The sequence below is a fragment of the Shinella sp. 1A1 genome, from assembly GCF_055379515.1.
Genome location: NZ_AP039671.1, coordinates 384931 through 439576, shown reverse-complemented (window position 1 = coordinate 439576; position 54646 = coordinate 384931). Strand labels below are relative to the sequence as shown.

Genomic DNA, 54646 nt, shown 5'->3' with positions numbered 1-54646 from the left:
ACTTGTCCAGCTCGCTCATGCGCGACTGGCGGACGACGATGGCGCTTGCAATGTTGCGCACCAGGTCGAACGGCCAGTCGGATGCGACCACGGCCTCGAGCCCCGCTTCGGGCGACACGTCGTGACGGACGAGGAAATAATGCGAGGCGCTCACATAATCGGTCAGCGCCTTCAGGCCGGCGGGAAGGCCGGCGCGGCCCGCGCAGCGCGCGAGATGTTGAACCAGCAGTTCACGCGCACTCTTACGCTCACCTGACTCGGCAGAGAATCCATAGGATTCCCAGGCCGCGACATCCGGCCGGATCGATTCCATGATAGCCCCCTGTTCCAATTCCAAGCGGAGATCCTGCCTCCCTTCCGCCAAAGATCTGGAACCGTCCAAACCCCTCTCCGGTCAGGCCGCATCGGCAAGAATCACCAAACGAATCAGTGACTAAAGTGTACATCTCCCCTCGCTAAAAACCACGGCATCTTCTCGGGATTTACTTTCGCCGGCTTCTGTGAGTCGGCCCGATGCAAGTGATTTGCCTTACAGCACGCGAATGTCGGCCGCGCCGGGCAGCGTCGGTTAAATTCTTGTTAACCATGAGATATTTGAAGAAGCGCCCGTCAATCAGCCATATGAGCGACCGCTCATGCGCGTCAAATTGCAGGTCGGGTGTGACGGCGCGCAACGGCCAGGAGCGTGAAATTTTTTCCAAGCCCGCGCCGCCATGAACGTCATTTTCTTTCGGCACCGATCAATTGCGAAGGAATTGCTGCAACCGGATTGAACGAGCGTTGCCGAAAAGCGACACCCCTACCGAAAAGTCGGACTTTTCCGGACACCAAAACGAAAGACGCGGCCGTTTCCGGCCGCGTCCTGAATGTCTTGCTTCGTGGGGAGCCGTCAGGCGGCTTCCTTCTCCACCGCCCATTTGCGCAGGATCTTGGCGGCGCGCTCCTCGCTGATCTCGACCATGCGGCTGAGGCGGCGCTCCGGACCTTCCTTGACGCGGCGGTTGAAGGAACCGTCGCCATCGTCGCCGGCATTGAGCAGGTCGTCCGTGCTGTCGAAGCCGAAGTCCGCCCCGAAGCCGTCCATGAGCGTCGCCCCGGGGCCGCCGATGCCGCCGGCCGGCGAGAAGTCGGGGAGCTCGAGGCCCGCCGCATCGCTTTCCAGCGCGCCGGCCGCGGCGCCGCCGCCGGTGACGGAGCGAACCGCCGGACGAAGACCGAACCAGACGACGAGGACGGCGACGGCGACGAAGGCGAGCGCATTGATGATGCCGCCGATATTGCGCGTCAGCGTCTCCACGAAGCCGGGGCCCGGCACCGCGTCGTTCAGGAGCTGGTGGTCGAGGAATTCCATGGCGGTGATCGTCACGACGTCGCCGCGGTCCGGGTTGAGACCGGCGGCGGAGGAGACGATCTTCTGCATGTCGGCGATATAGGCATCGATCTTCGCCTGGTCGGCCGGTTCGCCGACCATGGCGGCAACACGGGCGCGGTTCACCACGACGGCGACGGAGAGCTTCTCGACCGCGAAGCCGTTGCGGACAGTGGCGACCGTCTTGCTGTTGATCTCGTAGTTGGTCTGCTCTTCCTTCTTGTCCGCCTCGTCGTTCGACTGCGGGCCGTTGCCGTCGCCCTTGGGGCCGCCCTGCGGAATGTTCTGCTCGACGGTCGTCGCCTTGTTCGAGGCGTGCTGGCTGGACTTCTGGCTCTCCCGGGTCACGCGGACGGAGCGTTCCACGCGCGATTCCGGATCGTAGACCGTTTCCTGGATCTGCTGCGTATCGGTGTTGAGGGCGGCGGTGACGCTGGCGCGGAAATTGTCCATGCCGAGGAAGGGTGCGAGCGCCTTTTCGATATTGCGCTCGATCTCGCCCTGCACGGTCTGCACCGTGTTCAGCGAGCGGTTGAGCTGGCCGTTCTCCGGATCGTCGCCGGAGGCGAGGAGCTGGCCGGCGGAATCGAGGATCGTCACGCCGTCGACCTCAAGCCCCGGAACCGAGGCGGCGACGAGGTGGCGGATGGCGGCGGCCGATTCACGACCGGCCTGCGCGCTGGCGCGGATCATGACGGAGGCCGTCGGCACCTGGTCGGCCCTGCGGAAATTACCGCGCTCCGGCATCACGACATGGACGCGGGCGGCGGCGATGCCGTTGATCTGCTGGATGGTGCGGGCGATCTCGCCTTCGAGGGCCCGGATGCGCGTCACCTCCTGCATGAAGGAGGTGAGGCCGAGCGAGCCGACCTTGTCGAAGAGCTCATAGCCGGCATTGGCGCTGCTCGGCAGGCCGCGCTCGGCGAGATAGAGCCGCGCCTTGCCGGTCTGGCCGACGGGAACGGCGATGCTCGATCCGTCCGTTCCGTTGTTGAAGTCGATATTGCCCTCGGCGAGCGCCAGGCCGATCTGGTTCAGGTCGGCCTTTTCCAGCCCGACATAGAGCGTCTCGTAGGCGGGCTTGTTCACGAGGATCCCGGCGGCGAGCACGAGACCGATCGATACGACGGCGGCTCCCGCCAGCATCGCGAGTTTCGCTTGCCCCAGCGATGCCAGGTTCTTGTAGACTTTCGTCAACTGTTCCAACAGATTCATTCTGTTCCCGCACGGACTAGTCGCCTGGACACCGGACTACCATGCCGGCGCGATCAGACGCATTTTCAATCTCGTGAGATAGAGCCGGCACATTTCCGCACGCGCCGACCTGCCCCATGGAATACGCGGACCTGACTGATCCGGGCCGGAAACTAGACCGTGAAACTTGCGCGAGCATTTCGTGCCACGCGGAGCCGGCGGGCGGGCGAATGCAAAACGGCGCCCCGAGGGCGCCGCCGGACAGATCGTGTTTTTATCGAGTTCTCTCAGAAGGCCTCGAAATCGCCGGCCGCCTTGCCGATCGGCTGGGAATGGCCGTGGCGCATGCCGTTGCTCAGCGCCTTCTGCATGTCGGCAAGCTTCACCAGGTTCAGCGCCGTGGTGACGTCGACGACCCAGTTTTCGGGAATGCTTGCGGTGATCGTGTCGATGAACTCGGCAAGGCCGCGCGTCTTCTGGACGGCAAGGTCGATGCCCTGCATCACCATCATGCGCTCGTTGGCGTGTTCGGCTGTGTCCCCGTGCACGGCCGCGAGCTGCGGCTCGATGCGCTCGATCAGGTAGGCGACGTCGTGCAGTTCGGACACGATTCGCATCAGGACATCCGGAAGGGCTTCCTCCATGGCGGTCGCGGCACTCAGATAGTCGGCTTGCATGGATTACCCTTTTTCCCGTACGGCCGGCGAAGGCCGGCAACGCAATACAGTTCGTACTTTTTTCCTCGCGGCGAAGATGCCGCTCAGAAGAATTCGATCGAGCTCTCGACGGGCTTTGCAGGGCGGACCGGCCGCTGCTCCAGCGCCACCGTCTTCTGCGTCTCGACGCCCGTCAGGGCATATTGCCGGGCCCGGCCGCTCGACGGCCAGTATTCCAGCTTGCGCCCGTGCTCGCCGCCGGTGCTCTCGCCGACGATGCGGATGCCTTCGTCCATCAGGAACTGGCGCGCGAAGAGCGCGTTCTGCTCGCCGACATTGGAAAAGCGCGCGATCGTCCTCGCCCCGCCGAAGATCTTCGCCTCCAGCCGGTCGCGGCGCGCGCCCTGCTTCAGGAGGCCGTTGATCAGGAGCTCCATCAGATGAACGCCATAGCGCGTGGCATCGCCCCCCGAGGCGAGCGCCTCGGCAGAACCGGGCAGCAGGAAGTGGTTCATGCCACCGACGCCAAGGACCGGGTCGCGCATGCAGGCGGCCACGCACGAGCCGAGAATGGTGGTGAGCACCACATCCGGATCGTTGACGACCTTGTATTCGCCCTGAATGACATGGACGCGGCGCGCCCCGGCGTCTGATGTCATTTCAATGCCCCGAACACGGCTTCGATGGCTGCCTTCATCTTCTCGATGGTGAAGGGCTTGGCCAGGACGTTGTTCGCGCCGAGCGCCGCCGCCTTCTGCACCAGCGCGCGGTCGCCCTGCGCCGTCAGAATGATGAAGGCCGCCTTCTTGGTGTTCGGGTTGGACCGAACCGCCTGAAGGAACTCGATGCCATCCATCTTCGGCATGTTGAAGTCGGAGATGACGAGGTGGTGCGGCTGCTGGGTCATGATGGCCATGCCCTGCGCGCCGTCGCCGGCCGCGGTGATCTGCTTGAAGCCGAGCTGCTGCAGGGCGTCACCCAGCAGCAGGCGGCTTGTCACCTGGTCGTCAACGATGAGTACTTTGATTTTTTCAGCGATAGACATTATTCGCTCCCTTCTCTACGGGCCGCAGTGATCTTCAAGATTTCCTCCCCTATGGAGGAGAGCGGAAACTGGTGCTCGACGGCGCCCAGCTCGAAAGCCACTCTCGGCATTCCATATACGATGCAGGTTTTTTCGTTCTGGCCGATGGTTCGCGCCCCTGCATGACGCATCTTCAGCAAGCCCGCCGCCCCGTCCCGGCCCATGCCGGTCAGGATGACGCCGACGGCATTGCGCCCGGCAAGTTCCGCAACCGAATCGAACAGCACGTCGACCGAGGGCCGATGACCGTTGACCGGATCCCGATCCAGCAGCCGGCAGCAGGGCGCATGCGGATTGGCGACCTGGAGATGACGGTCGCCGCCCGGCGCCAGGTAGATCTTGCCGATCTCCAGCCGCGCACCGTCCCTCGCTTCCTCCACGACCGGCGCGCAGAGGCGGTTCAGCCGCTCAGCGAAGCTTTTCGTGAAGGTCGGCGGCATGTGCTGCGTGATGACCGTCGGCGGGCAGTTGACCGGGAACTTCTGCAGGACCGCGATCAGCGCTTCCACGCCGCCCGTCGAGGCGCCGATGGCGACGATCCGCCGGCCCGGCTTGTAGCTTGCCGCCGCGTTCATGTTGGCGACGGTCGGCGCGAGCGGCGGCACGTCGGTGCGGATGAAACGACGCTGCGAGCGGGCGGCCGCCTTCACCTTCTCGGCAAGGTCGCCGAAGGGACGGGCGTCGCCCGGCTGCGGCTTGCCGACGCAATCGAAGGCGCCGATCTCCAGCGCCATCAGCGAGGCTTCTGCGCCGCGATGGGTGAGCGTCGAGACCATGATGACCGGCATGGGCCTCAGCCGCATGATCTTGTCGAGGAATTCGAGCCCGTTCATGTTCGGCATCTCGATATCCAGCGTCACGACGTCCGGATTGAGCTGCTTGATCGCGTTACGGGCTTCCATGGCATCGCCCGCCTGCCCGACGACGTTGACGTCCGGGTCGGCATTGAGCACGGCCGTGATCAGGCCGCGCATGGTCGGCGAATCGTCGACGACGAGGACGCGCGCGGGTGCCATCATGCGCCCCTCCTGTGCTTGCCGGTGTAGCGGTAGGTGGTGATGCCGATATTGTCGAACTGGTGCTTGGCCTCGCCCGAGACGCGCTCGGAATGACCGATATAGAGGTGGCCGTTCTCGCCGAGCATGCCGGCGAAGCGCGACCAGATCTTCATCTGCGTCGGTTCGTCGAAATAGATGACGACGTTGCGGCAGAAGATGACGTCGAACGGGCCCTTGAACGGCCACTGGGCCATCAGGTTCAATTCGTTGAAGGTGATGAGCCGCTTCACCCGGTCGTCGATCTGCCATTTCTGCCGGCCGCCGCTCTCGCTCTCGCGGAAGAACTGCTTGCGCATGGCGGGGCTGACGGTTTCGAGCGCGGTCGCGTCATAGGCGCCGGCGCGGGCGATGGCGAGAATCTTCGGGTCGATATCCGTCGCGAGGATGCGGAAATCGTAATCCGCGATGTTCGGCATCAGCGACAGCACGGTGAGCGCGATGGAATAGGGTTCCTGCCCGTCGGAACAGGCCGCCGACCAGATGCGCACGCGCCCGCCGTTGCGGGCGCGGGCCAGAAGCTCCGGCAGGACGTCGGTGCGCATATGGTCGAAATGATGGTTCTCGCGGAAGAAGCGCGTGAAGTTCGTCGTCAGGTGCGACAGCATCTCGCGGCGCGCGGCGGCGCCCGCCGGCGAGGAGACGAGCGCGCAATAATCCCTGAAACCCTTGAGGCCGAGCTGGCGGATGTGCTTGGACAGGCGCGAATAGACGAGCGAAGCCTTGGTCTCGTTGAGATAGATACCCGCATCCGCATAGATCATGGCCGCGATCTCGGAGAGGTCACGGCGCGTCAGCGGGTATTCGCCGCTCGCCAGGCACTCGTCCGGAGATTGTCTGACATCGATGGCCGGGGAATAGGTCATGCGGCTTCGCTTTCCGTATGCGGGAACAGGGAGTCCAGTTCGATGAGGCAGATCATGCGGCCCTCGATTGCGAGAATGCCGCGCGCATAGGCCTTCTCGACCTCGTTCGCGATATCCGGCGTCGGCTGGATATTCTCGGGGGTCACGGTCAGGATGTCGGAGACCGCATCGACCAGCAGGCCCACCACCTTCGGCCCGACCTGGGCGACGATGATGACGTGGCGCACCGTCGGCTCGGCCGGCTTCATGCCGAGGCGAAGCGACATGTCGACGATCGGCAGCACGACGCCGCGCAGGTTGATCACGCCCAGCACGTAGGAGGGCGCATGCGGCATCGGCGTCGCCTGGGTCCATCCGCGGATTTCCCTGACCGACATGATGTTCACGCAGAACTCCTGGTCGCCGATCCGAAAGGCGATCAGTTCGCGTCCGTGGGTGAGAGTCTTGACCGCATTCGTCATGGCTTAACCGGTGGCAGCAAGCGAGATGTCTTGTTTCAGGGACTGGCCGCGCGAGGCGGCGACGACCGCATCGACGTCCAGGATGAGGGCGACGCGCCCGTCACCGAGAATGGTGGCGGCGGCGATGCCCGGGACGTGGGTGTAGTTCGCCTCGAGGCTCTTGATGACGACCTGGCGCTGGCCCTGGATCGCATCGACCATCAGGGCGCGCTGGCCGCCGCCTTCCGATTCGACGAGGAGCGCGACGCCGTCCATCGGGTTGGCCTGCGTGTTGCGGAAGTTGAGGATCCGGCCGACATCCACCAGCGGGCAGAACGAGTTGCGGATCGAGATGAGCCGCTGCGAGGCGCCGAAGGAATGGATGGCGGAGGCTTCCGGCTGGAGCGTCTCGACGATGGCCGTCAGCGGCACGACGAGCGTCTGGCCGGCGACCGTGACAACCATGCCGTCGAGGACGGCGAGCGTCAACGGCAGGCTCATGGTGAAGACGGAGCCCTGCCCCGGCTTGGACGAGATCGAGATGCGGCCGCCCAGCGCCTGGATCGAGCGCTTGACGACGTCCATGCCGACGCCGCGGCCGGACAGGTCCGATACCTTGTCGGCGGTGGAGAAGCCGGCGTGGAAGATCAGGTTGTCGATCTCCTCGTCCGACAGGTTCGCATCGGCGGCGATCAGGTCGTTGTCGATGGCCTTCTGGCGCACCTTCTCGCGGTTGATGCCGGCGCCGTCGTCGGCAAGCTCGATGACGATGCGGCCCGAGCGGTGCTTTGCCGTGAGGCGGACGGTGCCTTCCGGGTTTTTGCCGAGGGCTTCGCGCTTCTCCGGCATTTCGAGGCCGTGGTCGACCGCGTTGCGGATCATGTGCGTCAGCGGCTCTGCGAGCTTGTCGATGACGGTCTTGTCGACTTCGGTGTTCTCACCTTCCGTGATGAGGCGGACCGATTTGCCGGTGATGTCGGCGATTTCGCGGACGGTGCGGGCCATGCGCTGGAAGACCGGCTTCACCGGCTGCGCGCGGATCGCCATCACCGAATCCTGAATCTCGCGGGTGAGCTGCTGCAGCTCCTCGAGGCCCATGTTGATGGAGGACGTGCCGTTCGTGTCGTTCTCGACGACGCTCTGCGAGAGCATCGCCTGGTTAATGACGAGCTCGCCGACGAGGTTGATCAGGCGGTCGACGCGATCGAGATCGACGCGGATCGTCTGGCCTGCAGCGGCGGCCTGGTTCGCCTGCGCGGCGCTGGCGGCCGAGGCGGCGGCAGCGGCCTTGGCGTTTTCCGCGGCGCGGCTTGCAACCTGTGCGACCTTGGTGGCGGTTTCGGCGGCGGCGACGGCAGCGGCGGCATCGCTTTCGATGACGGCCGGCTCATCGGCGGCAGCGGCGCCACCGTCGTCGAGCATGGAAAGGTCGAAGGGAACGGGCTGCATCGGCAGCTCCTCGTCACCGGTCGCCTCGCTGACCACGTCTTCCTCGATGGTCTGGATATCCAGGTCGCAGTCCCATTCGGCGAATTCGAAGACGGAGCGCACGCCGTCCTCGCCCTTCTCGGTCGTCACCGAGATCTTCCAGGAGAAATAGGCTTCCTCCGGGTTCATCTTGTCGAGCGTCGGCAGGGCGTCCATGTCGCAATAGACGCTCATCTCGCCGAGGCGGGAAACGTCGCGCAGCAGGAGGACGGCTTCGTTGCCCTTGGCGTAGAGGTCCTTCTTCGGCTTGAACGCGACCTGGACGGTCGGCACGTAATGGTCGGCCGGTTCCTCGTCGAAATCGCCGAAGGAGAAGGGGATCGGCTGGAAGCCTTCGTCGTTGACCGGCGGCTGCTCCACCACGGGCGCCGGCGCGGCGGCCTTGGGGGCAGCGGCAGGCTTCGGCGCGGGCTCGGCGGCGGCGGGCGCCTCGCCATGGGCCAGCGCTTCCAGCTCGCGGATCAGGGTACGGCTGCGCGCCTCGTCGACGCTTCCGCCGTCGCGCGCCGCATTGGTGAGGTCCGCCAGCACGTCGGCAGACTTCAGCATGACCTTCAGGACGTCCTGGGTCGGCTCCAGCTTGTTGGATCGAACGCAATCCAGTGTCGTCTCGAACACATGGGCGAAGGAGACGAGATCGTCGAGACCGAATGCACCGGCGCCGCCCTTGATCGAGTGGACGGCACGGAACACGGCATTGACCGTTTCGGGGTCGCGATCACCGTCGTTCAGCTTCAAGAGACCGGATTCCAGTTCCGCGAGCTGCTCCTCGCACTCCTGGAAGAAGATCTCTTTGATTTCGTTCATATCCATCGGGAGAATCCTGGATTTAGGCGGTTACGCGCTCGATTGCGTCGATCAGCTTGGTCGGATCGAAGGGCTTGACGATCCAGCCCGTCGCACCGGCCTGGCGGGCGCGGTTCTTCTTCTCGGCGTCGCTCTCGGTGGTGAGGACGAGGATCGGGATCGCCCGGTACTTTTCGTTGCGGCGCACGCCCTCGATGAAGCCGAAGCCGTCGAGGCGCGGCATGTTGATGTCGGTGACGATGACATCCGGGTTCGCGTTTTCCAGCACTTCCAGGCCCTCGATGCCGTCTTCGGCCTGGATGGTCTCGAAGCCCGCATTGTTGAGGGTGACCAGCAGCATGTTCCGGATCGTCCGGGAATCGTCCACGGTCAGGACTTTCTTCTTCATTGCCTAGCCTCCTGTGCCAGCAAGTGATCGATGTTCACGCCGATGAGTTGCAGCGTCTTGATGAAAGGGTCGGACACCTTGTTGAAGGTGAAGGGCTGCCTGTCCTCTTCCCAGCTTTTGGCGCCCGCCATTAGAACCTGGGCGCAGAGCGCACCCACCCGCTCGACCGCCGAAGCATCGATGACGAGCGGATTGCCCTTGAGGCTCATGAGCTGCGCGTGCAGGGCCGAGGCCTCGTTGAGATCGAGAACGGGGGCAAGGCTTAGACTTTTCTGAGCGGCTTTCTTGCTCGCCATTAGGGTGTTCCTTGTCTGCGTCTGTCCAAAATCGTCTTGGCCGCGGGCGGCTGGCTTCCGTCGGAAAGCCGGCTGCGCGCCGTCGAGAACCAGTGCCGGGGCCGCCTTTCGACCATCTCAGCCTCCAAAGCCGGCGGCGCGCACCGTCAGGAAATCGAGAGGAGAGGCCGGCGTCTCGATCCGCTCGGGCACGGCGCGCGCGGCGGGCCGGGCCGGGCGCGGATCGCGCTGGGCAAGGTGGAATTCCCGCACCGTGCGGCCGAGTTCGAGAATGACCGTCTGGAGATCGCCGCCCATCGCGCCGACGCGGCCGGCGTCCGTGGCATCGGCCTCCAGCGCGCGGCCGGTCCGGCCGATCTCGGCGGTAACGCCTTCCAGCCCCTCGGCATCGGCGGCGCTTTCGCGCGCGATGCCGGTGATGGCCTCGTTGATGCCCTCGACCTGGCGAACGATGTTACCGATCGCGTCCTGGGTGCGGTGAACATGCTCGACGCCGGCTTCCACCTGCGCCTTGGTGCCGGTGACGAGCTGCTTGATCTCGCGCGCCGCATCGGCCGAGCGCTGGGCGAGCGCGCGCACTTCCTGCGCGACGACCGCAAAGCCGCGGCCGCTGTCGCCGGCACGGGCGGCCTCGATGCCGGCATTGAGCGCGAGAAGGTTGGTCTGGAAGGCGATCTCGTCGATGACGCCGATGATCTGGCCGATCTTCTCCGCCGATGCCTCGATATCCGCCATGGCGGACATCGCTTCGCCGACGATGGAGCCGCTGAGCGCGACCGACTGCTGGGTCGAGGCGGCGGCGCCCTGCGCCTTGCGCGTTTCGCCGAGCGTGTTGCGCACGCGCTCGACGATGGCGCCGAGGGCGTTGGCGGTTTCGATGAGGTTGGCGGACTGCTCGGCGGAGCGGGCCGAGAGCGTACCCGCGCCGGAGGCGAGCGTCGCGACGAGCCGGTCGCTCTCGTTCGCATTGTCGGCGACGGCGGTGAGGCGCGTCTGGATTTCAGCGAGCGTGTCGTTCAGCGTCCCGGCAAGATCGCGCCAGGCTTCGGGCATCTCGCCGGTGACGCGGGCGGAGAAATCGAGCTGCGAAAGGCCGCGGATGGCATCGCCGAAGACGCGGTCGAGTTCGGCCTGGTCTTCCTTGCGTTGTTCGCCGAGCGCGCGGTTATGCGCGTGGCGCATCTGGTTGAAGCGCAGCGAGACGCCGATCTCCGCATCGACCATGGCCGTGCGCAGGAAGGCGGAGACGAGATCGGTCAGTTCCTTGCGGCGGGCCTTGCCGCCGGGCAGAATGGATTTCGGCCAGTATTCCTCGATGAGGCCGGTGACGACCGTCTCGACGACGACCGAATGGCCGGCAATGCGCCAGCGCGGGTCAAGGCCCATCTGGCTTTCGCTGTCGGCAAGGACCTTGACGCGTTCGGCATAGAGCCCGTCGAAGCGGGCGTCGGTCAGCACGCTCCAGTGGGAGCTCTGGAGGTCGTGCAGGCGGTCGATCTGGCGCTCGCTCTGGAAATGGCGGGCGGCATCGGGAAAGGTCTGGAAGCGCTGGAAGAGATCGCGAAGGGCCGTCTCGACATGCCGTTCGAGTGTCTGGCGATGGCGGCGGAGCAATTCGCCCTGGTCGGCCTCGACGCCGGCAAAGCGCAAACGGTCGCGCAGGCTGGCTGCCTGTCCCGTTCGTGCGTGTTCTGCCGGCATTTCCTGCACCAATCTGCTCCCAAACCATGATGCCCGGCCGCCTCGCGGCGGCCGCTGAATTCTTTCATGGACGAAGGCTGGCCGAGCCGTGCTCACGGAGCGGCGCCCTGCCGGCAAAGCGGCCTGCGGCACCACTCGACGATCCATGATCAAATTCGGTGAAACTCGAATACCGGCTCGGTTCCGGTACGGCGGTTCGGCGTCATGCCTGGGTGAGAAACGGCGAATTTCCCATTCCGACGTGTAGAGCCCATGTTTATGGTTAATTCCTTGCCTGAAGGTTAATGGTTCATAGTCCACTTCTGGCATCGCTAAAATTAACTCGACCCGACGTTGCACAAGCCACGGGCAAGCTCGCGCGCGTAGGACGGCCATGCACACTGACAATGTCGTCAGGAGGAACGGGCAATGATTGTTCTGGGACTGGGCGCCACCGCCATCGCTTCGGCAACGCTCGCGGCCATCTGTCTTCTCATCGGGATCGATGCGGGGCGCGCGCCGATAAGGGCACGGGTTTTCTAGCGCATCGCGCCGGAAGCCCCGTCACGCGCCCCCTTGCTTTCCCCCGCGCGCCTGCCACATTCTGGAAGGCGACGGAATGAGACCGTCAAAGGGAGCACATCATGGGCATTGAAAGCATTCTGGTATTCCTCATCGTCGGCGCGATCGCGGGCTGGCTTGCCGGCCTTATCGTCTCGGGCTTCGGTTTCGGGCTGATCGGCAACATCGTCGTCGGCATCGTCGGCGCGTTCATCGCCGGCTACCTCTTCCCCGCGCTGGGCATCAGCCTCGGCAGCGGCATCGTCGCCGCGATCATCCACTCCACGATCGGCGCGGTCATCCTGCTCGTGCTCATCAAGGTCATCAAGCGCGCCTGACAACGCAGCGGGCGCTGCCGCCTACCAGTTGAGGCCCCGCAGGGCGCGAATGCTGGAGGGCGGCAGCCTCGTGCTGCTCGAGGTGATGCCGTTTTCCTCGCAGACATAGACATTGCGCGGCATCCAACGGGATTTCGTGCTGCGCGGCACCTCGATGGCCTGCCGGCAATTCATGCCGTTGCTGTTGCTGTATTCCTCGGTGGCGTCGGACGGGACGACGCCGGGAAGGTCCTTGAAAGCCTGCGCGTGACCGGCGGCGGCGGGCAGCAGGACCGCGAGGAGGGCAAGGATCGCTGGTGTCTTCATCGTCTTTTCCGGCAGCGCGCCGGCCTTCCGCATTTCATAAAGAGGTACCGCAGGCGGGCAACATGCGCTATAGGCCAGCGGATATTCAGATAGCTTAGATGGGGTTTTTCATGGCAAGTGCAATCCGGTATCACGAAGGCGACATCCCCGCCGCCGACGCCGCCCGCTATACCGGCGCCATCGCCATCGACACCGAAACGCTCGGCCTCGTGCCGCGCCGCGACCGGCTCTGCGTCGTGCAGCTCTCGCCGGGCGACGGCACCGCCGACGTCATCCGCATCGCCGCCGGCCAGAAGGAGGCGCCGAACCTCACCGCCATGCTGGAGGATCCGGCCCGCCAGAAGATCTTCCACTACGGCCGCTTCGACATCGCCGTGCTGTTCCACACCTTCGGCGTCACCACCACGCCGGTCTTCTGCACCAAGATCGCCTCGCGCCTGACCCGGACCTATACCGACCGCCACGGTCTCAAGGACAATCTCAAGGAAATGCTCGAGGTCGACATTTCCAAGCAGCAGCAGTCCTCCGACTGGGCCGCCGAGACGCTCTCGCCCGCGCAGCTCGAATATGCCGCCTCGGACGTGCTGCATCTCCATGCGCTGCGCGACAAGCTCACCGCCCGCCTCTTGCGCGATGGCCGGGCCGAGCATGCGGATGCGTGCTTCGCCTTCCTGCCGACCCGCGCCAAGCTCGACCTGCTCGGCTGGGACGAGACCGACATCTTCGCCCATAGCTGAGCCCCTTCGTGGAGAGCGACAGGCCGCACCAGACCGGGCCGACGCTGGAGCCGCTGCGCCGGCTGATCCGCGGCCGGCTCGAAAGGCTCCCCTCCGGGCTTGCCGAATTCATCCTGTTCGGTCTCAAGCAGGCCTGGGCCTGCCTTTTCGCCGGGCTGATGCTCGGCCTCATCATCCTCACCAAGCTCGTCTGGCAGCCGGACTGGCCGATCCATCGCTACGACGCGCTGTTCGTGTCGGCGCTCGCGATCCAGGTCACCTTCCTCGCACTGAAGATGGAGACCGTCGAGGAAGCCAAGGTCATCCTGATCTATCACCTTGTCGGCACCGCCATGGAAATCTTCAAGGTCCATATGGGGTCCTGGGCCTATCCGGAGGAGGCGATCATCCGCCTTGGCGGCGTGCCGCTCTTTTCCGGCTTCATGTATGCCTCGGTCGGCAGCTATATGGCCCGCGCCATCCGCATCTTCGACATGCGCTTCACGCGCTATCCGCCGTTCTGGGCGACGGCGCTGCTGGCGGCCGCGATCTACGCCAATTTCTACCTGCACCACTTCCTCGCCGATATCCGCATCGCCCTCTTCGCCGCCACGGTGCTGCTCTTCGGGCGCGTGCGCATCTATTACACGGTGGAGGAAAAGCCGCGCTGGATGCCGCTCGTGGTTGCCGCCTTCTTCACCAGCATCTTCCTCTGGATTGCCGAGAACATCGGCACGGCGACGGGCGTCTGGCTCTATCCGGGCCAGCAGACATGGCACATGGTGCCCTTCACCAAGCTCGGCTCGTGGTATCTGCTGCTCTATGTCAGCTTCGTGCTCGTGACGATCGTCTGCCGGCCGGAGCCGCCGGATGCCGCGCCGGCCCGGGCGGGACAGGCTTAACGTCCAGTTAACGGCCTCGACGGTATTCTTCGGGCAAGACCGGAGGTTGCCATGTTGACACCCCTGCAGAGCGCGCAGTCCACCGCCGCCGTCTCGGCCATGCAGTCGATCGTCGAGACGATCGAGGATCGCCGCCGCGAGGAAGCGGAAAAGGCGAGCGGGCAGAAGAAGGACGAGATCCGCGCCCAGGCCGAGCTGCGCTCGGACGATACCGCACGCCAGGCCAATGCCCGCATCAACGAGCATTTCTTCGGCAGCAATGCCCGCGGCGGCGACACGCTCGCCAAGCTGATCTCCCGTTTCAGCGAGACGCTCGGCGTCAGCCAGCAGGACGGCGAGACCGCCCGTGCCTTCGCCCAGCGCCTCGCCGACAAGCTCACCCTCATCGACAGCGTCGGGCTTCCGGCCAAGGACAGCACGTCCGGCGTCACCCTGCTTTCGCTCGGCACGACCCTTTCCGCCGTAAAGCAGGCGATGAGCGGCGCCTCGGACGACGCGGCCGCGAACCTCGTCGCCCGCCTTGCCCTCGCGACCGGCGTGACGCAGGGCGAAGACGAGGCGGATGCCGATTTCCAGCAGCGCCTTTCCGCCATGCTCACGCGCCAGCGCGGCGAATTGCCGGCGGACGTGGCGACGCTCGAAAAGACCACCGGCCTTTCTGATCTCGGCCTCAGGGCAAGCGACCTCGTCGCGGCGATCCGCGATCCCTATGGGGCAGGCGCCCAGCGCGTGAAGGAAGCGCTGGCCGACAAGGCGGAGGCGGAAAAAGCGCTGACGCCGGAAATGCGCAAGGTGCTGGCGCGCCTCGAAGATACGGCGAAGCCGAAATCGCTGGAGGAACTGAGGCTCGACCGGAGCCGGCGCGACCCGACCCGCATCGAGGATGCGCAAACGCGCAAGGAGCGCGAGGAAACGATCGGCAAGCTCGAAGCCGGCGACAGGCTGGAGGACGTCCGGAAGCTTCAGGATGCCGTGGGCCGCACCCATGAGGACGCCGCAAAGGGCGAGACGGGCGACAAGACCTTCGGCGACGTGCTCGACACGATCCAGCTTCTGGCCGCAGGCGCCGAGGCGACGGCGATCGCCGTCAGGACGGCGGAGAAACCCCGCGACAATGCGGCATCCGGCACGGACAAGCCGGCCGAGACCAGCGGCGAGGCGGTGCGCAATCTCGATACGGCCGGCACCCGCGAGCAGCAGGAACGGGAAGAGGCGAGGAAGGATATCTTCGTGCTGCGCGTCGACGACAACGGGATCTACGACCTCATCACCCGCCAGCTCGTCGCCTGACGGCTACGGCTTGCTCCGCACGATGCCGAGCCGCGCCATGACCTCCGGCGGAATGCCGTAGCGGCGGATCGCGTCCTTCTGGCTGCGCAGGCCGCACATTTCGCGCTGGATGAAGAAGGCCCAGACCTTGTCGGCCGCGTCGTCGAGGAGGTCTTCGCGCTCCTGCCCGCCGCAACCGGCGGCCAGCCGCTCGGCAAGGAGAGCCAGCGCCTTCTCCACCTTCAGCCCATGCCGGCCGAGCGAATCCGCCCGCTCCGACATCAATTCGTATTCGAGGATATTGAGCCCCGTATCCTTTGTGAAGGAAGGGGCGAGCGCCTGCGGCGGGCGAACCGTCATCTCTCGTCTCCAGTCATCGACCTGAAGATGGAGCGGCCGGGGCCGGACCGCAAGGGCCTCAGACGGCGCGGGCGCGCACCTCGTCGAGGGTCCAGTCCACCAGCAGCTTTCCGTCGCGCCAGACCGGCTGCAACAGGTTCTGCCGGCCGGCGAGCTGGTCGATGCGCGCCGCTTCCGGGCCGAGATAGCCTTCGACCACCGCCTGTCGGCCGGCCTTGGAGGCCTTGACGTTCATGGTCGCCGGGCGCTTGTAGACGTCGTGCCAGGCGCCCTTGGTGTCCTGCCGGGCATTGGCCTTCATGGCGAAGGAATAGGTATCGCGATTGACGCGCTGGAGAAGCCCCGCGCCCATGCCGAAGGCGATGTTCTCCGCCGAGAAGCCGAAGGCCTCCAGCCGGCCGAGGATGAGGCCGATATCCGCCGGCGAGATGCCGTCGCCCTGGATAACGCGCACGCTGTTGTCGAGCACCTTGTAGCCCTTGGCGTTGAGATGCGTGCCGAAGGCATAGGCAAGCTGGCGCACCACCTGCACCGGGGTTTCCACCGGATCGCCGCTGTCGGGGCGCACGACGAGCGTGCCGCCGGCCGCCTGCACGCGATCCTTGAGCTGCTTGCCCCAGATCTCCGAAACGGCATTGTTGATGTCGTAGCTGTCCGACACGACGGCATAGAGACCCTTGGCGCCGAACCTGTCGATCATGTTGCCATAGGCTTCCGCCTCGCGGCCCTGCCCCCAGGAGGTCATGGTCGAGTGCTCGGAGGCCGGGATCGAGAAGCCGGCCATGTCTGCGCCGTAGTAGCGGCGGGCATAGAGCACGCCGGTCACCGTATCCGTGCCCATGAAATTGACGAGATGGGCGACGCCGCCGATGCCGGCCTGCTCGAAGCTCGTTGTGCCGCGTGCGCCGAAATCATGCAGGCGGAAGGGCAGCACCGCGGCCGGGTCGTCGCAGGTCCTTTCCAGGATGGGCTGGATGATCTGCTTCACCTTGCGCGAATTGGAGGCGACCGTGCTCGGATACCAAATGGCGCGCAGCAGCGCGGTCTCGATATAGGAGGTCAGCCAGAAGCAGGCCGGATCCGTGTTGACCACCTGCGCCACCGGCACCCCGCGGCGCACCAGCGTGCCCTCCGGCAGCGCCTCGATGAGGAGCGGCAGGTAGCCGCCGTGCTTGTGGACAATATGTTCCCAGCCTTCGCGGTTGAACGGCAGGCCATGGGCGGTGACGATCGCCTCCGCCTCATCGATGTCCGAAAGCGTCACGGGCTTCGACAGGTATTCCTTGAGGAACATCTGGAGGCCGAAGAACAGCACCTCGGCATGGTCGGAATGGCCGCGCGCCTCGACATAGGAGGAGATCGCCTGCGTTTGCGGCGGATATTGCAGGTAGTGGCTGAACTTGTAGCTGTCGGTATTGAGGATGAGGTTGGTGAGGTTCATCAGGGGTCTCCGCCGCATCCGCCGCCCGCCTCCGGCCAACAGTGCCGGGAAGATTTACGCGAGCCGAGCATAAGGGGCAAGGGCGCTGCGAAAGCAACCTCGCCGTTCTACTGCATCTGCGAAGTATTCATGGCCTGTTAGCATTTCGTTAACCATAAAATGCCAATGGTAGGAACCAAAGCGTTGTTCGGCGTTCCGGGTTTCCCGTCCCGCACAGTCAGCGGTCCAGTGCTCTGCCGGTTCATCCCGCCGCCCCCGCATGAATGCCCGGTTCGCCGGGCCGACAGCTTGTCACTTCGCAGCGTCGCGCATGATGCGCCATCCGACGGACGATGGAACATTGGCAGGCCCTTGCGATGGACGGCATCGGCAGGGCGAACAGGAGGCGGGCATGCTGCCGCATGTGGCACCGACGACCGGCACAGCGCAGTCCACCCCTGCCCTTCAGGCAGGCGGGACGGCCGATGCCGCCGTCAAGCCGCAGCTTTCCGCCGCCGCCCTTGCCAATCTGCGCGCCGAAGTGCTCCTGCGTCTTATCGAGACCATGCTGAAGCACATGCCGCCGGCCGGCGGGAACGATCCCGGCCGCGACCTTCTCGAAACGCTGCTCACCCTCCTGAAGTCCATGCCCGGCGGGGAAGGCGGCCGCAAGCTCGCCGACATCATCACAAGGCTGCCGCCGGAGCTGCGCCCGAGCGTGGAGAAGCTGATCGGCACCGTGCTTTCCGCCATGCCGACGCGCAGCCTCGTCGAGGTCGTGCGTAATCCGAACGGACCGGAAGCGCAGAAGCTCGCCAATCTCCTGACAACCAGCCTGCCGGCCGAGACGCTTGCCGGAGGCGCTGCCGAACGCCAGCAGAAACCGGTCGCGCTCACCGCCCAGCAGCTTGCCGCCGTCGCGCGCCACGACGGCACGCAGCAGGCCGGACAGACGCCCGGCGATGCCCGCGCGCTCCAGACCGTGCTGAAGCGCATCTTCGATCTCGACGGCAACAGCAGGCCCCGTGCCCTGCCCGTCGATACGGCCGAGGCCGACGAGCCGCTGCCCGTCCAGAACCGGGCTGCCGTTGCGACCGGTGGGCCGGCCCGCGCGGAACCCCGCCTGCCCGCCGCCAGAACCGGAGGACAGGAACCGCTGGAAGCCGCCGCCGCGACGCTCCGCCATCAAGGCAGCGCCGAAGAACTGGATGCGCCCGCCCTCATCGCGAAGCGCGCCGAGACGCCGGTGCGGTCGCAGATCGCCAATGCAGCCGGCCAGGCACTCGCGCGCGGCGTGCTGCAGGCCGTGACGCGGGACATGCCGCCGGAAATGCTGATGCAGGCCGTCGCGCATCTGATGGAAAATCTTTCGCCGGAAGAGGCGAGCTTCCTGCGCACGCTGCTCGAACGCCCCTTCGGGCCGGAGGTCGAGCAGGAGCTCGCCCAGATAGTCCGCGGTCAGGCGGAGGACAGCGCCCGGACAGGCGGTAAGGCGCAGCCGGAGACGACGCATTCGACACAGCCGCGCCCGGCAGGCGAACCCGACAAGCCGCTGCCCCTGCAGCAGGCGCGCGGGGCCGCCCCCGCCGTGGCGTTTGCCGACGCCACGCCGGAAAGGCTTGTGGCAACGCCGATGCTGCGCGAGGGCGTGCCGCTCGCCTTCGTGCCCTACCTGCCGGCCGAAGAGAATGTCGAATGGCCGGAACCGCGCGAGGCGGAGCAGGACGAGGCTGGCGAGGAAAACCAAGGCGAAGACGGCGGCGGCGAGGCGCAGGCGGAAGCGGAAGCGGAGGGCGACGCCCCGGGCGAAGAGCCCGAAAGCGCAGACATGGCGCGCCGTCGCGAGAAGACGGCGGAGATGGTCGGCGTTCTGGAGCCCGGCCTCGTCTTCTACCAGAAGCTCGGCGACTACTGGACCTGACAAATCTCCAAAGAAAAAGCCCGCGGGGATCGCTCCCCGCGGGCTCTTCATTTCGTAAGCGAAGGCTTACTCGGCGTTGTTGCGGTTCTTCAGAGCCGCGCCGAGGATGTCGCCGAGCGAAGCGCCCGAGTCGGACGAACCGAACTGTGCGACGGCTTCCTTCTCTTCGGCGATTTCCAGCGCCTTGATCGAAAGCTGGATCTTGCGATCCTTCTTCGAGAAGCTCAGGACGCGGGCGTCGACGGTCTGGCCGACCGAGAAACGCTCCGGACGCTGTTCGTCACGGTCACGCGACAGGTCGCCGCGACGGATGAACGCGGTGATGTCTTCGTGGTTGACGAGCTTCACTTCGATGCCGCCGTCGTTGACCGCGATGACTTCAGCCGAAACGACTGCGTTCTTGCGCAGGTCGCCGGAAGCAGCAGCTTCGCCGACCGAGTCACGGCCGAGCTGCTTGATGCCGAGCGAGATGCGCTCCTTGTCGACGTCCACATCCAGAACGACAGCCTTGACGACGTCGCCCTTGTTGAACTCTTCGATGACCTGCTCGCCCGGACGGTTCCAGTCGAGATCCGACAGGTGAACCATGCCGTCCACGTCGCCGTCGAGGCCAATGAACAGGCCGAATTCGGTCTTGTTCTTGACTTCGCCTTCGACTTCCGTGCCAGCCGGGTGGCTGTGCGCGAAGGCCTGCCACGGGTTCTCGAGGGTCTGCTTGAGACCGAGCGAGATGCGGCGCTTCGTCGGGTCGACTTCGAGAACGACAACGTCGACTTCCTGGCTCGTGGACAGGATCTTGCCGGGGTGTACGTTCTTCTTGGTCCAGGACATTTCGGAGATGTGGATCAGGCCTTCGATGCCCGGCTCCAGCTCGACGAATGCACCGTAGTCGGTGATGTTCGTGACGGTACCGGAGATCTTCTTGCCGACCGGGTACTTCGTACCGATGCCATCCCACGGATCCGACTCGAGCTGCTTCATGCCGAGCGAGATGCGGTGGGTTTCCTGGTTGATGCGGATGATCTGAACCTTGACCTGCTGGCCAATGGACAGGATTTCCGACGGATGGTTGACGCGGCGCCAGGCCATGTCGGTGACGTGCAGCAGGCCGTCGATGCCGCCGAGGTCGACGAACGCACCGTAATCGGTGATGTTCTTGACGACGCCGTCAACAACCTGGCCTTCTTCGAGGTTCTGGACGATTTCAGAACGCTGCTCGGCGCGCGACTCTTCCAGAACCGTGCGGCGCGAAACGACGATGTTGCCGCGGCGCTTGTCCATCTTGAGGATTTCGAAGGGCTGCGGGTTGTGCATGAGCGGCGTGACGTCGCGGATCGGACGGATGTCGACCTGCGAACGCGGCAGGAAGGCAACGGCGCCGTCGAGATCGACGGTGAAGCCACCCTTAACCTGGTTGAAGATGACGCCTTCGACGCGCTCGCCGGCTTCGAACTTGACTTCGAGCTTGGCCCAGCTTTCTTCGCGGCGAGCCTTTTCGCGCGAGAGAACAGCTTCACCAAGCGCGTTTTCGATGCGCTCGACGTAGACTTCGACTTCGTCGCCGACCTTCAGCGTGCCGTCCTTGGACTTGGCGCCGAATTCCTTCAGCGGAACGCGACCTTCAACCTTGAGGCCGACGTCGACGATGGCGACGTCCTTTTCGATCGCGGTAACGATGCCCTTGGCGACATAGCCTTCGGCGAGATCGTTAGCGGCGAAGGATTCCTGCAGAAGGGCTGCGAAATCTTCGCGCGTGGGGTTTGCTTGAGACATTGAAACTCCTGATGTGCCAAAGGCACGGGCGCCGGGGGTTAGCGTTGGTGATGAACGAGGCGCTATCCGCTACCCTTGGGCAGCAAATCCGGCGCGGGGACAGGCTTCGCTCTATTGCTTAAGCGCGGCGTCGATGAACGACTTTGCCGCGGAAAACGCCGCCTCTATACTCATTTCCGAGGTATCGAGCAAGTGCGCATCGTCAGCGGGCTTCAGCGGACTGTCCGCCCGGCCCATGTCGCGCTCGTCACGGCGGCGGATATCCTCAAGGATCGTCCCGTAATCGGCCACCCCGCCGCCAGCGACGATCTCGTCGTAGCGGCGCTTCGCGCGCACCTCAGCCGAAGCCGTAACATAGAGTTTCACCGGCGCATCCGGGCAGACGACCGTGCCGATATCGCGCCCGTCGAGCACCGTGCCCGGCTCGCGGGCGGCAAAACCCTGCTGCGCCTCGACCAGCGCCCGGCGCACCGAGGGCATGACCGCAATCTTCGAGGCCGCCTCGCCGATGGCATGGGCCGACAGCACGGAGCGATCGAGCCCACCGAGGTCGAGGTTTTTCGCCACATCGGCCGCCACCGCCTCGTCATCGAGCGGCAGGCCACGATCCAGCAGGGCCTTCGCCGTCGCACGATAGGTCAGCCCCGTATCGAGGTGATGGAAGCCATACTCCTCCGCGATGCGGCGGGAGAGCGTGCCCTTGCCGGCGGCGGCGGGACCGTCGATGGCGATGGTGAAGGTCATCAGGCGGCCTTCGTATCGTGAAGCTCGATCTTCGCGCCGAGGCCGGTCATCAGGTCCATGAATTCCGGGAAGCTCGTCGCGATCATCGTTGCATCGTCGACCGTGACAGGGTTTTCCGAGACGAGACCCATGACGAGGAAGCTCATGGCGATGCGATGGTCGAGGTAGGTGGCGACGGCAGCGCCAGAGGCATTGCCAAGACCCTTGCCATCCGGGCGGCCGCGCACGACGAGCGAGGCTTCGCCCTCGTCGCAATCGACGCCGTTGAGCTTGAGGCCATCGGCGACGGCCGAAAGGCGGTCGCTTTCCTTGACGCGCAGTTCATCGAGACCGTTCATGACGGTCGTACCTTCGGCGAAGGCGGCCGCAACGGCGAGAACAGGATATTCGTCGATCATCGACGGCGCGCGATCTTCCGGCACCGTGACGCCCTTCAGCGCCGAGGAGCGCACGCGCAGGTCCGCCATGTCCTCGCCGCCGGCAAGGCGCGCATTCAGGATCTCGATGTCAGCGCCCATTTCCTGCAGTGTCAGGATGAGGCCGGTGCGGGTCGGGTTCATCAGCACGTTGAGAATGGTCACGTCGGAGCCCGGTACGAGCAGCGCCGCCACCAGCGGGAAGGCCGTCGAGGACGGGTCGCCCGGGACGTCGATGACCTGGCCCGTCAGCTTGCCGCGGCCTTCGAGCCGGATGGTGCGAACGCCGTCGGCATCGGTATCGACCGTCAGGTTCGCACCAAAACCCTGCAGCATCTTCTCGGTGTGGTCGCGCGTCATGATCGGCTCGATGACGGTCGTGATGCCGGGCGTGTTGAGGCCGGCGAGCAGCACGGCGGACTTCACCTGGGCTGAGGCCATCGGCACGCGATAGGTGATCGGCGTCGGCGTTTTTGGCCCGCGCAGCGTCACCGGCAGGCGATCACCTTCTGCAGAGGTGACCTGCACGCCCATTTCGCGCAGCGGGTTTAGCACGCGGCCCATCGGGCGCTTGGTCAGCGAGGCATCGCCGATGAAGGTGGAATCGAAATCGTAGACGCCGACGAGACCCATGGTGAGGCGGCAGCCGGTGCCGGCATTGCCGAAATCGAGCGGCGCCTGCGGTGCCAGCAGCGCGCCGTTGCCGACGCCGTTGATGATCCAGGTGTCGCCTTCCTTGCGGATCCTGGCGCCCATGACCTGCATGGCCTTGCCCGTATTGATGACGTCCTCGCCTTCGAGCAGGCCCGTAATGCGCGTCTCGCCGCTGGCAAGGCCGCCGAACATGAAGGAACGGTGCGAAATCGACTTGTCGCCGGGAATGCGGACGGTTCCGGAAAGGCCGGAGGATTTGCGGGCGGTTGCGGGCCGTGCGACAGCGCCGTGCGACATGGGCGTCTTCCTTGTAGTTCCACGGTTCCCCGGCGGGATCGCCCGGGAAAGTGCGGGCTTGCTATCACAAACGATTTAAAGCGTCATCATCCTGCCCGAAAACATTCGGCAGAAAGGCCGTCGCCGGGTCCCGCGAAGTTTGGCTTTGACAGGATAGCCCAAGACGATTAAGGGGACCGGCTAATCATTTTCCCCTTCAACACGCCGGAAACACCGGCCCCGCCGACAAACGAACGGCACCTGAGAGGCTTTGACAGTGGCAAAACCGGAACTCGGCACCAAGCGCATCGACCCGGAAACGGGCAAGAAGTTCTACGACCTGAACCGCGACCCGATCGTTTCGCCCTACACGGGCAAGACCTATCCGCTCTCCTTCTTCGAAGAGACCTCGGCTGCTGCCGTCCTCGAAAAGGAAGAGGAAGAGGATACCAACGAAGTCGATACCGAGAACACGGAAGTCGAACTCGTCTCGCTCGAGGATGCCGACGAGGATGCATCCGGCGGCGATGACCTGCCGGATCTCGGCGATGACGACGTCGAAATCGACGGCGACGACGACGACACGTTCCTGGAACAGGACGAAGACGACGACGATGACGACATGAGCGACCTCATCGGCGTCACGGGCGACGAAGACGAAGCTTAAGACCTTGATAATCCGGCCGGTTTCAAAAAAAACGGCCGGATTTCATTTTTCGGCTTGCCATCTCCGAAACCCGGAAGTAATAAGCCGCACACCGGACGGCAACGCCGCTTCGGTTCCCGGAAACCGGCTCTGCCGGACCCGTTATGGGGCTATAGCTCAGCTGGGAGAGCGCTTGCATGGCATGCAAGAGGTCAGCGGTTCGATCCCGCTTAGCTCCACCAAACCTTCCCGCACAATGATCTTTCTACAGCGCTACACAACCGCTGCCGTATTCCGTCCTAGAACTTTACCCCGATGCTCACGCCGGCGTGGGTGATGCCGTCGTTGGGGCCGTCGCAGAGGTTGGCGTGGGACGAGTGGTCGACGGTCGCCATCAGGTTGACGTTGTCGGTGACGCGCATGCCGAGCGCGGCGTGCTCGCGAAAGAGGAGGCGGCAGCCGAGGAGCGGGCCGGTTCCGCTGTCGAGGTTGCCGTTATGCACCGTGCCGCCCGCGCCGACCTCGGCGAAGAAGGTCTCGGTGATCGGCACGTGCCAGTTGAGGCCGAGATAGGCCTGGTCCGTCGCGTCCGCGCCACCCGACACGCCGACCTGGACGCGCGGTTCGAGCAGGGCCTTGGCAAGACCGGTCTCGGACGAGTGGAAAGGCGCGAAGTAGATTTCGGCGGAGCCGACGGCACCCTTGTCGTGATCGCCCTTCACGACCCCGCTCACGCCGAGGCGGACCTCATCGACAAGGTCGCCTGCCATGGTGGGCTGGATGCCGAGGCCGGCGAAGGCCAGCACGAGCGCGGTTGCCGGAACATTTTTCATAGTGCCCCCCGAATCATCGGCAAAAGTCTCGCCGTGACTGTCGCGATTGTACAGCCAGAAACGGATCGGATGTCGAAGGGCCCGAAAATGTCCTCGCCGGCCCTATGGCTGCTCGCGCATGCCGGGCGTCGCCTCACGCTGGTCGGCATCCTCCAGGTCGGTCTTTACGATGAAGGTGTCGTTGTGCTGGCGGGCGGCTTCGCGAAGCGCTGCGAGATTCGGCTCGTCGTCGCCGCCGATCTCGCCGTCGCCATGGTCGATTTCATGCTCCGCCTGCAGCCAATGGTCGTCCGGCTTGCCTTCGGGCGAGCCTTCCTGCTGCCAGAGTTCGTAGGCGCGTCTGCGGATGCGGTCTTCCCGGTTCTCGGTCATGGATGTGCTCCCTTTTATTCGCGTCGAATAAACGGATGAGCCGGCCTGAAAGTTCCCGTCTTGCGCAATTCAGGAACCGCGAATAAGCATGGCGTGCTACGCGTTTCAGGGGAAAATACCGGGCTTGTCGGGGGACTTCATGAGCTTTACGGAAACGACGACCACCTCCTGGTTTTCCAGGCTGAAGGGGGCGCTGATCAAGATACTGGTCGGCTTCATCCTGCTTGTCGCCTGCATCTGGCTTCTCTTCTGGAACGAGGGTCGCTCGGTGAAGACTTACCGGGCCCTCGTCGAAGGCGCCGGGCTCGTGGTTTCCCTCGACAATGGCAGCGTCGATCCGGCCAATGACGGCAGGCTCGTGCATATTTCCGGGCCGGTGAAGCCGGTCGGCGTGCCGCAGGACGATATGCTCGGCATCTCCGCCGAGGGCGCGGCCGGCCTCGAGCGCATCGTCGAGATGTATCAATGGGCCGAGAGCTCGCAGTCCGAGACACGCAAGCAGCTCGGCGGCAGCGAGGAAACCGTCACCACCTATTCCTACCGCAAGGAATGGAGCCGCGACGAGATCAGCTCCGGCAGCTTCCGCCAGCCGGGCCACGACAATCCGCGGAAGCCGGTCGCGGATGCGCGCTTCTCCGTTCCCTCGGCGACGATCGGCGCCTTCAGCATCGAGGGCCGTGCGGTCGCCCGCCTCGGCGAGGAGCGCACCGTGCCGCTCGGCGCGGCCGAGGCGAGCCGGCTCGGCGAGGCCGTTTCTATCGGCAAGCCCGTCTCGGTGGTGGCCGGCGCGGCCGTCTTCTCGCTCAACCCGCAGGACCCGCAGATCGGCGATATCCGCATCCGCTTCGAACGCTCGGATATTTCCGAGGCGAGCTTCGTCGGTGCGCAGCACGGAACCGGCCTCGTTCCCTACAAGACGACGAACGGGCGCGAGCTCTTCCTCAGCGAGGCCGGTATTTCCGACGCGGCCGCCATGTTCGACGCGGCGCAGAGCGAAAACACGATCATCACCTGGGCGGTGCGCATCGGCGGGCTGGTCGGGCTCCTCGTCGGCTTCGCCTTCATCCTCTCCATCTTCGGCGTGATCGCCGACATCGTACCCTTCGTCGGTTCCATCGTGCGCTTCGGCACCACGGCGATCGCGCTCATCCTCACCCTGCTCGTCGGGCCTGCGGTCATCGCCATCGCGTGGATCGCCTATCGGCCGCTCGTCGCCATCGCGGTTCTTGCCGCCGGCATTGCGCTTGCCGCCGGCATCCTCTATCTGCGGCGCGGCAAGGGGGCGGCTGCGGCAACCGCGCCCGCGTGAGAGGATGAGCAGGATGGGCGTGACGTGACCTTCTACATTTCGAAGATCTTCTGGCTTCTCGCCCAGCCGCTTTCCCTCACCTTCACGCTGCTCGTCATCGGCCTTGCCGCGGGCCGGCTGGGCTGGCGACGCATCGGGACGCTGGCGGGGACGATGGCCGCGCTCGTCCTTTTCGTGACGCTCTTCACCTCGACCGGTTCGGTGCTCCTTCAGGTGCTGGAAGACCGCATTCCGCGCGCCGAACTTGCCAGCGAGGGGCCTTCCTGCATCATCACGCTCGGCGGCGGGTTCGAATCGGAGATCATTGCGGCGCGCGGCGGCTTCGAGATGACGCAGGCCGGCGACCGCTTCGTCGAAACGCTGCGGCTGGCGCGGGAATTTCCCGAAGCGCACATCCTGATTTCCGGCGGCGACGGATCGTTCAGCGGGGCCTATGAGGGTGACGCCGTGGTCGGCACGCGCTTCTTCGAGGCATTCGGCGTGCCGGCGACACGGCTGATCCGCGAGGAAGATTCCCGCGACACGTTCGAGAACGCCGCCAATACCGAGGCACTGCTTGCCGCAAACAATCTCGAGAACTGCCTGCTGGTGACGTCAGCCTTCCACATGCCGCGGTCGGTCGGCCTCTTCCGCAAGCTCGGCCTTGCCGTGCAGCCCTGGCCAACGGATTACCGCACGACCGGGCGGGCGAGCCTCGGGCTCGATTTCTCCCAGCCATCGGCCAACAGCCAGCTCATGACGACGGCGCTGCGCGAATGGACGGGACTGCTCTTCTATTACCTCGCGGGCCGCACGCATACGCTGCTTCCGCAATAGGTCACTTCTTCGAGATCGTCTCGAAGCGGGTGTTCCGCACGCGGATGGTCATGATGCAATACTCGTCGTCGCTCCGGCCGCAGCTTGCCGCATTGGCCTTGAGCTCCAGCACCATGTTGCCGAAGCGCTTCTTCATCTCGTAGCCGTAGAGATCGGCCGTGGCGGCGAGGAAATAGCCGCCCTCGGCCACGCGGATATAGAATTCGTGCGGGCAGCCGACATTGCCGCACAGGCCGCCCGGCACGCCGTCGCAGTTGACGGCCCCGAGATTGAAGATCGCATCCGTCTGCCGGTCGTTGTTGAAATCGACGCTCTCGGCGAAGTCCTCGCCATAGACGGCCGTCTTGCAGCGCTTGGCGACTTCCGCCTGTACGGCGGCCATGGCATCCGGCACGATCTCGGCCGCGCGAACGGGCGTGGCGGCCGCGACGAGCGCGGCGCAGAGGAGCGCGAGGAAACTCATGCGGATGGCCATCTCTCAAACCTTTCCATGGCGGGCGATTCGGTCATTATGCGGCCGGGTGCGGCATGCGGTGTGATTCTGCCGCGCGCACCTTTGCAGTCGGCGATTCCGGACGCACCTTGCCGGAACAGCTTTAGGCAGCAAAGCTGTCGCGAGGCTTGGCCTGCTGGGGGTCCGGCGAATAAGGGGGAAGACGTGACGATCCTTGAACTGCTCGATTATACGGGCGTTGCCGTCTTCGCCGCGACGGGCGCGCTTTCGGCCTCGCGCAAGCAGCTCGACATCATCGGCTTCCTGTTCCTCGCCGCCGCGACCGGCATCGGCGGCGGCACGTTCCGCGACGTCATCCTCGGGATACCCGTCTTCTGGGTGGTGAACCCGACCTATCTCATCGTCTGCGTGACGGTGGCGCTGGTCGTCTTCGTGCTGGCGCACCGCATCGAGTCGCGCTACCGGCTGCTGCTCTGGCTCGATGCCATGGGCGTCTCGGCCTATTGCGTGATGGGCGCGGCGAAGGGCTATGCAGCCACCGGCTCGCCGACCGTCGCCATCACCACCGGCGTGCTGACGGCAAGCTTCGGCGGCATCATCCGCGATCTCCTGGCGAACGAGCCCTCGGTGCTGCTGCGGCCGGAGGTCTACATCACGGCAGCGCTGATCGGCGCCGCGGCCTTCACGGGGGCCACCGTCGCGGGGGCGCCGCTGTGGGTCGCCTCGGCGATCGGCATGGGCGCCGCCTTCATCGTTCGCGGCGGGGCCCTGCGCTTCGGCTGGCGCTTTCCGGTCTACAAGCCCCGGCCGGGGCGGCATCCGGACGATGTCATGTGAGAAGGATCAGGCCTTGCGCGGGCGCAGGCGGATGATCACGTCGACATGCGCGATCTCCATGCCCTCGGGCGGCTCCGGCAGGTTGCCGATCTCGATATTGCTCACCGGGATGTCGAGGACGTGGTTCTCGCCCTCCACGAAGAAATGGTGATGATCCGAGACATTGGTGTCGAAATAGGTCTTCGCGCTTTCCACCGCCAGGACGCGGATGAGGCCGGCCTCGGTGAACTGGTGCAGCGTGTTGTAGACCGTCGCCAGCGAGACCGGAACGCCGGCCGTGACGGCTTCCTCGTGCAGTTCCTCCACCGTCAGGTGGCGGTCGCCCTTGGCGAACAGGAGGTCGGCAAGGGCCACGCGCTGGCGCGTCGGGCGCAGGCCGGAATGGCGCAGGCGCTCTTCGATGGGCAACTCGTGTGCATGCGTCATGGGCGAGCGATCCGCTTGTCTGGCCTTGAACAACAATCTTGAGCTTTCGATATAACTTTAGCGCTGCCGGGATTCAATAGGATTGCAACGCCCAATGGGCCAGGATTGCAGCGCCCGATGGGCGCGCAACATGCGGAAAACCGGGGCCTTGGCCCCGCCCAAGGCAATTTGCGCTGGCTGTCACCGCACGCATCATGTATGCGGACTGCTGAATTAACGTCTCGCCCAAAACGGGTGCGGCGACAAAACGGGAGGGATCGGGCGCTTTAAATTCCGCCTCGCCTCCTCTAAATCTAGCGCTGAACAAGCGTGTACAAGACCGGGGATGAGACATTCGATGACGACCAGGCAATCCAGCTACAACTATGAGGAAATCCTGTCCTGCGGCCGCGGCGAGCTTTTCGGCCCCGGCAACGCGCAGCTTCCTCTGCCGCCGATGCTGATGGTCCACCGCATCACCGACATTTCCGAGACGGGCGGCGCCTTCGACAAGGGCTATATCCGCGCCGAATACGACGTGAAGCCCGACGACTGGTACTTCCCCTGTCATTTCCAGGGCAACCCGATCATGCCCGGCTGCCTCGGCCTCGACGGCATGTGGCAGCTCACCGGCTTCTTCCTCGGCTGGCTCGGCGAGCCCGGCCGCGGCATGGCGCTCTCCACCGGCGAGGTGAAGTTCAAGGGCATGGTCCGGCCGGACACCAAGCTTCTGGAATACGGCATCGACTTCAAGCGCGTCATGCGCGGCCGCCTCGTGCTCGGCACGGCGGACGGCTGGCTGAAGGCCGATGGCGAGACCATCTATCAGGCAACCGACCTGCGCGTCGGCCTGTCGAAGGACAAGGAAGCCTGAGGCGGACAGCCTTTTGGGGGCGGTGCGCCGCCCCCGCCACGAGACGTTCAAGAAAAGGTCAGGAATATGAGACGGGTAGTTGTCACGGGTCTGGGGATCGTATCCTCCATCGGGAACAATGCTGACGAAGTGACGGCATCGCTGCGCGATGCACGCTCGGGCATCAGCTTCAGCCAGGACTTCGCTGACCACGGCTTCAAGTGCCAGGTCTGGGGTTCGCCGAACATCGACACAACCGACCTCGTCGACCGCCGCGCGGCCCGCTTCCTCTCACAGGGCGGTGCGTGGAACCACGTCGCGATGAAGCAGGCGATCGCCGATTCCGGCCTCGAAGAGTCCGAATACTCGGCCAATCCGCGCGCCGGCATCATCATGGGTTCGGGCGGTCCGTCCACCCGCACGCTGATCGAGGCGGCCGACATCACCATCAAGAACAATTCGCCCAAGCGCATCGGCCCGTTCGCCGTGCCGAAGGCGATGTCCTCGACGGCTTCGGCGACGCTCGCCACCTGGTTCAAGATCCACGGCGTCAACTATTCCATCTCGTCGGCCTGCTCGACCTCGGCGCACTGCATCGGCAATGCCGCCGAGATGATCCAGTGGGGCAAGCAGGACATCATGTTCGCCGGCGGCCACGAGGACCTCGACTGGACCATGTCGAACCTCTTCGACGCCATGGGCGCCATGTCCTCCAAGTACAACGACACGCCGTCCACCGCCTCGCGCGCCTATGACATCAGCCGAGACGGCTTCGTCATCGCCGGCGGCGCGGGCGTCCTCGTCCTCGAGGAACTGGAGCACGCCAAGGCCCGCGGCGCGAAGATCTATGCCGAGATCGTCGGCTACGGCGCGACCTCCGACGGCTACGACATGGTGGCCCCGTCAGGCGAAGGCGCAATGCGCTGCATGCGCCAGGCGCTTGCCACCGTGAAGGGCGATGTCGACTACATCAACACGCACGGCACCTCGACGCCCGTCGGCGACTCGAAGGAAATCGGCGCGATCCGCGAAGTCTTCGGCGACAAAATCCCGCACATCCAGTCGACCAAGTCGCTGACCGGCCATTCGCTCGGCGCTGCCGGCGTGCAGGAATCGATCTACGGCCTCCTGATGATGCAGGCCGGCTTTATCGGCGAAAGCGCGCATATCACCGAACTGGACCCGGAATTCGAAGGCGTTCCGATCGTGCGCAAGCGCATCGACAATGCCAAGATCGACACGGTTCTTTCCAACTCCTTCGGCTTCGGCGGCACGAACGCCACGCTGGTCTTCCAGCGTCACAACGGATGACACGCATGACGGGGATCATGAACGGCAAGCGCGGCCTCATCATGGGGGTCGCGAACAATCACTCCATCGCGTGGGGGATCGCGCAGAAACTGGCCGGCGCCGGCGCCGAACTCGCCTTCACCTACCAGGGTGAAGCGCTCGGCAAGCGCGTCAAGCCGCTCGCCGCCGAACTCGGTTCGGACTTCGTCATTCCCTGCGACGTCGAGGATATCGCCTCGGTGGACGCGACGATCGACGCGATCCGGGAAAAGTGGGGCAAGCTCGATTTCGTCGTGCACGCCATCGGCTTCTCCGACAAGAACGAGCTGAAGGGTCTTTACGCCGACACTTCGCGCGACAACTTCTCGCGCACCATGGTCATCTCCTGCTTCTCCTTCACGGAGATCGCCAAGCGCGCGGCGGACCTGATGACGGACGGCGGCGCGATGCTGACGCTGACCTATGGCGGCTCGGTGCGCGTCATGCCGAACTACAACGTCATGGGCGTCGCCAAGGCCGCACTGGAAGCCTCCGTGCGCTACCTTGCCGGCGACTACGGTCCGCAGGGCATCCGCGTCAACGCGATCTCGGCAGGCCCGATCCGCACGCTGGCCGGCGCCGGCATTTCGGACGCCCGCGCCATGCTCTCCTGGCAGCAGAAGAACGCCCCGCTCCGCCGCACCGTCACCATCGAGGATGTCGGCAATTCGGCGCTTTACCTGCTCTCGGACATGTCGAGCGGCGTTACCGGCGAAATCCACTATGTGGATGCCGGCTACAACATCACCTCCATGCCGACGCTGGAGCGGCTGGCGAAAGCGGACAGCGAATAAGACACACACGGCGCGAAGATCTCCTTCGCGCCGTTTTTCTTTGTGCTCAGTCGAACACGACCGGCACGAGCGACAGCACCAGCAGCAGCGCCATGGCTCTGTTGAACAGTCTCAGGCTGCGCTCCCCTGTCATGAAGCGCCCCGCACCGACGCCGATGCCGGCCCAGGCCAGTGTGCTCACCAGCGTCGCGCCGCCGAAGATGACGGCGAAAGCGGATGGGATCGCAAAGTCCCCGGCAACGCCTCCGCCATAAGTCACGACGGCGCCAGCGACCATCACCCAGAGCTTCGGATTGACGAGCTGCAGCAACGCGCCTTCGACGAAGGTGAACGGTCGCTGCCGGCTGCTCCCGGACGAGAGACCGACCGGAGCGGTCGCGATGCGCCAGGCGAGCCAGAGCAGATAGGCGATGCCGATCCATTTCAGCGCCAGATGCACGCGCGGGTTCGAGACAACCGCGCCGCCTGCCGCCGCCACAGTGAAGATGATGACCGCCACGCCGATGCCCATGCCTATTGCGACCGGGAGGGTGCGACGGAAGCCGTAGTTGGCGCCCGATGCCGTCACCATCGTATTGTTCGGCCCCGGCGTCCCCGCCATGGCGAAGGCAAAGCCAGATGCCGCCATTATCCAAGCCCAGTCCATCCTGCTCTCCTCACCCAGATATCGGCAGCCTATGCCGCCCCGTGCGCAACGGGGTTGCGAAGATGCCAGCAATGGAGAAGAATTTGGCATTCCATGCCGCTGGATGGCTTGAACGTTTGTGAGGATTTCAATGCAGCTCGACGATATCGACCGCCGTATCCTGCGCGAGCTGCAACAGGATGGCCGCCTGCAGAATGTCGAGCTCGCAAGGCGGGTCGGCCTGTCGCCCTCCCCTTGCCTTCGAAGAGTGAAGCTATTGGAGGAAGCCGGCATCATCGACCGCTATATCGCGGTGGTGGATCAGGCCAAGGTGGGGCTGCAGCTTTCCATGTTCGCGCGCATCTCCCTGACGGCGCAGGATGCCGAGACCATCGACCATTTCATCGCCGCCATGAAGCGGCTGCCGGAGGTAGTGGAGTGCTATATCATGCTCGGCGAGAGCGACGCGCTGCTGCGCGTCGTCGTCTCGGATCTGGAAGACTATCGCCGCTTCCAGTCGACGCATCTCACCCGCAGGAACGGCATCCAGACCGTCAAGACGGATGTGCCGAGCGAAACGGTCAAGCAGAGCTTCGCGCTGCCTTTGTAGGGCTCAGCGCTTGCCCCACAGCACCTTGAAGCGGGCGTTGCGGCAAAGCTCGCCGCTTTCCTTGAAAGCTTCCTTCAGCACCGGCTCATAGGGCAGGCCGCGATTGGCCACCATCAGCAGGCGACCACCGATCTTCAGCGACTTCGCCGCCATGCGGATCATGCCAGCGCCGAGCGAATGGTCGGCGGCATGGCCTTCGTGGAAGGGCGGGTTCATGACGATGAGATCGTAGTGGTCGCGCGGCGTTTCCGCCGTCAAGTCGAACCAGTAGAAGCGCGCCGGGATGTTCGGGCAGTTCTCCGCCATGTTCTCCTTGGCGGCTTCCAGCGCCTCGTAATGCGCCTCGAAAACGTCGATGCCCTTCGCGTGCGGCGCGCGGCCGCCGAGCATGACGGAGAGATAGCCCCAGCCCGCGCCGAAATCGGCGGCGTGGCCGTTGAAATCCTCCGGGATGCGCGTGGCGAGCAGTTCGGAGCCGTCGTCGATACGGTCATGCGAGAACATGCCGGGCGCCGCGGTGAAGCGGCCAGCGATGCGCACCGGCTTGGCCGCGAGCTTGGAGATTGCCTCCGCCGGATCTTCCGGCCGGGCAAACCAGATGGCGAGGCCGTGGTATTTCGGCATGGAGTCACCCGTCAGGCCGAGCTGGTCGAGACGCTTGCGCATGGACTGCACGCCGTCTTCCTTGCCGCCGGCAACGACGATCAGGCCGCCCGTGCGCACGCGGCGCAGGGCTTCGGCGATGCGGTTTTCGTTCTCGCCCTTGTGCTTGGTCATCAGGATGAGCGCGCCGTCGAAATCCTCGCCCTCGATGACGGGCTTGACCGGTGCGCGCACGGCTTCCAGCCCGCGATAGAGCGAGCGCAGCGGCTGCACCGCCTCCAGAGACGCACCGAAGCCTTCCGGCGGGCGCTGGCCGGCTTCCGCGCCGAGGAAGAGGTAGCGTTCCCCCTCACCCGGCAGGCCGAGCGTGCCGGAGGCGAAGGGATGGAACAGGGTTTTCAGGGCGTCGCGGGTCATGGTCGGCTTTCGGCGGATGAGTGGTCTATGAAAAGAAAAGGGGCGCGGAACGTGCCGCTCCGCGCCCCCTTCATGCATTGTTGTCCGATTACTCGGCGGCTTCGCCGTCGCCCTTCTTGTCGGCGGCGATTTCCTTGCCGGTCGCCTGGTCGACGACCTTCATGGAGAGGCGAACCTTGCCGCGCTCGTCGAAGCCCATCAGCTTGACCCAGACCTTGTCGCCTTCCTTGACGACGTCGGAGGTCTTGGCAACGCGCTCCTGAGCGAGCTGCGAGATGTGCACGAGGCCGTCGCGCGGGCCGAAGAAGTTGACGAAAGCGCCGAAGTCGGCGGTCTTCACGACCGTGCCTTCGTAGATCATGCCGACTTCCGGTTCCGCGACGATGGAGTGGATCCACTTGCGGGCCGCTTCGATCTCCTTGCCGGACGAGGACGCGATCTTGATCGTGCCGTCGTCTTCGATGTTGATCTTGGCGCCGGTCTTTTCGACGATTTCGCGGATGACCTTGCCGCCCGTGCCGATGACTTCACGGATCTTGTCGACCGGGATGTTCATGACTTCGATGCGCGGTGCGAATTCGCCGAGCTGGCTGCGGCCTTCGGAGATGGCGTGGGCCATTTCGCCGAGGATGTGCTTGCGGCCGCCCTGCGCCTGGCTGAGCGCGACCTTCATGATCTCTTCGGTGATACCGGCGATCTTGATGTCCATCTGCAGCGAGGTGATGCCGTCGGCGGTGCCGGCGACCTTGAAGTCCATGTCGCCGAGGTGGTCTTCGTCGCCCAGGATGTCGGAGAGAACCGCATAGCGGTCGCCTTCAAGGATGAGGCCCATGGCGATACCGGCAACCGGCTTTGCCAGCGGAACGCCGGCGTCCATCAGAGCGAGCGAGGTGCCGCAGACGGTGGCCATCGAGGACGAGCCATTCGACTCGGTGATCTCGGAGACGACTCGCAGCGTGTAGGGGAACTGTTCCGCCGTCGGCAGCATCGGGCGGATAGCGCGCCAGGCGAGCTTGCCGTGGCCGATTTCGCGGCGGCCCGGGGAGCCCATGCGGCCCGTTTCACCGACCGAGTAGGGCGGGAAGTTGTAGTGCAGCAGGAAGCGTTCCTTGTACATGCCGGTCAGGCTGTCGACATACTGCTCGTCTTCGCCGGTGCCGAGCGTGGCAACGACCACGGCCTGGGTTTCACCGCGGGTGAAGAGAGCCGAGCCGTGCGTGCGCGGCAGGATACCGACTTCCGAAACGATGGCGCGAACGGTTTCGAGGTCGCGGCCGTCGATGCGGCTCTTGGTGTCGAGGATGTTCCAGCGGACGATCTTGGCCTGCAGGTGCTTGAAGACGGCGCCGATGACTTCTGCGGTGTACTTCGGCTCGACGCCTTCCGGCAGGAAGTGTGCCTTCACCTTGGCCTTGACGGCGTCGACGGCGGCGTAGCGATCAGCCTTCTGGGTGATCTTGTAGGCGGCGCGCAGTTCGGTTTCGGCAAGGCCGAGCATTTCGGCTTCGAGTTCGGAATAGTCTTCCGGCTGGAAGTCGCGCGGTTCCTTGGCAGCCACTTCAGCGAGCTTGATGATCGCGTCGATGACCGGCTGGAAGCCCTTGTGGCCGAACATGACGGCGCCGAGCATGACGTCTTCGTTCAGTTCCTTGGCTTCGGATTCGACCATCAGGACGGCGTCCTGCGTGCCGGCGACGACGAGGTCGAGAACCGACTCGTCCATCTCGTCGAGATGCGGGTTCAGGACGTATTCGCCGTTGATGTAGCCAACGCGAGCGGCGCCGACCGGGCCCATGAAGGGAACGCCGGAGATCGTCAGCGCGGCGGAAGCGGCAACCATCGACAGGACGTCGGGATCGTTCTCGAGGTCATGCTGGACGACCGTGACGACGACCTGCGTGTCGTTCTTGTAGCCTTCCGGGAAGAGCGGGCGGATCGGACGGTCGATCAGGCGGGAAACCAGCGTTTCCTTTTCCGACGGACGGCCTTCACGCTTGAAGTAGCCACCCGGAATCTTGCCGGCGGCATAGGTCTTTTCCTGGTAGTTGACCGTCAGCGGGAAGAAATCCTGGCCCGGCTTCGGCGCCTTGGCGGAAACGACGGTGGCGAGAACGACGGTTTCGCCGTAGGTCGCGAGAACCGCGCCGTCAGCCTGACGGGCGATCTTGCCGGTTTCCAGCTTGAGCGGGCGGCCGGCCCACTCGATTTCAACCGTATGGGTATCGAACATGTCTTGTCCTTCTTGACGGATACGCGCACCGCCGCCCGAAAAGGCGCAGGTGGTCTATCCGTGTTCGTGACGCATCATGGGCAAGACAGCGGGAGGCTTCCGTGGTGGCGCTGCGCGCCCGAAGCATCCTGCAATCCTGCCCCATGACAGGCCATCGGTTGGTTCCGCAGGACCGGCCCATCCGGCCTGCTGGAGAATCCCGTTCCGCGAGGCGGCCGCAGCCGGCACTGACGAAGCGGTACGGCGGAAATTTCTTCCGCAAAAGAAAGCGGCGGGCGTTCACGAGGAACGCCCGCCGAAATTGCTTAGCGGCGAATACCGAGGGCAGCAATCAGCTTGCTGTAACGGGCTTCGTCCTTCTTCTTGAGGTAGTCAAGAAGCGAGCGGCGGCTGGAAACCAGCGTCAGAAGGCCACGACGGGAGTGGTTGTCCTTCTTGTGGTCCTTGAAGTGGCCGGTCAGGTTGTTGATACGCTCGGTCAGGATCGCGACCTGTACTTCCGGAGAACCGGTGTCGCCTTCCTTGGTGGCGTATTCCTTGATCAGCGCAGCCTTGCGCTCAGCAGTGATCGACATCGTATGTCCTTTCATGAATGGGAACAAAGGTCGCCAAAAGCCGGGATGTCGTCCAGCGATGGCCGTGAAGGCAAGCGGGCAGGCCCGCATTGCTGGCGGTGCCTATAAACCATTAGCGGGCGAAATGGAAGGGGCCGCGATCAACCGCCGCCCGGCGCCCGTCAGAAGCGGCTGGCCGGCTGGCCCGGCGCCAGATCGGGCGCATCGCCGCCCTTCGGGCAGACGACATAGGCGCCGAAGACCCAGCCGAGCCGCTCGCCCCCGCGCGAGACGAAAAGCCAGCGCTTGGCGCCGATCCTCGTTTCCTCGATCACCTCCAGCCGCGTGCCGTTCCGCAGCGTCGTCAGGATCGGCCCGTTCGGCGCGGAGCGGACATTGAGCGGCGTGCCGGTCGGATCGTCGACCACGCATTCGCTGGCGGCAAGGGCGGGCGTTACGGCGGCCACGAGTATGGCGGCGGCGGTGGCCGCCCGCAGGAGAGGCGTCATGGCGTGAACCCCGGCAGGGAGGAAGGACCAACTTTCGTCATTCGGAGGAACCCGGCTGGTGAGCCTCCTCGTCGCGCAGGCGGGCGAGCGGGATCGTCACCCGCCATTCGATGCCGTCGTCATGCACGATGAATTCCAGCGTCGCGTCGAGCGCCATGCCGAGCATGCGCTCCAGAACCACGCTGCCGAAGCCCTTGCGGCTGTCCGCTATGGCCTGCTTGTCGATCGTCGCGCGGCTTTCGAGCCAGACGAGGTCGAGGTTCTCGCCGGCCGTCACCCAGCTCAGCGAGACGATGCCGGTGTCGTTGGCAAGCGCGCCGTATTTGGTGGCATTGGTCGACAGCTCGTGCAGCGCCATGCCGAGTGTCTGGGAGGCCTGCGGATCGAGCAGCACGGCGGGGCCGGCGATGCGCACCCGGCTCGTATCGTCGGGCGTGAAGGGCTTGAGCTGGTTGCGGGCCAGTTCGGCGAGGTTCACGCCCTGCGTCGCATTGGCGATCATCAGGTCGGTCGAGCGGGCAAGGCCCGAAACGCGCCGGCGGAAGGTCTCGGCGAAGTCGCCGGCATTCTCCGCGCCCGCCACCGACTGGTTCAGCATGGCCTGGATGACGGTGAGCTGGTTTTTCGAGCGGTGGGCGACTTCGCGCATCAGGAAGCGCACCTCGTTTTCCGACTTCACGCGGGCATCGGCCGCCTCGGCGAGCGCGCGGGAGACCGTCTCCAGCTCGGAGATCGCATAGCGGCGCGAGGCGACGCGCTCGCCGCGGCCAAGCCGGCGCGCGTCATGCGCCAGCAGCCGCACGTCGCGCGATAGGACGCGCGCGATGCCGACGGCGCCCGCCGCCGCCAGCGCCGCGAAGACCGCCCCGCCGATGGTAAGCCAGAGGAAGGAGGAGACCGCGGGCGCCTGCACATCGGAAGATTTCGCCCAGGCGATCATCCGCCAGCCGGCCAGCGAGGAGAATTCGGTGACGACCTGGTAGTTGACATCGTCCTGGCGCATCGTGCTGACGCCGAGGCGAAGCGAGGGCACGACACGCAGGAAGAACGGCTGACCCGCCTTCTGCTTCTCGTCCGTCGAGACGATGACCTTGCCCTCGGTATCGAGCACCGCCGCATTCCAGCCGGGCGAGAGGATATCCGGATTGACCGCGCGCCGCAGCGCTTCGGCATTCTTCGTCAGCGTCAGCAACACCTGCTGGCCGTTGTGAAGGCGCATCGGCTGGTAGACGTTGAAGACCCATTGCTGGGCGGTCTTGCCGAAGAAGAGGTCGGAGACCATGCGCTCGCCGCGCGACAGCGCGAGCCCCGCCGAAACCGGCTCCGATGCCGCGCTCAGCGCCGTGCCGTAGGGCACGCGCGTGTTGAGGATCTGGTGCATCGTCGGGTCGATGAGGATGAAATAGATGTCGGTGCCTTCGAGCGCCTTGCTCGCCTGCCTGTGCAGGGCGGCGTAGTCGCCCTTCTGCAGGCTGTCCGTCGTCGAGAGAAAATTCAGCGTCGAGAACATGCCGGAGATCTCGCGCTCGACGGCGCGGTTCACGGCGCTCGTCGAGGTGCGCAGCAGCGATTCGAAGATGCGCTCCTGCGCCTCGTTGGTGCGCTTGAGGACGATGATCGAAAACAGGAAGGCCGGAATGACGGCGACGAGGATGAGGCAGACGAGATAGAAGGCGACCGGGTGATGCATGCGCCTGCGGGCCTCGCCAGCGCCGCTCTCCACATTTCCGGCGGATACCGTTCGGTCGTTCGGCGTCATCGTCAACGGCCAGCCCCTTCACCCCTCGCCTGCGAGCCGGCCCGGCGGCCAAGCGCCGCCGCGCCCGTCCTAGAACGGACCTCGCCGGCCCATAAAGCCAATAGCTTGTGGTGAAATCAAGTCGGAGGCGTTTCGTTCCGCCCCCCGATTATTAGCCTGCGAAAACCCGCTTGGGACGGAACTCGCCGCCGCCGATCTCGCCGATGGCGATCAGCTTTCCGCGCGCCGTGGCATAGGCCTCGTCCGCCGAAACGGGCGCATCGCGGCCGCGAACGATGATCGGGTTGCCCATGCGAAGACGGTGCGCCTGGTCGTCGTTGACGACGATCTGCGGCAGGCTCGACAGGGCCTCGCCGGTATCGATGAGGAAGGCGTCGAGCGCCGCAAGCCGTTCTGCGTCGTCCTCGATCTTCTCCAGTGCCGTCAGGTCCGCCAGCGGCACCATGTCGTCCTCGCCGAAGGGGGCGACGAAGGTGCGACGCAGCGCCGAGATATGGCCGTAGCAGCCGAGCTGGCGGCCGAAGTCACGGGCGAGCGCGCGCACATAGGTTCCCTTGCCGCATTCGACCTCGAAGGCGGCCGTATTTTCGTCCGATCCGATCAGCGTCAGGCGGTGAATCTCCACCTCGCGGGAGGGGATATCGACCGTCTCGCCTTCGCGGGCGAGGTCATAGGCGCGCTCCCCGTCGATCTTGATGGCGGAGAACTGCGGGGGAACCTGCCGGATGACGCCGGTATAGTCGCCGAGGATCGCGGTGATCTCGTCGGCGGTCGGGCGCTTGCCGGATGTCTCAGTCACCTCGCCCTCAAGGTCGTCCGTCGTGCGCTCCTCGCCCCAGGTCACCGTGAATTCGTAGATCTTGCGGCCGTCCATGACATAGGGAACGGTCTTGGTGGCGTCGCCCAGCGCGATCGGCAGCATGCCCGAGGCGAGCGGATCGAGCGTGCCGGCATGGCCGGCCTTCTGCGCCTTGAACAGCCACTTGATCTTGGAGACGGCCTCGGTCGAGCCGAAGTCGAACGGCTTGTCGAGGATCAGCCAGCCGGAAACCGGCCGGCCCTTGGGTTTGCGGGGTCTGGACATCTGTATCCTGGATTATTGATCGTCGTCGCCGTCTTCGGCGTCAAGATCGCGGGCGACTTCCGGCGAACGCAGGAGGTCGTCGATCTTCTTGTAATTGTCGAAGCTGGTATCGTCGCGGAAGCGCACGTCCGGCATGTACTTCATCTGGCGAAGCTGCGGGCCGAGACGGCCGCGGATGAACTTCGCATTGCGGTTCAGCGCCTCGATCACCGCCTCGTGGTCCTTCACGCCGAGCGGCGTGACATAGGCGGTCGCGTGCTTCAGGTCGGGCGACATGCGCACTTCCGAGATGGAGATCACGGTCTTCTCCAACAGCGGATCGCGCACTTCGCCGCGCTGGAGCACCTGGGTGATCGCCGCGCGCACCTGCTCGCCCACGCGCAGCATGCGTTGCGACGGCGCCGAGGATGTTGCTCTGGTCATGGTGGTCACCTTCAAAAAAATGCGAGCGCCGAAAATGTCCGGCGCCCGCATGATGATCTGATCGCCGGCAGCTTACAGCGTGCGCGTGACGTGCTCCACGCGGAAGCATTCGATCTGGTCGCCGACGCGGATGTCTTCGTAGTTCTCGAAGGCCATGCCGCATTCCTGGCCGACATTGACTTCCGAGACCTCGTCCTTGAAGCGCTTGAGCGTCTTGAGCTTGCCTTCGTGGATGACGACGTTGTCGCGCACGAGGCGGACGCCCGAACCACGCTCGACCTTGCCTTCCGTGACGCGGCAACCCGCGACCTTGCCGATCTTCGTGATGTTGAACACCTCGAGGATCTCGGCGTAGCCGAGGAAGGTTTCGCGGCGCTCCGGCGACAGGAGACCCGACATCGCCGCCTTCACGTCATCCACCAGGTCGTAGATGATGTTGTAGTAGCGGATCTCGATGCCCTGGCGCTCGGCAAGCGAGCGGGCCTGCGCATTCGCACGGACGTTGAAGCCGATGATGGCGGCGTTGGACGCTTCGGCGAGCGAAATGTCCGACTCGGTGATGGCGCCGGCGCCGGAATGGACGATGCGGACCCGCACCTCGTCCGTGCCGAGCTTGTCGAGCGCGCCGGCAATGGCTTCGATGGAGCCCTGCACGTCGCCCTTGATGAGCAGCGGGAATTCCTTGAGGCCGGAATTCTGGAGCTGGTTCATCATCTGCTCGAGCGAGCCGCGCGAACCCGTCTGGCGCGCCACCTGCTTTTCGCGGGCGAGGCGCTGGCGGTATTCGGAGATCTCGCGGGCACGGCCTTCGTTCTCGACGACCGCGAACTTGTCGCCCGCAGCCGGCGTGCCGGAAAGACCGAGAACCTCGACCGGCATGGAGGGGCCGGCGTCCTTGACGTGTTCGCCCTTGTCGTTGACCAGCGCGCGCACACGGCCCCACTGGTCGCCGGCGACGATGATCTGGCCCGGCTTGAGCGTACCCGTCTGGACGAGAACCGTCGCCACGGAGCCACGGCCGCGGTCGAGCTGGGCTTCGACGACGACGCCCTCCGCCGTGCGGTTCGGGTTCGCCTTGAGATCGAGGATTTCGGCCTGCAGCAGGATGGCTTCGAGCAGCTTGTCGAGGTTCGTGCCGTTCTTGGCCGACACTTCCACGTCGAGCGTCTCGCCGCCCATGGATTCGACGAAGACCTCGTGCTGGAGGAGCTGCGTGCGAACGCGCTGGACGTCCGCCGTCGGCTTGTCGACCTTGTTGATCGCCACGATGATCGGAACACCAGCCGCCTTGGCGTGGTTGATGGACTCGATCGTCTGCGGCATCACGCTGTCGTCGGCCGCCACCACGAGGATCGCGATGTCGGTCGCCTGCGCGCCGCGGGCACGCATGGCGGTGAAGGCGGCGTGGCCGGGCGTATCGATGAAGGTGATCTTGTGACCGTCCTGCTCGACCTGGTAGGCGCCGATATGCTGCGTGATGCCACCGGCTTCACCGGCAACCACGTTGGCGTGGCGGATGGCGTCGAGCAGCGAGGTCTTGCCGTGGTCGACGTGGCCCATGATGGTCACGATCGGCGGGCGGGATTCCAGATCGCCTTCTTCGTCGGCGACGTTGAAGATGCCTTCTTCTACGTCGGATTCCGAGACGCGCTTGACCGTGTGGCCGAATTCGCCGGCGATGAGTTCAGCCAGGTCGGCGTCGATCAGATCGCCGGGCTTCATCATCTGGCCTTCCTTCATCAGGTACTTGATGACGTCGACGGCGCGTTCGGACATGCGCTGCGACAGTTCCTGGATGGTGATGGTTTCCGGAAGGATGACTTCGCGCATGACCTTTTCGCGGGTCTCCTGCATCTGGCTGCGCTTGAACTTCTCCTGGCGGCGGCGCATGGCCGACAGCGAACGACCGCGCTGCGCGCCGTCCTCGTCGCTCGACGCGGTGGTCAGCGTCAGCTTGCCCTGGCGGCGGCCGTCGTCGGCCTTCGGACGGGCCGGGACCTTTGCCGGCTCCGGGCGCTTGACGGCGCCGCGGTTGGCAGGCGCGCCACCGCGCGGACGCTTGTCATCGTCCTCATCGGCTTCGCGGCGGCCACGGCCGGCGAGCGGGGTTGCGGCAGGCGCCGGGACCGGCGTGCGGCCGGGCTGCGGGCGGGCCTCCGTGGCAGCGGCGGGCTTTGCCACCGGCTGCGGGACAACCTCTTCCGCGGCGACAGGCGCCGGTGCGGCGGCCTCGGCGGCGCGGCGCTCGGCCTCTTCCTTCTCGCGGATGATGCGGGCTTCTTCCTCGGCCTTCTGACGGGCTTCCTCTTCCACCTTGCGGCGGGCCTCGTCCTCGGCGCGCTGGCGCGCTTCGGCGGCGTCGCGGATCTGCGCTTCTGCAAGCGCGCGGCGACGGGCCTCGACCTCATCGGGCGAAAGCTGGTTCAGCACGACGCCGACGCGCGGGCGGCTCTGCTCGGCCTGCGGCTGGTGGGCCGGGCGCGAGGGCTGCTGCACGGGACGCGACTGCTGCGGCTCGGGCTGGCGCTGCACCGGCGCGACCGGGGTCACGGGACGCTCGTCTTCCGGGCGGTTGATGCGGCGCTTGCGGGTCTCGACCACAACGGCCTTCGTGCGGCCACGACCCATGTCCTGGCGCACGGTGCCCTGCTGGACGCCGGAAGGCTTCAGGCTCAGGGTCTTCTTGCCCGCCACGCTGATCGTCTTGTCGTCTTTGTTGTCGGTCATTCCGTTCCGTTCCTAAGATCAGGGCCGGATGCGTATCACCAGACCCTGTCGTTCAATTGTTTTCGTCCAATGCGATAGCGGCCGGCGAAAGCCGGTGACCGCGTCATTGGTTTGGCTGGCCAGCGCCGCCATGTGCCCCCACCCGGGCGCCGCCCCGGTATTTTTCGAGCATGATTGCGCGCTTCACTACACCCTCACCCGCCTGCCCTGCAAGCGCTGCGGCATGGATAAAAGCATTCTGGCCCAAAAGGCCCTCCAATTCGCCCTCGGAGAAGAGCCTGAAGGAGGGTATTTCCGTTTCGTCCTCGGTGAGGAAGCTTGCAGCCTTCCTCGCCTGGTCTATCTTTCTCACGCCGTCCTCTGCCGCGTCCGTCGAATGGAACACCGCAAGGGCGGCCAAAGAGCGCACCGCCTGGTCGACCTTCGTCGAGCCGGTGATGAACTGGCCGGCCTTGCGCGCCATGTTCATCATGCCGCCGAGCTGGGCCGCGATAAGCCGGTCCACATCGGCCCCGAGCTCCGGGCCCGCCTTGGCGTCCGCCCTCAGCGCACGCGCGAAAAGCTTCCTGGCGACCGCCTTGTCGACGATCGCCCGTTCGGCTTTCACCCAGCATCCACGTCCGGGGAGTTCACGCTTGAGGTCCGGCACGACGCTGCCGTCGGGACCTGCGACGAAGCGGATGAGGTCATCCGCATCGCCGCTTTCGCGCGTCACGATGCACATGCGGTCGTTCACGCCGTCGTCCTTCTTGCCCATATAGGTTTCCGCTCTTGCCAACGCAAACCGCTGTGCAACGTGGCCAACGGCATGTCGAACCGCGCGGGACGCCGGTCAGGCGTCCTGCTCGGCGCCTTCCACGGCCTCTTCCTCGGTGGCGAGGTCCTCTTCCGTGATCCAGCCGGCCGCAAGGCGGGCCTGCACGATCATGGCCTCGGCCTCGGCGCGGGAGACCTCGAACTTCGAGAAGAGACCCTCGAACTTCTTCGTCTCGCCGTCCTTGCGTTCGGTCCAGCCGACGAGGTCGTCGGCGGCGCAGCCGGCGAAGTCCTCGATCGTCTTGATGCCGTCCTCGCCGAGGGCGACGAGCATCTGGCCCGTCATGCCGTCGATCTGGCGCAGCTCGTCGGCGACGCCGAGTTCCTTACGCTTGGCATCCATCTCGGCCTCGATGCGCTCGAGATATTCGCGGGCGCGGGTCTGGATTTCCTGGGCCGTGTCTTCGTCGAAGCCGTCGATGGAGGCGATTTCGTCGAGATCGACATAGGCAAGCTCTTCAACGGCGGCGAAGCCTTCCGAAGCCAGAACCTGACCGACCATCTCGTCGACGTCGAGCGATTCCATGAAGAGGTTGGTGCGCTCGTTGAATTCCTTCTGGCGGCGCTCGGACTCTTCGGCTTCCGTCAGGATGTCGATATCCCAGCCGGTGAGCTGCGAGGCGAGGCGCACGTTCTGGCCGCGACGGCCGATGGCGAGCGAGAGCTGCTCGTCCGGAACGACCACTTCGATGCGCTCGGCATCCTCGTCCAGAACGACCTTGGCGACTTCCGCCGGCTGCAGGGCGTTGACGATGAAGGAGGCCGGGTCCTGCGACCACGGAATGATGTCGATCTTCTCGCCCTGCAGTTCGCCGACGACGGCCTGGACGCGCGAGCCGCGCATACCGACGCAGGCGCCGACCGGATCGATCGACGAGTCGTTCGAGATGACGGCGATCTTGGCGCGCGAGCCCGGATCGCGGGCGACCGACTTGATCTGGATGATGCCGTCGTAGATTTCCGGCACTTCCATGGTGAAGAGCTTCACCATGAACTGCGGATGGGTACGCGACAGGAAGATCTGCGGGCCGCGCTGCTCGCGGCGCACGTCGTAGACATAGGCGCGGACGCGGTCGCCGTAGCGCATGTTCTCGCGCGGGATCATCTCGTCGCGGCGGATGATGCCTTCGCCGCGGCCGAGGTCGACGATGACGTTGCCGTATTCGACACGCTTGACCGTGCCGTTGACGATCTCGCCGATGCGGTCCTTGTATTCGTCGTACTGGCGGTCACGCTCGGCTTCGCGCACCTTCTGCACGATGACCTGCTTGGCCGACTGGGCGGCGATGCGGCCGAAATCCATCGGCGGCAGCGGGTCGGCGATGAAGTCGCCGAGCTTGGCGTCCGGGTTGCGGTCGCGCGCCAGTTCCAGCGGGATCTGGGTCGAGTAATCTTCGGCGTGCTCGACGACTTCCAGCAGGCGCTGGAGGCGGATTTCGCCGGTCTTGGAATTGATGTCGGCGCGGATGTTGGATTCCGTGCCGTAACGCGAGCGGGCCGCCTTCTGGATGGCGTCGGCCATCGCGGCAAGCACGATCTCGCGGTCGATGACCTTTTCACGGGCCACGGCATCCGCGATCTGCAGAAGCTCAAGCCGGTTCGCACTGACTGCCATTGTCTCAGGTCTCCATGGTCTCGAGCCGGGGCCTTGCCGCCGGCATCTATGGGGCGGCGCGCCGCTCCGGTTCCGTCCTCTCCGCTCCGCCGCAAGGGCGGAACGCACTCACAAACTATTCTTCGTCGTCGCCGTCTTCGTCGTTCTGGTTGGCGGCCTGCGCCGCCTTCGCCTTCTTGTCGGCGGCCAGCGCGTCGCGGATCAGCTCGTCGGTCAGGATCAGCCGGCCCTCGGCAAGCGCCGTGAAGGGGATGACGACCGTCGGCTCGTCGCCGGCGGCGGGCTGGTCGCGTTCCAGCGTGAAACCGTTCTCGTCGGTCGCGACGATCTTGCCGCGGAAGCGCTTGCGCCCGTCGACGAGGATCGACGTCTCGCATTTCAGCAGGTGGCCGAGCCACCGCGAAAAGTCCGACTTGCGGACCATCGGCCGGTCGATGCCGGGCGACGACACTTCCAGATGATACGCCTTGTCGATCGGATCCTCAACGTCGAGCACCGGCGAGACGGCCATGGAGACCTGCTCGCAGTCCTCCACGGTCATCGTGCCGTCCGGGCGCTCGCACATGATCTGCAGCGTCGCGCCGTTCTGCGCGGAAAGCCGGACCCGCACGAGGCGGTAGCCGATCTGCTCGATGGTCGGCTCGATGATGTCGGCAACGCGCCGGTCGAGGCCGGTCTCGACGACGAGCCGCGGCTCGGCGGCGATTTCTGTCTGGGTCGTGTCGGTCATGACATGCCCTCCCGGGAAAGTCGTTATGATGCGCTTGATCGGGGCAATAAAAAAGAGCGGGTCCTCGCGGGCCCACTCTTCATCTGACGATCAAGAATTTGAGGGTGATATAGACCGGGTTCGCCGGAATTGCAAGTTCGGCATTCCGTCCGTCCCCACCAGCGCCCAATGATGACCCCTCATCCGGCCTGCCGGCCACCTTCTCCCCGCCTGCGGGGAGAGGGCTAGGGTGAGGGGCGGCCCAATCCACAAACGAACAGTTTCGAGACAATCGCCGCCACCGGCTTGCCGCTTTCGTCCCATGGACTAGATTGCACACAACACTGCGTCGAGAATGAGTGCCCATCGTGCCGGACCGGACATCCCCCCTCGCCCCCTTCCGAAACGAAACCTTCCGGCTGATCTGGGCGGCAAGCCTGATCTCCAATTTCGGCGGGCTCATCCAGTCCGTCGGCGCGGCCTGGATGATGGCCTCGATCTCCTCCTCGGCCAACATGGTCGCGCTGGTGCAGGCCTCGACTTCCCTGCCGATCATGCTCTTCTCCGTTGCCGCCGGGGCACTTGCCGACAATTTCGACCGGCGCAGGCTGATGCTGACGGCGCAGTGTTTCATGTTCGCGGTCTCGATCGCGCTGACGGTCTTTGCGTGGTACGGCCTCATCACGCCCTGGCTGCTTCTCGCCTTCACCTTCCTGATCGGCTGCGGCACCGCGCTCAACAACCCGGCCTGGCAGGCCTCGGTCGGCGACATGGTGCCGCGCGAGGACCTGCCGGCGGCCGTCTCGCTCAACAGCATGGGCTTCAACATCACCCGCAGCGTCGGCCCCGCCATCGGCGGCGTGATCGTCGCGGCGGCGGGCGCGGCGGCGGCCTTCGCCGCCAACGCGCTCAGCTATTTCGCCCTGCTCTATGCGCTCTTCCGCTGGAAGCCCAACATCTCGCCGCGCGCCTTGCCGCGCGAGGATTTCGGCCGCGCCATCTCGGCGGGCCTGCGCTACGTCTCCATGTCGCCGAACATCGGCAAGGTGCTGCTGCGCGGCTTCGCCTTCGGCCTTGCGACCAGCTCCATCCTCTCGCTGCTGCCGCTGATCGCCCGCGACCTCGTGGCCGGCGGGCCACTCACCTTCGGCGTGCTGCTCGGCTGTTTCGGGCTCGGCGCCATCAGCGGCGCGCTGATGAATGCCGCGGTGCGCGAGCGCCTGACCAGCGAGACCATCGCGCGTCTTGCCTTCACCGGCTTTGCGGTGAGTGCGAGCGTCTGCGCGCTCAGCTCGTCCGCCATCCTCACCGGCGCGGTGCTCCTGATCGCCGGCGCCTCCTGGGTGATGGCGCTCTCTCTGTTCAACACGACCGTGCAACTCTCGACGCCGCGCTGGGTCGTCGCCCGCGCGCTCTCGCTCTACCAGACGACGACCTTCGGCGGCATCGCCGCCGGAAGCTGGATCTGGGGCACGACGGCCGACACGCATGGCGCGCAGGCCGCGCTTCTCGCCTCCGCCGTCGTCATGATCGCCGGCGCGGCGCTCGGCCTTCGCTACGGCCTGCCGGAACTGCAGAGCCTCAATGTCGATCCGCTGGGCCGCTTCAGCGAACCGGACCTGCCGCTCGACCTGAAGCCGCGCAGCGGGCCTATCGTCATCCTCATCGACTACGAGATCGCGGAAGCGGACATCCCCGAATTCCTGGAGACCATGACCGAGCGGCGGCGCATCCGCATCCGCGACGGCGCCGGCCAGTGGGCCCTGATGCGCGATCTCGAGAATCCGACGGTCTGGACGGAGACCTACCACGTGCCTACCTGGGTGGAATATGTGCGCCACAACCAGCGCCGCACCCATGCGGACGCCGCCAACGGCGAGAAGCTGAGCCTCCTGCATCGCGGCACCGAGCCGCCGCGCGTCCACCGCATGATCGAGCGGCAGACGATCGTCCCGCATCAATACGAGCGGTTCAAGCAGCAGATGGAAATCCATTGAGGCGGAGCCGCCTCAAGTGTCAGCGAAGCCGGGATTTCAGCGAGGCATCCGGGTAGCAGGTCGGCGCGAGCCCGCTCTTGGCCTGCCAGTCGCCAAGCGAACGGCGCGTCTTGTAGCCGGGCAGGCCGTCGACCTTGCCGACATCGTAGCCCTTGGCGACGAGCGCCTTCTGCATGGCCAGCACGTCCGAGCGCAGCATCTTGCCGACATCGCCCCATTCGCCCCGGAACGGGCCGCTGCCGAAGGCGATGCGGTCGGCGAGATTGCCGATGAAAAGGGCGTAGAGGTCGGAATTGTTGTATTCCTTGATCACGTAGAAATTCGGCGTGACGATGAATTCCGGCCCGTGCGTTCCCGCCGGCACCAGCATCATGCCGGATGCCTTCGCCTCTGCCGAGGGAAACGCCTTGCCGGAAATGCGTGTGATGCCGCCCGATGCCCAGGCCGAGATCGGCTTGGCGAGGTCCGGGCCTTCCTGCGCGCAGGAGACGCCGTCCGGAATGGAGACCTCGTAGCCCCAGCCGCGGCCGGCCTGCCAGCCCTTCTGCGCCAGGTAGTTGGCGATGGAGGCAAGACTGTCCGGCACCGAGCCCCAGATGTCGCGCACGCCGTCGCCGTCGAAATCGACGGCATATTTCAGGAAGCTCGTCGGCATGAACTGCGGCTGGCCGAGCGCGCCGGCCCAGGAGCCCTTGAGCTGGTCCACCGTGCGGTCGCCGCCGTCGACGATATGGAGCGCGGCAATCAGCTCCTTGCGGAACATGTCCTTGCGCGTCGACATGAAGGCCTTCGTCGCCAGCACGTCCACGGCCGAATAGGGGATCTTCGCGCTGCCGAAGCCGGATTCGCGGCCCCAAACGGCAAGGACGACCTCGCCCGGCACGCCGAAGCGCTTCTCGATCCTGCGCAGCGTGGCGGCATGGGTCTTGGCAAGGCCGCCTCCCCGGCCGGCGAGGCTCTGTAGCCGCTTTTCGGAGAAATAGGCGCCCGGCGAGGAGAACTCCGCCTGGCTCTGCGCCTGCTCCTTCTTCGGCCTGGAGCCGGGCGGAACGAGGTCGGGCAGGTCCCAGTTGAGTGTCGCACCCTCCATCGCAGCGCGAAAAGTCTTCTCGCCGACGCCGGCCTTCTGCGCGGACGGCCAGAGGTCCTTGTCGATCCAGGCGCGGAACATCTTCTCCACCTCGGCCTTGGAGGCGGCATGGGCGGGAAGAGCGGCAAGGGTCATGGCAATTGCGAGCACGAGGCGGGTTGCGATACCCCCCTCTGCCCTGCCGGGCATCTCCCCCACAGGGGGGGAGATTGAATCGTGGCACCGCCTCGCCCCCAGCCGATCTCCCCCCTTGTGGGGGAGATCGGCTGGGCAGAGGGGGGTGAAACGCCGCAGCCATCCAAGCATCGTCAAAAACCTTCCTCAGATCGCCGTGCGGGCGCGCAGCGCCGCCGTCAGGGTGCCTTCGTCGAGATAGTCGAGCTCGCCGCCGACCGGCACGCCATGGGCGAGCCGCGTGATCTTCACGTCGAGGCCGGCGAGCTGGTCGGTGATGTAATGCGCCGTCGTCTGGCCCTCGACGGTGGCGTTGACGGCGATGATCAGCTCGCGCACGTCCCCTTTCGCCACCCGGTCGACGAGGCCGCGGATGTTGAGATCATCAGGCCCGACGCCGTCGAGCGGCGAGAGCGTGCCGCCGAGAACGTGGTAGGCCGCGTTCATCGCGCCCGCCCGCTCCAGCGCCCAGAGGTCGGAGACGTCCTCGACGACGATGATGACCGACTGGTCGCGCCGCACATCCGTGCAGACCGTGCAGGGATCGCTGGTATCGACATTGCCGCAGCAGGAGCAGATGCGCACCTTGCGATGCGCCTCGCCCATCGCCTCGGCGAGGGGGCCGAGAAGCTGGTCCTTCTTCTTGACGAGATGCAGCGCCGCGCGGCGCGCCGAGCGGGGCCCGAGGCCCGGCACCTTCGCCAGAAGCTGGATGAGTTTTTCGATTTCGGGGCCGGTGACTCGTTTTGCCATTGCCGGTATCTAGCCCATATCAAGGGGAAACGGAATCCACCTCGCGGGAGGCAGCGCTGATCAGGATAGTCGCGGTATGCACGAGCCTTGCCCGGCCGGTTCCCGGCAAAAGCTACAAGACCGGCATTTTCAAGACGTCGACCGAGGCTGCCGTGGTCGTCGACCGCGAGGGCCTTCTCGGCGACGCCATCTGCAACCGCAAGCACCATGGCGGGCCGGAACAGGCGGTCTACGGCCTCGGCTCCGTCGATCTCGACTGGTGGTCGAAGGAGCTCGGCCGGACCGTCGCGCCCGGCACCTTCGGCGAAAACCTCGTCATCTCGGGCGTCGACAGCCGCAGCGTGTCCGTCGGCGACCGGTTCGAGACGGAGAGCGTGCTCCTCGAAGTGACCTCCACCCGCATCCCCTGCAACACGCTGACCGCCCGGATGGGCGATCCGGCCTTTGCGAAACGCTTCATGCAGGCTGGCCGGCCGGGCTTCTACTGCCGCGTCCTGCGCGACGGCGTCATCCAGGCCGGCGATGCCGTAACCTACACGCCCTTCGACGGCGAGCCCGTCACCATGCCGGAACTGCTGCGCACCTATGGCAAGAACCTTGCCGAGGAGGACCGCCTCCGCTACCTCGCCGCGCCGATCAACGACAAGCTGCGCGCGGCGCTCACCGGCTGATCAGCGGGTGGCGATGGCGGCCGCAGCACCGGCCATGGTGCCGGCGCTGACGCGGTTTGCGATGCGCACGGCGCGCGGGCTTTTCAGGAACAGCCGGGCGCGCGACGCGAGGAAGACCCAGGCGAGATCGATGGCGACGAGCACGACGAACATGGTCGCCACCAGCTCCGCCCAGCCGGCGAGCGTGACGGCGCCAAGATCGATGATCGCCGGCAGCAGCGCGACATAGAACATCATGATCTTGGGATTGCCGAGCGTCACCGTCAGCCCGGCGAAGAAGAGCTTTACGCCCGAGCGCGCCTCGGGCAAGGCCTCCTCGCCCGTATCGGTCGGCGCGGACCACATCTTCCAGGCGAGATAGAGCAGGTAGGCGACGCCGAGCCACTTGATGGCGACGAAAGCGGCCTGGAAGGTCTCGGCAATGGCGGCAAGGCCGAGCACGGCGCAGGTGAGCCAGACGCCCTCGCCGATCCACATGGCGGCGAGGAAGGGAAGCACATCCCTCGGCCCGCGGGACAAGACGCGGGCGACCAGAGCGGCGATGCTCGGGCCGGGCGAGCCGGCCGCCATCATCAGCGCGCCGGCAAAGACAAGCAGGGTCGTCAGGCTCATGGGAATTCCTCCTCTGAGCCCTAAACCTACAGGATCAGAACGGCAGTTTGAAGCCGGGCGGGATCGGCAGGCCGGCGGTCAGCGCCTTGGTCTTCTCGGCGGCCTGAGCTTCCGCCTTTTCCTTGGCGTCCTTGTGGGCGGCGACGATCAGGTCCTCGAGGATCTCGACATCGTCTTCCTTGAAGAGCGAGGGGTCGATCTTCAGGCCCTTGAGAGTGCCCTTGCCGTCGAGCGTTACGGAGACGAGGCCGCCGCCGGAGGTGCCGCTCACTTCGAGCGCGGCGATCTCCTCCTGCATCTTCTCCATCTTGGCCTGCATTTCCTTGACCTTGCCCATCATGCCCATGATGTCGCGCATCGGCCTCTCCTCTTCGTCTCTAATTATTTAATGTTCGATATCGTCGCCGGGCAGGATGTCGCCCTCGGCGGATTCGGCAGCGGCCACGGCCTCGACGGTCTCGGCCTCGTCTTCCGTCTCCTGCACCTTGATGCGCACGTCGGTAATCTTGGCGCCCGGGAAGCGCTGCAGGATGGCGGCGACGTCGGGATCCTGGCGGGCATCGGCGACGCGCGCTTCCTGCGCCATGGTTTCGGCTTCCGACAGGGTCGGCCCGCCGGCCTCCCGCGAAAGGATCACCAGCCAGCGGATGCCGGTCCATTCCAGAAGCCGGTTCTGGAGATCGGGGATAAGCGACTTGGGGGCATCCTGAGCAAGGCCGATTTCCAGCTTGCCGGGCTCGACGCTGACGGGGCGCACAAAGGCGCGCACGAGGGCGCGCAGGCGGATGTCGCGGTTCTTCGTGCAGAGATCGGCGATGTCGGAGATCGACTGGACCGGCACTTTCGGCGTGACGGCCGGCTGTTCGGCAGGCGCGGCCTCGGTGCGGCCGACGGGCTGGGGCGCCGACTCGGCCTGCGGCACGGCGCGCAGCATAGTCGCGCCGTTCGACTGGGCGCGCAGCGGTGCATCCGGCTGGCGCGCGACGGCGGAAACGGACGCCTGCGCCGAGGGCTGGCCGGAAGAACCGCCGGATTGCGGCGCACGCCCGCCATTGCCACCGCCCTCGCCGCTCGAAAGCTCGGCGAGCCGACGCGCGGCCTCTTCCGGCGAGGGAAGGTTGGCGGCGTGGGCAAGGCGGATGATGACCATCTCGGCAGCGCCCGCAGGGCGGCTGGAGGCCTCCGTTTCCGGGATGCCCTTCAGCAGCATCTGCCACATGCGCGACAGCGCGGTGACGGCGATGGAATTGGCGAATTCGACGCCGCGCGTGCGCTCGATCTCGCTCAGCGACTGGTCGCCGGCAGCGTCGGGCACATATTTCATGCGGGTGACGAGATGAGTGAAGTCGGCAAGGTCCGTCAGCACGACCGAGGGGCTGGCGCCCGCCTCGTACTGTGCGGCGAACTCGGCCAGCGCCGCCGCCGCGTCGCCCTTCACGATGTGTTCGAAGAGGTCGACGATGCGGGCGCGGTCGGCAAGGCCGAGCATGGAGCGTACGGCCTCCACCTCGACACGGCCCGCGCCATGGGCGATCGCCTGGTCGAGCAGCGACAGGCCGTCACGCGCCGAGCCTTCGGCGGCGCGGGCGACCATGGCGAGCGCATCCGGCTCGAATTCGACGCCTTCCTTGCCGAGGATGGTGGTGAAGAGGCCGACGAGATCCGACGCGCCGATGCGGCGCAGGTCGAAGCGCTGGCAGCGCGACAGGACGGTGATCGGCACTTTCCGGATTTCCGTCGTCGCGAAGATGAACTTCACATGCTCCGGCGGCTCTTCGAGCGTCTTCAAGAGGCCGTTGAAGGCCTGCGTGGAGAGCATGTGCACTTCGTCGATGATATAGACTTTATAGCGCGCCGAGACGGGGCGGTAGCGCACCTGCTCGATGATCTCGCGGATGTCGTCGATACCGGTATGGGAGGCGGCGTCCATCTCGATGACGTCGACATGGCGGCCTTCCATGATCGCCTGGCAGTGCTCGCCGGGCACGCGAAGGTCGATGGTCGGCTTGTCGATCTCGGGCGTCTTGTAGTTCAGCGCGCGGGCGAGGATGCGGGCGGTCGTCGTCTTGCCGACGCCGCGCACGCCGGTCAGCATGTAGGCCTGGGCGATGCGGCCGGTCTCGAAGGCGTTGGTCAGCGTGCGGACCATCGGCTCCTGGCCGACCATGAGGTCGGAGAAGTCCTTCGGGCGATACTTGCGGGCAAGCACCCGGTAGGCGGCCGGCTTCTCGGTGGACGGATTTGAGGTTGCGTCGCTCATCGACCCTGCCGTTAATCGAACGTCTGTCCCGACAGGACGGAAAGGTGGGAGGCTGGCACGATGACCCGTGCCGGGGCTCGTTAGGGCTGCTTCCTTCCGGACCTGACCCGGTTGGCGAGTGGCTCGTCCACCACCAACCTCCCGCTCCCCATATCGGCAATATTCCATCCGAATGCAAGCGGAGGCGATAAAAAACTGTTGGAGCGAAATCGGGTGCGTGGCATGAATCGTCTGTACCGGACGTAAATCCGCTTTACGCTTTTGCTGGTAGTGCGTTGCAATGAGCATTCGGGAGGACCCCTTGAGCGATTTTCGACCTGACGAACGGCTGGTTCGCGACAGCGATCTCGTAACGAGGATCGGCCTGTGCGAGCTGCGCCTCATGAAGGACAGGCGCTGGCCGTGGCTGGTGCTCGTGCCGCAGCGCGCGGATGTCAGCGAGGTCTTCGACCTGACGCCGCTCGACCAGACCATGCTGACCTTCGAGACCAATCTCGTGGCCGAGGCGCTGAAGACGGTGACTGGCGCGACGAAGATCAACACCGGCGCGCTCGGCAACATCGTCCGCCAGCTCCATGTCCATGTCGTCGCGCGCAGCGAGGGCGACCCGAACTGGCCCGGCCCCATCTGGGGCCACGGCACCGCCGAGCCGCGCTCGGCCGAGGAAACCAAGGCCTTTGCCGCCAAACTGCTGGACGCACTGACCCCATGAAGCCATCGCTTTTCGATCTCTACCGCCCGCATCCGGAACCCAGCACCATGGTGGCCTTTGCGGAAAACA

At 65.4% G+C, this 54646-nt stretch carries 56 protein-coding genes, 1 tRNA gene and 1 other RNA gene (2 of these 58 running past the window's edge); 18 read left to right on the top strand and 40 right to left on the bottom strand.

Translation table 11 applies throughout. The features are described from left to right. The 12 genes from visN to ACZ48C_RS02205 form a co-directional block, all read right to left on the bottom strand. Window positions 1-313, bottom strand: partial view of a transcriptional regulator VisN gene (gene visN / locus ACZ48C_RS02260; RefSeq protein WP_119257664.1) — the beginning only. The gene continues 431 nt to the left of window position 1, outside the view; the window shows 313 of its 744 coding nt (coding positions 1-313); its start codon is at window positions 311-313; the stop codon falls past the left edge of the window. A 576-nt stretch (window positions 314-889) separates the two neighbouring features. Then, window positions 890-2584: a flagellar basal-body MS-ring/collar protein FliF gene (gene fliF / locus ACZ48C_RS02255; RefSeq protein ID WP_119257662.1), complete on the bottom strand. Its 1695-nt coding sequence runs from the start codon at window positions 2582-2584 to the stop codon at window positions 890-892. Window positions 2585-2850: 266 nt separating this feature from the next. Then, entirely contained in the window at window positions 2851-3240 is a 390-nt protein-coding gene (cheT, locus tag ACZ48C_RS02250; RefSeq protein WP_119257661.1) for a chemotaxis protein CheT, read from the bottom strand. Between the two features lie 83 nt (window positions 3241-3323). After that, window positions 3324-3878 (bottom strand): chemoreceptor glutamine deamidase CheD, encoded by a 555-nt coding sequence (gene cheD, locus ACZ48C_RS02245; RefSeq protein ID WP_318910936.1) that lies wholly within the window; start codon window positions 3876-3878, stop codon window positions 3324-3326. Next, window positions 3875-4264 (bottom strand): response regulator, encoded by a 390-nt coding sequence (locus ACZ48C_RS02240; RefSeq protein WP_119257659.1) that lies wholly within the window; start codon window positions 4262-4264, stop codon window positions 3875-3877. The genes cheD and ACZ48C_RS02240 overlap by 4 nt, the downstream gene beginning before the upstream one ends. Continuing rightward, the gene (cheB, locus tag ACZ48C_RS02235) at window positions 4264-5322 is read right to left on the bottom strand and encodes a protein-glutamate O-methylesterase CheB (protein WP_119257658.1); all 1059 of its coding nucleotides are present in this window, start codon (window positions 5320-5322) and stop codon (window positions 4264-4266) included. The genes ACZ48C_RS02240 and cheB overlap by 1 nt, the downstream gene beginning before the upstream one ends. Then, window positions 5319-6224: a protein-glutamate O-methyltransferase CheR gene (cheR, locus tag ACZ48C_RS02230; RefSeq protein ID WP_424549408.1), complete on the bottom strand. Its 906-nt coding sequence runs from the start codon at window positions 6222-6224 to the stop codon at window positions 5319-5321. Before cheR ends, cheB begins: the two co-directional genes overlap by 4 nt. Further along, window positions 6221-6685 (bottom strand): chemotaxis protein CheW, encoded by a 465-nt coding sequence (locus ACZ48C_RS02225; protein ID WP_119257656.1) that lies wholly within the window; start codon window positions 6683-6685, stop codon window positions 6221-6223. The genes cheR and ACZ48C_RS02225 overlap by 4 nt, the downstream gene beginning before the upstream one ends. Window positions 6686-6688: 3 nt before the next feature. Then, window positions 6689-8965 (bottom strand): chemotaxis protein CheA, encoded by a 2277-nt coding sequence (locus tag ACZ48C_RS02220; RefSeq protein ID WP_464782065.1) that lies wholly within the window; start codon window positions 8963-8965, stop codon window positions 6689-6691. A 16-nt stretch (window positions 8966-8981) separates the two neighbouring features. Beyond that, the gene (gene cheY1 / locus ACZ48C_RS02215; protein ID WP_069059983.1) at window positions 8982-9347 is read right to left on the bottom strand and encodes a chemotaxis response regulator CheY1; all 366 of its coding nucleotides are present in this window, start codon (window positions 9345-9347) and stop codon (window positions 8982-8984) included. Further along, window positions 9344-9643: an STAS domain-containing protein gene (locus ACZ48C_RS02210; protein WP_119257654.1), complete on the bottom strand. Its 300-nt coding sequence runs from the start codon at window positions 9641-9643 to the stop codon at window positions 9344-9346. The genes cheY1 and ACZ48C_RS02210 overlap by 4 nt, the downstream gene beginning before the upstream one ends. 117 nt (window positions 9644-9760) lie before the next feature. Further along, window positions 9761-11344 (bottom strand): globin-coupled sensor protein, encoded by a 1584-nt coding sequence (locus ACZ48C_RS02205; RefSeq protein ID WP_464782064.1) that lies wholly within the window; start codon window positions 11342-11344, stop codon window positions 9761-9763. A 623-nt stretch (window positions 11345-11967) separates the two neighbouring features. On the opposite strand from ACZ48C_RS02205, the gene ACZ48C_RS02200 reads away from it, so the two are divergent. After that, window positions 11968-12222, top strand: a complete 255-nt coding sequence (locus tag ACZ48C_RS02200) for a GlsB/YeaQ/YmgE family stress response membrane protein (protein WP_119257653.1) — start codon at window positions 11968-11970, stop codon at window positions 12220-12222. Between the two features lie 21 nt (window positions 12223-12243). Here the strand turns inward: ACZ48C_RS02200 and ACZ48C_RS02195 are convergent, their stop codons facing one another. Beyond that, the gene (locus ACZ48C_RS02195) at window positions 12244-12528 is read right to left on the bottom strand and encodes a hypothetical protein (protein ID WP_162911441.1); all 285 of its coding nucleotides are present in this window, start codon (window positions 12526-12528) and stop codon (window positions 12244-12246) included. Window positions 12529-12638: 110 nt separating this feature from the next. On the opposite strand from ACZ48C_RS02195, the gene ACZ48C_RS02190 reads away from it, so the two are divergent. The 3 genes from ACZ48C_RS02190 to ACZ48C_RS02180 are packed head-to-tail and all read left to right on the top strand — an operon-like array spanning window position 12639 to window position 15436. Continuing rightward, a complete protein-coding gene (locus tag ACZ48C_RS02190; RefSeq protein ID WP_119257775.1) occupies window positions 12639-13265 on the top strand; it encodes a ribonuclease D in 627 nt (208 codons plus the stop codon). Window positions 13266-13273: 8 nt separating this feature from the next. Continuing rightward, the gene (locus tag ACZ48C_RS02185; protein ID WP_464782063.1) at window positions 13274-14146 is read left to right on the top strand and encodes a DUF817 domain-containing protein; all 873 of its coding nucleotides are present in this window, start codon (window positions 13274-13276) and stop codon (window positions 14144-14146) included. Window positions 14147-14197: 51 nt separating this feature from the next. Next, window positions 14198-15436 carry a hypothetical protein gene (locus ACZ48C_RS02180; protein ID WP_464782062.1) on the top strand — a complete coding sequence of 413 codons (1239 nt, stop codon included), beginning with the start codon at window positions 14198-14200 and terminating at the stop codon, window positions 15434-15436. 3 nt (window positions 15437-15439) lie between these two features. Here the strand turns inward: ACZ48C_RS02180 and ACZ48C_RS02175 are convergent, their stop codons facing one another. Together ACZ48C_RS02175 and ACZ48C_RS02170 are read right to left on the bottom strand one after the other, a co-directional pair. Then, complete coding sequence (locus ACZ48C_RS02175; protein ID WP_464782061.1) at window positions 15440-15775, bottom strand: DUF6665 family protein; 336 nt, start codon at window positions 15773-15775, stop codon at window positions 15440-15442. A 58-nt stretch (window positions 15776-15833) separates the two neighbouring features. Beyond that, on the bottom strand, window positions 15834-17216 hold the full coding sequence (locus ACZ48C_RS02170) for a nicotinate phosphoribosyltransferase (RefSeq protein WP_464782060.1): 1383 nt from the start codon (window positions 17214-17216) through the stop codon (window positions 15834-15836). Between the two features lie 391 nt (window positions 17217-17607). Between ACZ48C_RS02170 and ACZ48C_RS02165 the strand changes: the two genes are divergently transcribed. Beyond that, window positions 17608-19116, top strand: a complete 1509-nt coding sequence (locus tag ACZ48C_RS02165; RefSeq protein ID WP_464782059.1) for a hypothetical protein — start codon at window positions 17608-17610, stop codon at window positions 19114-19116. Between the two features lie 66 nt (window positions 19117-19182). On the opposite strand, the gene rpsA is transcribed toward ACZ48C_RS02165, so the two are convergent. The 3 genes from rpsA to aroA all read right to left on the bottom strand — a co-directional run bounded on the left by rpsA (window position 19183) and on the right by aroA (window position 23000). Next, entirely contained in the window at window positions 19183-20889 is a 1707-nt protein-coding gene (gene rpsA / locus ACZ48C_RS02160; RefSeq protein WP_119257647.1) for a 30S ribosomal protein S1, read from the bottom strand. Between the two features lie 111 nt (window positions 20890-21000). Continuing rightward, window positions 21001-21633, bottom strand: coding sequence for a (d)CMP kinase (gene cmk, locus ACZ48C_RS02155; RefSeq protein WP_464782058.1), 633 nt, complete (start codon window positions 21631-21633; stop codon window positions 21001-21003). Continuing rightward, the gene (gene aroA, locus ACZ48C_RS02150; RefSeq protein ID WP_464782057.1) at window positions 21633-23000 is read right to left on the bottom strand and encodes a 3-phosphoshikimate 1-carboxyvinyltransferase; all 1368 of its coding nucleotides are present in this window, start codon (window positions 22998-23000) and stop codon (window positions 21633-21635) included. Before aroA ends, cmk begins: the two co-directional genes overlap by 1 nt. A gap of 256 nt (window positions 23001-23256) precedes the next feature. Between aroA and ACZ48C_RS02145 the strand changes: the two genes are divergently transcribed. Together ACZ48C_RS02145 and ACZ48C_RS02140 are read left to right on the top strand one after the other, a co-directional pair. Further along, window positions 23257-23646 (top strand): TIGR02300 family protein, encoded by a 390-nt coding sequence (locus ACZ48C_RS02145; RefSeq protein WP_119257644.1) that lies wholly within the window; start codon window positions 23257-23259, stop codon window positions 23644-23646. 145 nt (window positions 23647-23791) lie between these two features. Further along, window positions 23792-23867 (top strand) — tRNA-Ala (locus ACZ48C_RS02140). Between the two features lie 57 nt (window positions 23868-23924). Here ACZ48C_RS02140 and ACZ48C_RS02135 read toward each other — a convergent pair. After that, window positions 23925-24458 carry an acyloxyacyl hydrolase gene (locus ACZ48C_RS02135; RefSeq protein ID WP_119257643.1) on the bottom strand — a complete coding sequence of 178 codons (534 nt, stop codon included), beginning with the start codon at window positions 24456-24458 and terminating at the stop codon, window positions 23925-23927. Between the two features lie 102 nt (window positions 24459-24560). After that, entirely contained in the window at window positions 24561-24848 is a 288-nt protein-coding gene (locus tag ACZ48C_RS02130; RefSeq protein WP_245424867.1) for a DUF2934 domain-containing protein, read from the bottom strand. A gap of 121 nt (window positions 24849-24969) precedes the next feature. On the opposite strand from ACZ48C_RS02130, the gene ACZ48C_RS02125 reads away from it, so the two are divergent. Together ACZ48C_RS02125 and ACZ48C_RS02120 are read left to right on the top strand one after the other, a co-directional pair. Further along, window positions 24970-26139 carry a TMEM43 family protein gene (locus ACZ48C_RS02125; RefSeq protein WP_464782056.1) on the top strand — a complete coding sequence of 390 codons (1170 nt, stop codon included), beginning with the start codon at window positions 24970-24972 and terminating at the stop codon, window positions 26137-26139. A gap of 24 nt (window positions 26140-26163) precedes the next feature. Continuing rightward, entirely contained in the window at window positions 26164-26955 is a 792-nt protein-coding gene (locus ACZ48C_RS02120) for a YdcF family protein (protein ID WP_464782055.1), read from the top strand. A gap of 1 nt (window position 26956) precedes the next feature. Here ACZ48C_RS02120 and ACZ48C_RS02115 read toward each other — a convergent pair whose 3' ends face one another. Continuing rightward, window positions 26957-27430 (bottom strand): hypothetical protein, encoded by a 474-nt coding sequence (locus tag ACZ48C_RS02115; protein WP_119257639.1) that lies wholly within the window; start codon window positions 27428-27430, stop codon window positions 26957-26959. Between the two features lie 183 nt (window positions 27431-27613). Here ACZ48C_RS02115 and ACZ48C_RS02110 point away from each other — a divergent pair, with 183 nt between their 5' ends. Then, window positions 27614-28246: a trimeric intracellular cation channel family protein gene (locus ACZ48C_RS02110; protein WP_119257638.1), complete on the top strand. Its 633-nt coding sequence runs from the start codon at window positions 27614-27616 to the stop codon at window positions 28244-28246. Window positions 28247-28252: 6 nt separating this feature from the next. On the opposite strand, the gene irrA is transcribed toward ACZ48C_RS02110, so the two are convergent. Beyond that, the gene (irrA, locus tag ACZ48C_RS02105; protein WP_119257637.1) at window positions 28253-28672 is read right to left on the bottom strand and encodes an iron response transcriptional regulator IrrA; all 420 of its coding nucleotides are present in this window, start codon (window positions 28670-28672) and stop codon (window positions 28253-28255) included. Window positions 28673-29009: 337 nt separating this feature from the next. Between irrA and fabA the strand changes: the two genes are divergently transcribed. From fabA to fabI, 3 genes are all read left to right on the top strand, one after another. Further along, a complete protein-coding gene (fabA, locus tag ACZ48C_RS02100; protein WP_119257636.1) occupies window positions 29010-29525 on the top strand; it encodes a 3-hydroxyacyl-[acyl-carrier-protein] dehydratase FabA in 516 nt (171 codons plus the stop codon). Between the two features lie 66 nt (window positions 29526-29591). Then, window positions 29592-30815, top strand: a complete 1224-nt coding sequence (fabB, locus tag ACZ48C_RS02095; RefSeq protein WP_464782054.1) for a beta-ketoacyl-ACP synthase I — start codon at window positions 29592-29594, stop codon at window positions 30813-30815. Window positions 30816-30820: 5 nt separating this feature from the next. Beyond that, complete coding sequence (fabI, locus tag ACZ48C_RS02090) at window positions 30821-31627, top strand: enoyl-ACP reductase FabI (RefSeq protein ID WP_464782053.1); 807 nt, start codon at window positions 30821-30823, stop codon at window positions 31625-31627. Window positions 31628-31673: 46 nt separating this feature from the next. Here the strand turns inward: fabI and ACZ48C_RS02085 are convergent, their stop codons facing one another. Further along, window positions 31674-32273 (bottom strand): LysE family translocator, encoded by a 600-nt coding sequence (locus ACZ48C_RS02085; RefSeq protein ID WP_464782052.1) that lies wholly within the window; start codon window positions 32271-32273, stop codon window positions 31674-31676. A 130-nt stretch (window positions 32274-32403) separates the two neighbouring features. Between ACZ48C_RS02085 and ACZ48C_RS02080 the strand changes: the two genes are divergently transcribed. Continuing rightward, complete coding sequence (locus ACZ48C_RS02080) at window positions 32404-32862, top strand: Lrp/AsnC family transcriptional regulator (protein WP_464782051.1); 459 nt, start codon at window positions 32404-32406, stop codon at window positions 32860-32862. 3 nt (window positions 32863-32865) lie between these two features. Here the strand turns inward: ACZ48C_RS02080 and ACZ48C_RS02075 are convergent, their stop codons facing one another. The 11 genes from ACZ48C_RS02075 to rimP all read right to left on the bottom strand — a co-directional run bounded on the left by ACZ48C_RS02075 (window position 32866) and on the right by rimP (window position 46329). Continuing rightward, window positions 32866-33882: a class I SAM-dependent methyltransferase gene (locus ACZ48C_RS02075; protein WP_464782050.1), complete on the bottom strand. Its 1017-nt coding sequence runs from the start codon at window positions 33880-33882 to the stop codon at window positions 32866-32868. A gap of 88 nt (window positions 33883-33970) precedes the next feature. Further along, window positions 33971-36112: a polyribonucleotide nucleotidyltransferase gene (pnp, locus tag ACZ48C_RS02070; RefSeq protein WP_464782049.1), complete on the bottom strand. Its 2142-nt coding sequence runs from the start codon at window positions 36110-36112 to the stop codon at window positions 33971-33973. A 305-nt stretch (window positions 36113-36417) separates the two neighbouring features. Beyond that, complete coding sequence (gene rpsO, locus ACZ48C_RS02065; protein WP_119257629.1) at window positions 36418-36687, bottom strand: 30S ribosomal protein S15; 270 nt, start codon at window positions 36685-36687, stop codon at window positions 36418-36420. Between the two features lie 161 nt (window positions 36688-36848). Then, window positions 36849-37175: an SH3 domain-containing protein gene (locus ACZ48C_RS02060; protein WP_464782048.1), complete on the bottom strand. Its 327-nt coding sequence runs from the start codon at window positions 37173-37175 to the stop codon at window positions 36849-36851. 37 nt (window positions 37176-37212) lie between these two features. Beyond that, window positions 37213-38934, bottom strand: a complete 1722-nt coding sequence (locus tag ACZ48C_RS02055; protein WP_464782762.1) for a sensor histidine kinase — start codon at window positions 38932-38934, stop codon at window positions 37213-37215. Window positions 38935-39085: 151 nt separating this feature from the next. Continuing rightward, entirely contained in the window at window positions 39086-40018 is a 933-nt protein-coding gene (gene truB / locus ACZ48C_RS02050; RefSeq protein ID WP_464782047.1) for a tRNA pseudouridine(55) synthase TruB, read from the bottom strand. A 12-nt stretch (window positions 40019-40030) separates the two neighbouring features. Further along, window positions 40031-40441: a 30S ribosome-binding factor RbfA gene (rbfA, locus tag ACZ48C_RS02045; RefSeq protein WP_119257772.1), complete on the bottom strand. Its 411-nt coding sequence runs from the start codon at window positions 40439-40441 to the stop codon at window positions 40031-40033. A gap of 72 nt (window positions 40442-40513) precedes the next feature. Then, on the bottom strand, window positions 40514-43168 hold the full coding sequence (infB, locus tag ACZ48C_RS02040) for a translation initiation factor IF-2 (protein WP_464782046.1): 2655 nt from the start codon (window positions 43166-43168) through the stop codon (window positions 40514-40516). A 103-nt stretch (window positions 43169-43271) separates the two neighbouring features. After that, window positions 43272-43925: an RNA-binding protein gene (locus ACZ48C_RS02035; RefSeq protein ID WP_119257625.1), complete on the bottom strand. Its 654-nt coding sequence runs from the start codon at window positions 43923-43925 to the stop codon at window positions 43272-43274. A gap of 75 nt (window positions 43926-44000) precedes the next feature. Then, window positions 44001-45599 carry a transcription termination factor NusA gene (nusA, locus tag ACZ48C_RS02030; protein WP_119257624.1) on the bottom strand — a complete coding sequence of 533 codons (1599 nt, stop codon included), beginning with the start codon at window positions 45597-45599 and terminating at the stop codon, window positions 44001-44003. Window positions 45600-45714: 115 nt separating this feature from the next. Beyond that, a complete protein-coding gene (rimP, locus tag ACZ48C_RS02025) occupies window positions 45715-46329 on the bottom strand; it encodes a ribosome maturation factor RimP (RefSeq protein ID WP_119257623.1) in 615 nt (204 codons plus the stop codon). 347 nt (window positions 46330-46676) lie between these two features. Between rimP and ACZ48C_RS02020 the strand changes: the two genes are divergently transcribed. After that, entirely contained in the window at window positions 46677-48305 is a 1629-nt protein-coding gene (locus ACZ48C_RS02020; RefSeq protein WP_464782761.1) for an MFS transporter, read from the top strand. Window positions 48306-48324: 19 nt separating this feature from the next. On the opposite strand, the gene ACZ48C_RS02015 is transcribed toward ACZ48C_RS02020, so the two are convergent. Further along, window positions 48325-49530, bottom strand: a complete 1206-nt coding sequence (locus ACZ48C_RS02015; protein ID WP_464782045.1) for a lytic murein transglycosylase — start codon at window positions 49528-49530, stop codon at window positions 48325-48327. A 186-nt stretch (window positions 49531-49716) separates the two neighbouring features. Then, window positions 49717-50322, bottom strand: coding sequence for a recombination mediator RecR (recR, locus tag ACZ48C_RS02010; protein ID WP_424549230.1), 606 nt, complete (start codon window positions 50320-50322; stop codon window positions 49717-49719). 59 nt (window positions 50323-50381) lie between these two features. Here recR and ACZ48C_RS02005 point away from each other — a divergent pair, with 59 nt between their 5' ends. Continuing rightward, window positions 50382-50993, top strand: a complete 612-nt coding sequence (locus tag ACZ48C_RS02005; RefSeq protein ID WP_464782760.1) for an MOSC domain-containing protein — start codon at window positions 50382-50384, stop codon at window positions 50991-50993. On the opposite strand, the gene ACZ48C_RS02000 is transcribed toward ACZ48C_RS02005, so the two are convergent. The 4 genes from ACZ48C_RS02000 to ffs all read right to left on the bottom strand — a co-directional run bounded on the left by ACZ48C_RS02000 (window position 50994) and on the right by ffs (window position 54007). Next, window positions 50994-51605 carry a LysE family translocator gene (locus tag ACZ48C_RS02000; protein ID WP_119257620.1) on the bottom strand — a complete coding sequence of 204 codons (612 nt, stop codon included), beginning with the start codon at window positions 51603-51605 and terminating at the stop codon, window positions 50994-50996. A 34-nt stretch (window positions 51606-51639) separates the two neighbouring features. After that, complete coding sequence (locus ACZ48C_RS01995; RefSeq protein ID WP_318910883.1) at window positions 51640-51963, bottom strand: YbaB/EbfC family nucleoid-associated protein; 324 nt, start codon at window positions 51961-51963, stop codon at window positions 51640-51642. Between the two features lie 27 nt (window positions 51964-51990). Beyond that, window positions 51991-53865, bottom strand: a complete 1875-nt coding sequence (locus tag ACZ48C_RS01990) for a DNA polymerase III subunit gamma/tau (protein ID WP_464782044.1) — start codon at window positions 53863-53865, stop codon at window positions 51991-51993. Window positions 53866-53909: 44 nt separating this feature from the next. After that, window positions 53910-54007: signal recognition particle sRNA small type (ffs, locus tag ACZ48C_RS01985), an RNA gene on the bottom strand. A gap of 138 nt (window positions 54008-54145) precedes the next feature. On the opposite strand from ffs, the gene ACZ48C_RS01980 reads away from it, so the two are divergent. Both ACZ48C_RS01980 and nudC read left to right on the top strand, forming a co-directional pair. Next, a complete protein-coding gene (locus ACZ48C_RS01980) occupies window positions 54146-54577 on the top strand; it encodes an HIT family protein (RefSeq protein WP_318910879.1) in 432 nt (143 codons plus the stop codon). Further along, window positions 54574-54646, top strand: the 5' end (the start) of a protein-coding gene (gene nudC, locus ACZ48C_RS01975; RefSeq protein ID WP_119257616.1) for an NAD(+) diphosphatase. The gene runs 902 nt beyond the window's last position; 73 of the gene's 975 nt are visible here — the first part of the coding sequence; its start codon is at window positions 54574-54576; its stop codon lies off the right edge, out of view. The genes ACZ48C_RS01980 and nudC overlap by 4 nt, the downstream gene beginning before the upstream one ends.

Excerpts from the sequence above, each read along its gene's own strand:
- fliF (WP_119257662.1), bottom strand. The coding sequence starts at position 2,584 with ATGAATCTGTTGGAACAGTTGACGAAAGTCTACAAGAACCTGGCATCG.
- cheT (WP_119257661.1), bottom strand. The coding sequence starts at position 3,240 with ATGCAAGCCGACTATCTGAGTGCCGCGACCGCCATGGAGGAAGCCCTT.
- cheD (WP_318910936.1), bottom strand. The coding sequence starts at position 3,878 with ATGACATCAGACGCCGGGGCGCGCCGCGTCCATGTCATTCAGGGCGAA.
- ACZ48C_RS02240 (WP_119257659.1), bottom strand. The coding sequence starts at position 4,264 with ATGTCTATCGCTGAAAAAATCAAAGTACTCATCGTTGACGACCAGGTG.
- cheB (WP_119257658.1), bottom strand. The coding sequence starts at position 5,322 with ATGATGGCACCCGCGCGCGTCCTCGTCGTCGACGATTCGCCGACCATG.
- cheR (WP_424549408.1), bottom strand. The coding sequence starts at position 6,224 with ATGACCTATTCCCCGGCCATCGATGTCAGACAATCTCCGGACGAGTGC.
- ACZ48C_RS02225 (WP_119257656.1), bottom strand. The coding sequence starts at position 6,685 with ATGACGAATGCGGTCAAGACTCTCACCCACGGACGCGAACTGATCGCC.
- ACZ48C_RS02220 (WP_464782065.1), bottom strand. The coding sequence starts at position 8,965 with ATGGATATGAACGAAATCAAAGAGATCTTCTTCCAGGAGTGCGAGGAG.
- cheY1 (WP_069059983.1), bottom strand. The coding sequence starts at position 9,347 with ATGAAGAAGAAAGTCCTGACCGTGGACGATTCCCGGACGATCCGGAAC.
- ACZ48C_RS02210 (WP_119257654.1), bottom strand. The coding sequence starts at position 9,643 with ATGGCGAGCAAGAAAGCCGCTCAGAAAAGTCTAAGCCTTGCCCCCGTT.
- ACZ48C_RS02205 (WP_464782064.1), bottom strand. The coding sequence starts at position 11,344 with ATGCCGGCAGAACACGCACGAACGGGACAGGCAGCCAGCCTGCGCGAC.
- ACZ48C_RS02200 (WP_119257653.1), top strand. The coding sequence starts at position 11,968 with ATGGGCATTGAAAGCATTCTGGTATTCCTCATCGTCGGCGCGATCGCG.
- ACZ48C_RS02195 (WP_162911441.1), bottom strand. The coding sequence starts at position 12,528 with ATGAAGACACCAGCGATCCTTGCCCTCCTCGCGGTCCTGCTGCCCGCC.
- ACZ48C_RS02190 (WP_119257775.1), top strand. The coding sequence starts at position 12,639 with ATGGCAAGTGCAATCCGGTATCACGAAGGCGACATCCCCGCCGCCGAC.
- ACZ48C_RS02180 (WP_464782062.1), top strand. The coding sequence starts at position 14,198 with ATGTTGACACCCCTGCAGAGCGCGCAGTCCACCGCCGCCGTCTCGGCC.
- ACZ48C_RS02175 (WP_464782061.1), bottom strand. The coding sequence starts at position 15,775 with ATGACGGTTCGCCCGCCGCAGGCGCTCGCCCCTTCCTTCACAAAGGAT.
- ACZ48C_RS02170 (WP_464782060.1), bottom strand. The coding sequence starts at position 17,216 with ATGAACCTCACCAACCTCATCCTCAATACCGACAGCTACAAGTTCAGC.
- ACZ48C_RS02165 (WP_464782059.1), top strand. The coding sequence starts at position 17,608 with ATGCTGCCGCATGTGGCACCGACGACCGGCACAGCGCAGTCCACCCCT.
- rpsA (WP_119257647.1), bottom strand. The coding sequence starts at position 20,889 with ATGTCTCAAGCAAACCCCACGCGCGAAGATTTCGCAGCCCTTCTGCAG.
- cmk (WP_464782058.1), bottom strand. The coding sequence starts at position 21,633 with ATGACCTTCACCATCGCCATCGACGGTCCCGCCGCCGCCGGCAAGGGC.
- aroA (WP_464782057.1), bottom strand. The coding sequence starts at position 23,000 with ATGTCGCACGGCGCTGTCGCACGGCCCGCAACCGCCCGCAAATCCTCC.
- ACZ48C_RS02135 (WP_119257643.1), bottom strand. The coding sequence starts at position 24,458 with ATGAAAAATGTTCCGGCAACCGCGCTCGTGCTGGCCTTCGCCGGCCTC.
- ACZ48C_RS02125 (WP_464782056.1), top strand. The coding sequence starts at position 24,970 with ATGAGCTTTACGGAAACGACGACCACCTCCTGGTTTTCCAGGCTGAAG.
- ACZ48C_RS02115 (WP_119257639.1), bottom strand. The coding sequence starts at position 27,430 with ATGGCCATCCGCATGAGTTTCCTCGCGCTCCTCTGCGCCGCGCTCGTC.
- irrA (WP_119257637.1), bottom strand. The coding sequence starts at position 28,672 with ATGACGCATGCACACGAGTTGCCCATCGAAGAGCGCCTGCGCCATTCC.
- fabA (WP_119257636.1), top strand. The coding sequence starts at position 29,010 with ATGACGACCAGGCAATCCAGCTACAACTATGAGGAAATCCTGTCCTGC.
- fabB (WP_464782054.1), top strand. The coding sequence starts at position 29,592 with ATGAGACGGGTAGTTGTCACGGGTCTGGGGATCGTATCCTCCATCGGG.
- fabI (WP_464782053.1), top strand. The coding sequence starts at position 30,821 with ATGACGGGGATCATGAACGGCAAGCGCGGCCTCATCATGGGGGTCGCG.
- ACZ48C_RS02085 (WP_464782052.1), bottom strand. The coding sequence starts at position 32,273 with ATGGACTGGGCTTGGATAATGGCGGCATCTGGCTTTGCCTTCGCCATG.
- ACZ48C_RS02080 (WP_464782051.1), top strand. The coding sequence starts at position 32,404 with ATGCAGCTCGACGATATCGACCGCCGTATCCTGCGCGAGCTGCAACAG.
- ACZ48C_RS02075 (WP_464782050.1), bottom strand. The coding sequence starts at position 33,882 with ATGACCCGCGACGCCCTGAAAACCCTGTTCCATCCCTTCGCCTCCGGC.
- pnp (WP_464782049.1), bottom strand. The coding sequence starts at position 36,112 with ATGTTCGATACCCATACGGTTGAAATCGAGTGGGCCGGCCGCCCGCTC.
- rpsO (WP_119257629.1), bottom strand. The coding sequence starts at position 36,687 with ATGTCGATCACTGCTGAGCGCAAGGCTGCGCTGATCAAGGAATACGCC.
- ACZ48C_RS02060 (WP_464782048.1), bottom strand. The coding sequence starts at position 37,175 with ATGACGCCTCTCCTGCGGGCGGCCACCGCCGCCGCCATACTCGTGGCC.
- ACZ48C_RS02055 (WP_464782762.1), bottom strand. The coding sequence starts at position 38,934 with ATGACGCCGAACGACCGAACGGTATCCGCCGGAAATGTGGAGAGCGGC.
- truB (WP_464782047.1), bottom strand. The coding sequence starts at position 40,018 with ATGTCCAGACCCCGCAAACCCAAGGGCCGGCCGGTTTCCGGCTGGCTG.
- rbfA (WP_119257772.1), bottom strand. The coding sequence starts at position 40,441 with ATGACCAGAGCAACATCCTCGGCGCCGTCGCAACGCATGCTGCGCGTG.
- infB (WP_464782046.1), bottom strand. The coding sequence starts at position 43,168 with ATGACCGACAACAAAGACGACAAGACGATCAGCGTGGCGGGCAAGAAG.
- ACZ48C_RS02035 (WP_119257625.1), bottom strand. The coding sequence starts at position 43,925 with ATGGGCAAGAAGGACGACGGCGTGAACGACCGCATGTGCATCGTGACG.
- nusA (WP_119257624.1), bottom strand. The coding sequence starts at position 45,599 with ATGGCAGTCAGTGCGAACCGGCTTGAGCTTCTGCAGATCGCGGATGCC.
- rimP (WP_119257623.1), bottom strand. The coding sequence starts at position 46,329 with ATGACCGACACGACCCAGACAGAAATCGCCGCCGAGCCGCGGCTCGTC.
- ACZ48C_RS02015 (WP_464782045.1), bottom strand. The coding sequence starts at position 49,530 with ATGACCCTTGCCGCTCTTCCCGCCCATGCCGCCTCCAAGGCCGAGGTG.
- recR (WP_424549230.1), bottom strand. The coding sequence starts at position 50,322 with ATGGCAAAACGAGTCACCGGCCCCGAAATCGAAAAACTCATCCAGCTT.
- ACZ48C_RS02000 (WP_119257620.1), bottom strand. The coding sequence starts at position 51,605 with ATGAGCCTGACGACCCTGCTTGTCTTTGCCGGCGCGCTGATGATGGCG.
- ACZ48C_RS01995 (WP_318910883.1), bottom strand. The coding sequence starts at position 51,963 with ATGCGCGACATCATGGGCATGATGGGCAAGGTCAAGGAAATGCAGGCC.
- ACZ48C_RS01990 (WP_464782044.1), bottom strand. The coding sequence starts at position 53,865 with ATGAGCGACGCAACCTCAAATCCGTCCACCGAGAAGCCGGCCGCCTAC.
- ACZ48C_RS01980 (WP_318910879.1), top strand. The coding sequence starts at position 54,146 with ATGAGCATTCGGGAGGACCCCTTGAGCGATTTTCGACCTGACGAACGG.